Origin of the sequence: Microcoleus sp. Pol11C3, assembly GCF_036701485.1 — a bacterium.
GTDB lineage: Bacteria > Cyanobacteriota > Cyanobacteriia > Cyanobacteriales > Microcoleaceae > Microcoleus.
In genome coordinates, this window is the sequence record NZ_JAUBQW010000019.1 from 1 (window position 1) to 57,671 (window position 57,671).

General features: G+C 45.8%; 41 protein-coding genes and 1 riboswitch. Of the genes, 26 read left to right on the plus strand and 15 right to left on the minus strand.

Features of this window, described 5'->3' with window-relative positions; genetic code table 11:
- The first annotated feature begins 211 nt into the window (after positions 1-211).
- From QUA40_RS07170 to QUA40_RS07180, 3 genes are all read left to right on the plus strand, one after another.
- Positions 212-1,720 (plus strand): UbiD family decarboxylase, encoded by a 1,509-nt coding sequence (locus QUA40_RS07170; RefSeq protein ID WP_333123317.1) that lies wholly within the window; start codon positions 212-214, stop codon positions 1,718-1,720.
- A gap of 231 nt (positions 1,721-1,951) precedes the next feature.
- Positions 1,952-2,989 (plus strand): hypothetical protein, encoded by a 1,038-nt coding sequence (locus QUA40_RS07175; protein ID WP_333123319.1) that lies wholly within the window; start codon positions 1,952-1,954, stop codon positions 2,987-2,989.
- 51 nt (positions 2,990-3,040) lie between these two features.
- Positions 3,041-4,837, plus strand: coding sequence for a HEAT repeat domain-containing protein (locus QUA40_RS07180; protein WP_333123322.1), 1,797 nt, complete (start codon positions 3,041-3,043; stop codon positions 4,835-4,837).
- Between the two features lie 466 nt (positions 4,838-5,303).
- On the opposite strand, the gene QUA40_RS07185 is transcribed toward QUA40_RS07180, so the two are convergent.
- The gene (locus QUA40_RS07185; RefSeq protein WP_333123324.1) at positions 5,304-5,516 is read right to left on the minus strand and encodes a helix-turn-helix transcriptional regulator; all 213 of its coding nucleotides are present in this window, start codon (positions 5,514-5,516) and stop codon (positions 5,304-5,306) included.
- A 129-nt stretch (positions 5,517-5,645) separates the two neighbouring features.
- On the opposite strand from QUA40_RS07185, the gene QUA40_RS07190 reads away from it, so the two are divergent.
- Both QUA40_RS07190 and QUA40_RS07195 read left to right on the plus strand, forming a co-directional pair.
- Positions 5,646-5,888, plus strand: coding sequence for a hypothetical protein (locus QUA40_RS07190; protein WP_172192513.1), 243 nt, complete (start codon positions 5,646-5,648; stop codon positions 5,886-5,888).
- Between the two features lie 237 nt (positions 5,889-6,125).
- Complete coding sequence (locus QUA40_RS07195; protein WP_333123329.1) at positions 6,126-6,917, plus strand: DUF4058 family protein; 792 nt, start codon at positions 6,126-6,128, stop codon at positions 6,915-6,917.
- Positions 6,918-7,016: 99 nt separating this feature from the next.
- Here QUA40_RS07195 and QUA40_RS07200 read toward each other — a convergent pair whose 3' ends face one another.
- Both QUA40_RS07200 and QUA40_RS07205 read right to left on the minus strand, forming a co-directional pair.
- Entirely contained in the window at positions 7,017-7,688 is a 672-nt protein-coding gene (locus QUA40_RS07200; RefSeq protein ID WP_281363590.1) for an energy-coupling factor ABC transporter ATP-binding protein, read from the minus strand.
- 23 nt (positions 7,689-7,711) lie between these two features.
- Positions 7,712-7,981 (minus strand): hypothetical protein, encoded by a 270-nt coding sequence (locus QUA40_RS07205; RefSeq protein WP_333123332.1) that lies wholly within the window; start codon positions 7,979-7,981, stop codon positions 7,712-7,714.
- Positions 7,982-8,397: 416 nt separating this feature from the next.
- Here QUA40_RS07205 and psbD point away from each other — a divergent pair, with 416 nt between their 5' ends.
- From psbD to QUA40_RS07240, 7 genes are all read left to right on the plus strand, one after another.
- Positions 8,398-9,456, plus strand: a complete 1,059-nt coding sequence (gene psbD / locus QUA40_RS07210) for a photosystem II D2 protein (photosystem q(a) protein) (protein WP_333123334.1) — start codon at positions 8,398-8,400, stop codon at positions 9,454-9,456.
- Between the two features lie 899 nt (positions 9,457-10,355).
- On the plus strand, positions 10,356-10,637 hold the full coding sequence (locus tag QUA40_RS07215; protein WP_333123336.1) for a 4a-hydroxytetrahydrobiopterin dehydratase: 282 nt from the start codon (positions 10,356-10,358) through the stop codon (positions 10,635-10,637).
- Between the two features lie 162 nt (positions 10,638-10,799).
- Positions 10,800-12,443, plus strand: a complete 1,644-nt coding sequence (locus QUA40_RS07220; RefSeq protein WP_333123338.1) for an HD domain-containing phosphohydrolase — start codon at positions 10,800-10,802, stop codon at positions 12,441-12,443.
- 298 nt (positions 12,444-12,741) lie between these two features.
- Complete coding sequence (locus QUA40_RS07225) at positions 12,742-14,949, plus strand: iron uptake porin (RefSeq protein ID WP_333123340.1); 2,208 nt, start codon at positions 12,742-12,744, stop codon at positions 14,947-14,949.
- Positions 14,950-15,344: 395 nt separating this feature from the next.
- Entirely contained in the window at positions 15,345-15,785 is a 441-nt protein-coding gene (locus tag QUA40_RS07230) for an Rrf2 family transcriptional regulator (RefSeq protein WP_333123343.1), read from the plus strand.
- A 54-nt stretch (positions 15,786-15,839) separates the two neighbouring features.
- Positions 15,840-16,802 carry a cysteine synthase A gene (gene cysK, locus QUA40_RS07235; protein WP_333123345.1) on the plus strand — a complete coding sequence of 321 codons (963 nt, stop codon included), beginning with the start codon at positions 15,840-15,842 and terminating at the stop codon, positions 16,800-16,802.
- 440 nt (positions 16,803-17,242) lie between these two features.
- A complete protein-coding gene (locus QUA40_RS07240) occupies positions 17,243-17,923 on the plus strand; it encodes a J domain-containing protein (protein WP_333123347.1) in 681 nt (226 codons plus the stop codon).
- A 196-nt stretch (positions 17,924-18,119) separates the two neighbouring features.
- Here the strand turns inward: QUA40_RS07240 and QUA40_RS07245 are convergent, their stop codons facing one another.
- The gene (locus QUA40_RS07245) at positions 18,120-19,619 is read right to left on the minus strand and encodes a cyclic nucleotide-binding domain-containing protein (protein WP_333123350.1); all 1,500 of its coding nucleotides are present in this window, start codon (positions 19,617-19,619) and stop codon (positions 18,120-18,122) included.
- Between the two features lie 325 nt (positions 19,620-19,944).
- On the opposite strand from QUA40_RS07245, the gene QUA40_RS07250 reads away from it, so the two are divergent.
- Entirely contained in the window at positions 19,945-20,151 is a 207-nt protein-coding gene (locus QUA40_RS07250; RefSeq protein ID WP_333123353.1) for a hypothetical protein, read from the plus strand.
- Positions 20,152-20,199: 48 nt separating this feature from the next.
- Positions 20,200-21,072 carry a 6-carboxytetrahydropterin synthase gene (locus QUA40_RS07255; protein WP_333123356.1) on the plus strand — a complete coding sequence of 291 codons (873 nt, stop codon included), beginning with the start codon at positions 20,200-20,202 and terminating at the stop codon, positions 21,070-21,072.
- 177 nt (positions 21,073-21,249) lie between these two features.
- On the opposite strand, the gene QUA40_RS07260 is transcribed toward QUA40_RS07255, so the two are convergent.
- On the minus strand, positions 21,250-22,440 hold the full coding sequence (locus QUA40_RS07260) for a pentapeptide repeat-containing protein (RefSeq protein WP_333123358.1): 1,191 nt from the start codon (positions 22,438-22,440) through the stop codon (positions 21,250-21,252).
- A 162-nt stretch (positions 22,441-22,602) separates the two neighbouring features.
- Between QUA40_RS07260 and QUA40_RS07265 the strand changes: the two genes are divergently transcribed.
- From QUA40_RS07265 to QUA40_RS07275, 3 genes are all read left to right on the plus strand, one after another.
- Entirely contained in the window at positions 22,603-22,887 is a 285-nt protein-coding gene (locus tag QUA40_RS07265) for a TRADD-N-associated membrane domain-containing protein (protein ID WP_333123360.1), read from the plus strand.
- Between the two features lie 111 nt (positions 22,888-22,998).
- A complete protein-coding gene (locus tag QUA40_RS07270) occupies positions 22,999-23,238 on the plus strand; it encodes a 6-pyruvoyl trahydropterin synthase family protein (RefSeq protein WP_445301128.1) in 240 nt (79 codons plus the stop codon).
- A gap of 225 nt (positions 23,239-23,463) precedes the next feature.
- The gene (locus tag QUA40_RS07275; RefSeq protein ID WP_333123363.1) at positions 23,464-25,956 is read left to right on the plus strand and encodes a tetratricopeptide repeat protein; all 2,493 of its coding nucleotides are present in this window, start codon (positions 23,464-23,466) and stop codon (positions 25,954-25,956) included.
- An 88-nt stretch (positions 25,957-26,044) separates the two neighbouring features.
- Here the strand turns inward: QUA40_RS07275 and QUA40_RS07280 are convergent, their stop codons facing one another.
- The 3 genes from QUA40_RS07280 to QUA40_RS07290 all read right to left on the minus strand — a co-directional run bounded on the left by QUA40_RS07280 (position 26,045) and on the right by QUA40_RS07290 (position 34,631).
- Positions 26,045-27,544: a response regulator gene (locus QUA40_RS07280; protein ID WP_333123366.1), complete on the minus strand. Its 1,500-nt coding sequence runs from the start codon at positions 27,542-27,544 to the stop codon at positions 26,045-26,047.
- A 9-nt stretch (positions 27,545-27,553) separates the two neighbouring features.
- Positions 27,554-33,598 carry an AAA family ATPase gene (locus QUA40_RS07285; protein ID WP_333123369.1) on the minus strand — a complete coding sequence of 2,015 codons (6,045 nt, stop codon included), beginning with the start codon at positions 33,596-33,598 and terminating at the stop codon, positions 27,554-27,556.
- Positions 33,599-34,187: 589 nt separating this feature from the next.
- Entirely contained in the window at positions 34,188-34,631 is a 444-nt protein-coding gene (locus QUA40_RS07290; protein ID WP_333123372.1) for a DUF262 domain-containing protein, read from the minus strand.
- 124 nt (positions 34,632-34,755) lie between these two features.
- Positions 34,756-34,852: riboswitch (TPP riboswitch) on the plus strand.
- A 7-nt stretch (positions 34,853-34,859) separates the two neighbouring features.
- Here QUA40_RS07290 and thiC point away from each other — a divergent pair.
- On the plus strand, positions 34,860-36,233 hold the full coding sequence (gene thiC / locus QUA40_RS07295; RefSeq protein WP_333123374.1) for a phosphomethylpyrimidine synthase ThiC: 1,374 nt from the start codon (positions 34,860-34,862) through the stop codon (positions 36,231-36,233).
- Positions 36,234-36,966: 733 nt separating this feature from the next.
- On the opposite strand, the gene QUA40_RS07300 is transcribed toward thiC, so the two are convergent.
- On the minus strand, positions 36,967-37,419 hold the full coding sequence (locus QUA40_RS07300) for a hypothetical protein (protein ID WP_333123377.1): 453 nt from the start codon (positions 37,417-37,419) through the stop codon (positions 36,967-36,969).
- Positions 37,420-37,808: 389 nt separating this feature from the next.
- The gene (gene pyrE / locus QUA40_RS07305) at positions 37,809-38,384 is read right to left on the minus strand and encodes an orotate phosphoribosyltransferase (RefSeq protein WP_333123380.1); all 576 of its coding nucleotides are present in this window, start codon (positions 38,382-38,384) and stop codon (positions 37,809-37,811) included.
- 84 nt (positions 38,385-38,468) lie between these two features.
- Between pyrE and QUA40_RS07310 the strand changes: the two genes are divergently transcribed.
- Entirely contained in the window at positions 38,469-38,996 is a 528-nt protein-coding gene (locus QUA40_RS07310) for a hypothetical protein (RefSeq protein ID WP_333123383.1), read from the plus strand.
- A gap of 178 nt (positions 38,997-39,174) precedes the next feature.
- Here the strand turns inward: QUA40_RS07310 and QUA40_RS07315 are convergent, their stop codons facing one another.
- Both QUA40_RS07315 and QUA40_RS07320 read right to left on the minus strand, forming a co-directional pair.
- Positions 39,175-39,921, minus strand: coding sequence for a pentapeptide repeat-containing protein (locus tag QUA40_RS07315; RefSeq protein WP_333123387.1), 747 nt, complete (start codon positions 39,919-39,921; stop codon positions 39,175-39,177).
- Positions 39,922-39,941: 20 nt separating this feature from the next.
- Positions 39,942-40,586 carry a hypothetical protein gene (locus QUA40_RS07320; RefSeq protein ID WP_333123418.1) on the minus strand — a complete coding sequence of 215 codons (645 nt, stop codon included), beginning with the start codon at positions 40,584-40,586 and terminating at the stop codon, positions 39,942-39,944.
- A 321-nt stretch (positions 40,587-40,907) separates the two neighbouring features.
- On the opposite strand from QUA40_RS07320, the gene QUA40_RS07325 reads away from it, so the two are divergent.
- The 3 genes from QUA40_RS07325 (at position 40,908) to QUA40_RS07335 (ending at position 41,992) form a co-directional block, all read left to right on the plus strand.
- Positions 40,908-41,234 carry a WGxxGxxG family protein gene (locus QUA40_RS07325; protein WP_333123389.1) on the plus strand — a complete coding sequence of 109 codons (327 nt, stop codon included), beginning with the start codon at positions 40,908-40,910 and terminating at the stop codon, positions 41,232-41,234.
- Positions 41,235-41,565: 331 nt separating this feature from the next.
- Positions 41,566-41,727, plus strand: coding sequence for a hypothetical protein (locus QUA40_RS07330; RefSeq protein ID WP_333123421.1), 162 nt, complete (start codon positions 41,566-41,568; stop codon positions 41,725-41,727).
- Positions 41,728-41,836: 109 nt separating this feature from the next.
- Positions 41,837-41,992 carry a hypothetical protein gene (locus tag QUA40_RS07335; RefSeq protein ID WP_333123391.1) on the plus strand — a complete coding sequence of 52 codons (156 nt, stop codon included), beginning with the start codon at positions 41,837-41,839 and terminating at the stop codon, positions 41,990-41,992.
- A gap of 71 nt (positions 41,993-42,063) precedes the next feature.
- On the opposite strand, the gene QUA40_RS07340 is transcribed toward QUA40_RS07335, so the two are convergent.
- Together QUA40_RS07340 and QUA40_RS07345 are read right to left on the minus strand one after the other, a co-directional pair.
- Positions 42,064-47,457 carry an AAA family ATPase gene (locus tag QUA40_RS07340; RefSeq protein ID WP_333123394.1) on the minus strand — a complete coding sequence of 1,798 codons (5,394 nt, stop codon included), beginning with the start codon at positions 47,455-47,457 and terminating at the stop codon, positions 42,064-42,066.
- 394 nt (positions 47,458-47,851) lie between these two features.
- Entirely contained in the window at positions 47,852-53,200 is a 5,349-nt protein-coding gene (locus QUA40_RS07345; protein ID WP_333123397.1) for a PAS domain S-box protein, read from the minus strand.
- A gap of 180 nt (positions 53,201-53,380) precedes the next feature.
- Here QUA40_RS07345 and QUA40_RS07350 point away from each other — a divergent pair, with 180 nt between their 5' ends.
- Both QUA40_RS07350 and QUA40_RS07355 read left to right on the plus strand, forming a co-directional pair.
- A complete protein-coding gene (locus QUA40_RS07350; protein WP_333123400.1) occupies positions 53,381-54,232 on the plus strand; it encodes a creatininase family protein in 852 nt (283 codons plus the stop codon).
- A gap of 233 nt (positions 54,233-54,465) precedes the next feature.
- A complete protein-coding gene (locus QUA40_RS07355; RefSeq protein WP_333123403.1) occupies positions 54,466-55,221 on the plus strand; it encodes a DUF561 domain-containing protein in 756 nt (251 codons plus the stop codon).
- Positions 55,222-55,353: 132 nt separating this feature from the next.
- On the opposite strand, the gene QUA40_RS07360 is transcribed toward QUA40_RS07355, so the two are convergent.
- Positions 55,354-56,031 (minus strand): calcium-binding protein, encoded by a 678-nt coding sequence (locus QUA40_RS07360; RefSeq protein WP_333123404.1) that lies wholly within the window; start codon positions 56,029-56,031, stop codon positions 55,354-55,356.
- 80 nt (positions 56,032-56,111) lie between these two features.
- On the opposite strand from QUA40_RS07360, the gene QUA40_RS07365 reads away from it, so the two are divergent.
- Positions 56,112-56,759 (plus strand): DUF2301 domain-containing membrane protein, encoded by a 648-nt coding sequence (locus QUA40_RS07365; RefSeq protein ID WP_333123407.1) that lies wholly within the window; start codon positions 56,112-56,114, stop codon positions 56,757-56,759.
- 127 nt (positions 56,760-56,886) lie between these two features.
- The gene (locus QUA40_RS07370) at positions 56,887-57,540 is read left to right on the plus strand and encodes a YdcF family protein (RefSeq protein ID WP_333123410.1); all 654 of its coding nucleotides are present in this window, start codon (positions 56,887-56,889) and stop codon (positions 57,538-57,540) included.
- Positions 57,541-57,671 lie beyond the last annotated feature (131 nt).

Sequence of the window (57,671 nt, forward strand, 5' to 3'; positions counted from 1 at the left end):
GGCACATCTCTTGATGAAATTATTCGTGCTTATTGTGCATGAATAGTGTCTCATACTTATTTGAAATGACTATATCTTCTTCTTTCTCTTCCTTCGCGCCCTTTGCGTCTTCGCGGTTCGTTAAATAGATATTCTTTAAGCGGTTCAGGAGTAACTTGTGGCAGTCGATCGGCTCATAATAACAAAAGAACGTTAACAATTCTTAAAAAAAATGGCAAGAGACTTGCGGGGATTCCTAAAACTACTCGAAGAACGGGGACAACTGCGCCGGATTAGCGCCTTAGTCGATTCCGACCTCGAAATTGCCGAAATTTCCAACCAAATGCTGCAAAAAGGCGGCCCTGGACTGCTGTTTGAAAACGTCAAAGGGGCCGAATTCCCCGTCGCCATCAACCTGTTGGGTACGGAACAGCGTGTTTGCTGGGCGATGAATATGGAAAAGCCGATCGAACTAGAAGAGCTCGGCAAAAAACTGGGAATGCTGCAACAGCCAAAACCGCCGAAAAAGATTTCCCAAGCCATAGAATTCGGCAAAGTGCTGTTCGACGTAGTGAAAGCCAAACCCGGCCGCGACTTTTTCCCAGCTTGTCAGCAAGTGGTACTTGAGGGAGAAGGGCTGGATTTGAACAAAATCCCAATGATTCGCCCTTATCCGGGAGATGCGGGCAAAATTATCACCCTGGGTTTGGTAATTACCAAAGATTGCGAAACGGGCACGCCGAATGTGGGGGTTTATCGGTTGCAGTTGCAGTCAAAAAACACGATGACTGTACACTGGTTATCGGTGCGGGGCGGGGCGCGGCACTTGCGGAAAGCTGCACAGGCTGGTAAAAAGTTGGAAGTTGCGATCGCCCTGGGAGTCGATCCGCTGATTATTCTCGCCGCAGCAACCCCAATTCCTGTAGATTTATCGGAATGGTTATTTGCCGGACTTTACGGCGGTTCCGGCGTGCAATTGGCCAAGTGCAAAACGGTAGATTTGGAAGTACCGGCGGACTCGGAAATCGTGTTAGAAGGAACGATTACCCCCGGGGAAGTTCTGCCCGACGGGCCCTTCGGGGATCACATGGGTTATTACGGCGGCGTGGAAGATTCGCCGTTGGTGCGGTTCCACTGCATGACGCACCGCAAAGACCCGATTTATCTGACGACATTTAGCGGGCGGCCGCCGAAAGAAGAAGCAATGATGGCGATCGCGCTTAACCGTATTTATACGCCTATTTTGCGGCAGCAAGTATCGGAAATTGTCGATTTCTTCTTACCGATGGAAGCACTTAGTTATAAAGCGGCAATTATCTCGATCGATAAAGCATATCCGGGTCAAGCGCGCCGGGCTGCTTTAGCATTTTGGAGTGCATTACCGCAGTTTACTTACACTAAGTTTGTGATAGTTGTCGATAAAAGTATCAACATTCGCGACCCGCGTCAAGTAGTTTGGGCAATTAGTTCTAAAGTCGATCCGGTTCGGGATGTATTTATTCTGCCGAATACGCCTTTTGATACGTTAGATTTTGCCAGTGAAAAGATTGGTTTGGGAGGCAGAATGGGGATTGATGCTACTACGAAGATGCCGCCGGAAACGGATCACGAGTGGGGGGAAGTTTTGGAGTCCGATCCGGATGTGGCGGCGATGGTCGAGCGGCGTTGGGCTGAGTACGGTTTGGCCGATTTGAATTTGGGTGAAGTCGATCCGAATTTGTTTGGATATGAGATGAAGTAGGGACACGGCAATGCCGTGTCCGGCGCGGGGGAGTAGGGGAGAGAAAATTTCTCCCTTTTTTTCTGCGGGGCTTACGCATTAAAACCTTCATAACCGGGTTTTTTGCCGTTTCTGCTGGCTGTAACGCGTCTTCTGGGCAAAAAATCCGGTTTCTGACCACGCGTGCGTCTAGGAGTATTCTGGATTTTGATAAACTTACAGTAAGGTTCAGTCACTTCTGAGATTTTCAATATGTTGGAATGGTTACTCACGCTCGGTGCAGCAGAATTAGGGAAGGCGATCTTTGAGCAAGTCCTGAAGTTGGGGCAATCTGCTGCCGAGGACTATGTGAAAGATTTCTTTAAAGGCTGTCTCCAGGAAGGGATCGCGGCTGCGAAACCAGAGGTGACAAAAAAAGCAGTGGCTGAAGCGTTGAAGGCGTTTTTACTGCTTGTGACTGATGAATTAGAGGATCGAGAACTGTCCAAAGTTGAAATTCGCGATCGCTACGATCCAGCTTTGGTTCAGTTTATTAAAAACGAGTCGGTCAAGCCGATTTTAGGTAAAGCCTTTGAAAAAGATTGTAGTTCGATCGACGCTACAGCATTGTCAACTATTTGGCAGCAGTCTACCTTAAAAGGCCAGCCATTTCCAACAATACCAGAGGAATTTGACTGGCAGCGTGTGGGGCGTGAATATTTGAAAAAAGTGCGCCGGATTATTCGAGAGACACCCGAATTGCGATCGCTCTTGGAAACTGAACTGCTGGAAGATATCGCCCGAAATACAACCCCACTTTCACCAGGTTTTGATGTCGCTAAATATCGAGAGAGTTTGCAGTGTAGCTATGGGTATCTGAAATTATATGCGATCGACAGTACCGATCGCGTGGATGCTATTAAGCTCTGGAGTATGTTTATTGAGCAGACAGTACGAGAGGCATTGCCACCAACGCGATATGAACTACCACTGGATGTGAAACGCCAACTGCAAGAACAGGGGCAATTGGAACCCGATTTATCACCTGAAGCGCTGAAACACTATCGGCGAGAATATTTCCAGCAACCCTCGCGGAAAGTTTTAGAAGCAGTTGCCGATTCTCAACGGGCAGTGATTCTTTTGGGCGATCCGGGTGCGGGAAAGTCTACGCTTTTGCAGTATCTTGCTTTGGATTGGGTAGAGGGCAAAACAGAATTGTTGCCCCTATTGATTGAGTTGCGAGAATATGCGATCTCCCAGACTCACAACTTCCTAGAATTTCTGCATTATGGGCGTGGTGTTAATTGGTAATTCGATCGGCAACAACTCGATCGGCATTTGCAGGAATATCCAACACTGGTGATGTTTGATGGATTGGATGAAGTGTTCGATCGTGCGACTCAATCTACAGTCATTGATGACATCATCCGCTTTGCTCAGCAGTATCCGAAAGCGCAAGTCCTCATTACTTCGCGCATCGTTGGTTATAACCCCGATCGCCTCCAACACGCCAAGTTTCGTCACTTCACAATTCAACCGTTGGATACTAATGAAATTAACGAATTCATCGATCGCTGGTATGAATTGTCAATGGGAAGTGATCCGGACAAAAAAAGGCTCAAAAAACGGTTAAAGGATACAATCGCCAATTCCAAAGCCATCCAAAATCTCGCAGATAATCCTTTGCTGCTAACGATGATGACAATTCTAAATCGACGACAGGAATTACCGCGCGATCGTGCCGATCTCTACGAGCAAGCTTCGCGGGTGTTGCTGTACCACTGGGATGTGGATCACAAACGCTTGCAGTTGCCAATGGATGCGATCGGGCGACGGGAAAAACAGGAGATGCTGCGGGCGATCGCCTATGAGATGCAGGCAGGAGATGAGGGACTGAAGGGGAATTTGATTAGTGCCGATCGGCTAACACTAATTGTGACCAATTATCTGCGCGAACAGGGCTTTAGTGAGCCACGCGAAAAAGCCAGTCACTTAATTCAGCAACTCCGGGAACGTAACTTCATCCTTTGTTACCGGGGAGCCGATACTTACGGCTTTGTACATCGCACCTTTTTGGAATATTTCTGTGCGGTTGAAATTGTCAATCGCTTCGAGAAACGGCGTACCTTAACCTTTGAGCAATTGCGCGATAATGTGTTTGGGTACTACTGGCAAGATGAAGCTTGGCGGGAAGTGCTAAAGCTAATTTCAGGAATGCTGGATACAAGATTTATTAAAGAAATCATAGACTATCTAGTTGCCAGAAGTGATGATGATAACGATTCTGTTTTGATTATTGCTGCCATTTGTATTTTAGAAGTAAAAAATAATGCTATACTTATAGAAACATCTACAAAACTCTTTCATAAACTAAAAAAGCTAGTTGAGTATAAGTCATATATGCTAGCTACTAGAGACTCTAATCTTAGTAGTGAAAAATATCTAAAATTGTTAACTTTTTGTACTCACGCTGTATTAGTAATTCCAGAAGTATGGACAGAGTATCCTGATACTTTATCTTGGATAAAGAGGCGTGTACAATCCCAAACTCCTGAGATTCGGGGAGCCGCGATAACAGCGCTAGCTAGATTCTGGAGAGATGAATTAGAGACTTTGCCTCTTCTAAAATCATATGCCTTAAAAGATGAAGATTGGGAGGTAAAAGTAATTGTGATACAAGAGCTAGCTAAAAGTTGGAATCAGGATTTAGAAGTCTTAGAAATTATCAAAAATAGCGCAGAACGTATTGAAGACCCAAACGTGCAACAAGTAGCACTTCAAGAACTAGCAAGAAGATGGAAAAATGAGAAAGATACTTTATCGATACTTATAAGGTATTCCAAGTCTACTAAGTGTTTTTTTGGAGTGCGGAGTGAGGCAATAAAGGAACTTGCAAAGGGGTGGTCAAATGAGACTTGGATGTTCGATTTTTTGTATGAAACTTCTCTTAAAGATCCATTTGTAAGAAAACATGATTCTAACCGCAATCCACGTTTAACATCACTAAAAGCTATACTCACTTACTACTCTACCCATCGCAAAACCTGGGAACTGCTGCACGACAGAGCCACCAACGACCCCGATGAGCAACTGCGAGAATGGGCACAGGAGCAATTAAAAATGCAAAATGATAAGTTAAAAATGGAGGATACACCATGACATCGCACCTTCAAAAAACCATCAATCTGGCTCGATCGCTTTCATTCGCAGAGTAGATTGAACTCCTAAAAACACTATCCACAATTATTCAACAAACCCATTCTCTAGAAAACCAAGTCACGCCCGAAGCAGACACAGAGTTTTCAGCAGAAAGCTTTGGCACATCATGGCAGCAAGCTGTAACCAGACAAACTCTACCCCTTTCTCAACTTTGGGAGGGCATCGAACAGATATCTTGCATTTGTTGCCATATTCCGGCAGGGGTTTAAACCCCTGCCTCATAGCGAAAGTCCACTGCTGTGGGCTGAAGAAAAGATTTATTAAAAATTTTAAAAAAACGATTGAAGCGGAGATTGATCGCCTTTTCAGTCGTCTAAACACGACTTTAGCTTTGAGGCGGGGGTTTAAACCCCCGACGGACTACTGCAACAAGTGCAAAAAGTCGGCGCGAGCGAAGCTATTCAGTTTATTGTTCCAAAATCTCAACCAAATCTTCGATCGCAATATCAAACGCACGGGCCATCTTATCCAAAGCTGTGTAGTCAACGGTAGCCATGCCTTGAGAATTAGCATAGGTGGCGATTGTGGTGTATGGAACACCTGTTCTGTTGGAGACTTCCCTGAGAGTCCAACCCTTCTCTTGAGCAAATTCTCGAACTCGCAGCCTAATTCGTCCCATTCCGCCCTTGACAATTACGAGTAATCGTAATTTAATGAATATACAGTTAACAGCGATCGCCCCGTGACCTGAGAAATCTAGAGCGATCGCCTTTCATTCACCACCCACAAAAGTGGGAAGGATTTTCCTATGATACCAAAACAACCGACATATCGCGATCGACTTCAACCTTGGTGCATAATTCGCCACCTCCCCAACTGTCAGCGCTTAACAGTCGCCCGTTTCAGCCGCCGCCCCGATGCCGAATCTTACCTCAAAGCACTGCGCCGGTTAATGCCTGCAGTCCCGCATACAATTGTTTTCGTAAATGCGCTGTCTGTCTTAGATGAAAACAGCGTTCCAATTCCCATGCAATTGTCGATCGAAAGTTAATGCGATCGAACTGATATCTTGCATTTGTTGCCATATTCCGGCAGGGGTTTAAACGCCCGACGGAATCGGGCAATAAGTGCAAGATGTGCGATCAAACCTATTATTGCAAAAGGTCGATCGAGCCTTCAGTCATCATCTGCAACAAGCAAAGCTATGCCCTAAAACCTGTTGGCAAGCCATTCGCGTCAGAAAAGTATTGCTAAACTATAAATAGACTTGAGTCAAGGAGTCAAATCAATGCCATCTCCCTTTCCCGGTATGGACCCGTATTTAGAGCATCCCGAACTCTGGCCTGGGATGCATAACTTGCTGATTAGTGAAATTTTCAGGTTTTTATCTCCCCAATTGCGTCCTAAGTATTTAGTGTCGCTGGAAGTGAGAATCTATGAAACGGCTGACGACGATTTATCAGTCATTGGCATTCCCGACGTAACTGTAATGCAGCCACAAACTGCAACAGAAACAACAGAATCAAACGTAGCAGTTGCAGCACCGCCTACACAACCATTAACAGTAACTCTTCCCATACCTTACACGCTTCGAGAAGCTTATTTAGAAATTAGAGAAAGGGGGGAAAAAGAATTGATAACAGTAATTGAAATTCTCTCGCCTACGAATAAGCGAACAGGTAAAGGGCGGCAAATGTACGAAGAAAAGCGAGAAGAAATTTTAAGTAGTCGCACTCATTTAATAGAAATAGATTTATTGCGGCGCGGTCAAAAAATGCCAATTCTTGAAAACAATATTGATAGTCACTATCGCGTTTTGGTGTGTCGGGGAAATCGCCGTCCCAGAGCTGATTTGTATGCTTTTAACCTGCAAAACCCGATGCCTGCCTTTCCTTTACCGCTGCGATCGGGCGATACTGAACCTGTCATAAACTTGCAGGAATTATTCACTCAAATTTACGACATAGCAAGTTATGACCTCAAGATAGATTATCGCAACTGGGAAGTCATACCACCGCTGTCAGAAGCCGATACAATTTGGGCAGATGCTTGGTTGCGCGATCGGGGATTGCGAGATTGATTTGGCGTGCAGCCATTCTCTTAGTCTGCGGAGGCAGACTTCGTTTTTGTACAAGCGATTTCAATCGTCGAGTGACTTAATTCTTAAATTGCTTGAGGGCTAAACATCTTGACTTTGCATCAACCGCTGCTTCAAACGCGCCGGATCTCCCCGATCGACAACTTGGCCCTTTTCCAACAAAAAAGCCCCATCACAATAATTCAACTCATCCAAACGGTGAGTCACCCACAAAGCCGTAATCCCTCGATTTTTCACCAACCGCTGCACCGCCGCCACCAAATCCAACTGAGAATCAGGATCTAACAAAGCCGTCGGTTCATCCAACAGGAGAATTTCGCAGTGACGGGCGATCGCCCCAGCAAGAGCAATTCGCTGCTTCTGGCCCCCACTCAAAGCATAAATCGGTCGCCGCTGCAAATCCAGCAAATTCACAGCCTCCAAAGCCTCCGCCACCCTCTCCCGCACCTGAACGTTAGAAAGCTTTTCCTCCACCAAACCAAAAGCCACATCCGCACCCACTGTCGGCATCACCAATTGGTGATCCGGGTTTTGGAACACAAAACCCACTCGCCCGCCCAGGTCAATTTCCCCCGACTGGGGGTGCAGCAGCCCAGCCATCAGCCTCAATAGCGTAGACTTGCCGCTGCCGTTAGTGCCCAAAAGCATCCAAAACTCGCCCTTGGGTACATCCAGAGAGCAACCTTGCAACACTCGATCGCCCGACGGCCAGCAAAAACCCAAATCCCGCACAGCAACGGCTGACTGGCTCATATCCGCACCAACACCCCCAGCCCTCATTCTGCTCCCATCGAGACAAAACCAGGGGATCTGCCTGTAGATGACGCCCCCGATTTCTGAGAAACCACCACCCCAGAAATCTCGCTGCTGAGCACAGCCACCTTTTTCTCAGGATTTTTCTCGCAAGTTAGTTCCAAAATTTGCGGTTGAGAGTTGCGAATCGCCTCTAAAACCTGCTGGTAAACAGTCTCAGCGTCCTCCTGCAACTTGCGCTGCACCGACAGCGATATGGGCGTGTTCTTCACAATGATGTCAATGCTGAACATATAGTCTTAAAAACCTAAATCTGGAGCTCTATCCTCAGTATATATATAGGACTTACCCAAGGAAACCCAGTTTCTTAGAAAAATAAGAGTTTGAGGGGATATATCTACGAAGCCACCGGGCTTCTGACGGACAGCGCAGATAGTCTCCTATAGTAGAAATTCCCAAATGCAGGGCAAGGACTTCGGGGACTTCGAAGGCTTCGGGGGGTTGGGGGACTTCCGACAAGTCAAGAGCCAAAAGTTTTTTAAGAAAAACTTGCTCTTGTAAAGAATTACCTCTATAATCGTCAATACGGTAAAGAAAAGTAAACTCTGTTCATAATCCAACTTGTTTTCTGCTAAGCAAGGGCAACGCTTGGATATTAATGACTAGAGACAGATCCGTTGTAATTATATTCTTTTGGAGATTTGCGTAAATGACAATCGCAGTCGGACGCGCCCAGACAGAAAGAGGCATATTTGATGTCCTCGACGACTGGCTCAAACGCGATCGCTTCGTCTTCGTAGGCTGGTCTGGCATCCTGCTATTCCCCTGCGCCTACCTAGCCATCGGTGGCTGGCTAACCGGCACCACCTTCGTCACATCCTGGTACACCCACGGTTTGGCAAGCTCCTACCTCGAAGGAGCCAACTTCCTCACCGTAGCCGTCTCCACCCCAGCCAACAGCCTCGGACACTCCCTGCTGTTTCTGTGGGGCCCCGAAGCACAGTGGGACTTTACCCGCTGGTTCCAACTCGGTGGGCTGTGGACATTCGTCGCCCTCCACGGCGCTTTCGCACTGATCGGCTTTTGCCTGCGTCAGATTGAAATCTCCCGTTTAGTCGGCATCCGTCCCTACAACGCCCTAGCATTCACCGGCCCCATCGCCGTGTTTGTTTCAGTGTTCCTGCTTTACCCCTTGGGTCAATCAGGCTGGTTCTTCGCCCCCAGTTTCGGCGTCGCAGCAATTTTCCGCTTCCTGCTATTCCTGCAAGGCTTCCACAACTGGACGCTCAACCCCTTCCACATGATGGGCGTTGCAGGCATCTTGGGCGGCGCGCTGTTGTGCGCTATCCACGGTGCAACCGTAGAAAACACCTTGTTTGAAGACGGCGAAGGTTCAAACACCTTCCGCGCCTTCAACCCAACTCAGTCTGAAGAAACCTACTCGATGGTTACAGCCAACCGTTTTTGGTCGCAAATCTTCGGAATTGCCTTCTCCAACAAGCGCTGGTTGCACTTCTTCATGCTGTTCGTACCTGTCACAGGCTTGTGGATGAGCTCCATTGGCATCGTCGGTTTAGCATTAAACCTGCGCGCCTATGACTTCGTATCACAAGAATTACGGGCTGCTGAAGATCCTGAGTTTGAAACGTTCTACACTAAGAACATTCTGCTTAACGAAGGCATTCGTGCTTGGATGGCTCCGACTGACCAACCTCACGAAAACTTCATCTTCCCTGAAGAAGTTCTGCCTCGCGGTAACGCTCTGTAATCAGCGCGAAATATCAAAATTTCCCAAATTTTAAAAGGGTAAGATAAAGCTGTTTAGGCTTTACCCTTAATGCTGAAAAAGCTCCTGCCTGGTGGCGGGAGCTTTTTGTTTCCAGGATTTGATCGAATTAGCGCCCTAAAAAAAATTGATTTTGTACAAAAAAACTCTGCCTGTAGCTAGAACAACTTGTGTTTTTATATCTGGTGAGATCTCCTATCTGGCAAGAAATCGATCGGCCTTTCCCCGCCGCCAGAGTTGCCATGCACCTGATAACCGCACAGCCCGGATTATGAAGAAAATATAGGCAAATGGCTGAAACTGCGATCGCCCGCTTGCTGTAGAGATCGATCAAAGACCTTGCAGCAGCAGTAATTTGCCCTCATTTTACAAAAATCTCAATTTGCATCCCCCCACTTCTAATTCCTTGTGTTATTCTAATAATTGTGAATACTAGAATGATACTCAGAACGCAAGTTCTTCTGGTAACGCTGGCAATGGCTAGTGCACAAATCATCACCTTAAATCTTGTATTTAGGTGATGTGCGTTCAAATATAAACCATTTAGCTAAACCTGGAGGTGATGCCCATGATAGAAAGTAGTAAACGCATGGGTCATCAGATTGGAAACTACCGGCTGTGCGCCGGGGCCGCTCACTAGCAGTCAGCCTTCGTTTCCAACGGGAAACGACTTCCACGGGGAACCAGGCTGAACTAGGGATTCTCCCGGCAGTCAGGTTCTAATCTGAAGACCCGCTAGACCGCTCTCACCCCAAATAGTGTTGAAATCTTGAGTATTAAAACTTGAGCCTCAACACTATTGGTGAGAGCGGATAGTTTTTGGTAGGATTTTCTACAAATGGGCTGTGAATCTGCCATTGCTAATCCCAAGGGAAAAAATTATGGCTGATGTACTTAACAATACTGAAATTCAAAAGCGCGCCAGTCAATTGTCAGGGTGGACGGTTGAAGGTAAACAACTGCGGTGTACCCGTTTATTTAAAGATTTTATCGAAGCGATCGCCTTTGTCAATAAGTTGGTCGCCCCCTCAGAAGCCGCAGGGCATCACCCAGACATAGAAATCTCCTACAACAAAGTTACAGTTAACTTGACAACCCACGATGCCGGAGGCTTAACTGAGAAAGACTTTGCGCTAGCCCAAGAGATTTCTGCGTTAGATTAAAAGAGTGCCAGTTCACCCAACAAGAGTCCTGCATCTAGCCACAGTCGCCGATGATCGCGGAAAGCTCGCAAATAAAAAATCGACTTGGGGTTAAAATCGGGTGTAAAAAAGTCGAGATGCAAAAAGTCCAATGTATAAAAGGCTATTCCCCATCATCCGACCATGATCGTATTTGAAAAGCCAGAGTTCAAGAACGAGTCTGCAGCAGAAAAAAGCGATCTGATAGAAAAGCTTTTAGATATTGGCGCGGCGCTCTCTAGCGCCCAAGATTTGGGCGAATTGTTAAACTTAATTTTATCCAAAAGTAGGGAAATTACCTACAGCGATGCTGGCAGCGTTTACTTAGTAGATCACAGCGACGAGAAATCTAAGTTGCTGTTCAAGGTAGCCCAAAACGGTTCTAAACCCAGACTGTCGTTTAAAGAGTTTGCTCTGCCGCTGACAGACAAAAGTTTGGCGGGTTACGTGGCAATTACAGGTCAAAGTTTGAACCTGTCTGATGCCTACGACTTACCCTCGGGCGTACCCTACCGGCTAGATACCAGTTTTGACAGGGATATTAATTACCGCACCTGCTCGGTAATGGTGCTGCCGATGCAAAACCGACAGGGGGAGACAATAGGTGTACTGCAATTGATCAACCGCAAAACAAAGGCAGATACGGTGCTGACAGCAGACAATGCCTGGGAATCGACGCAGCAGTATTCCGAGTGGGAAGAAAGGATAGTTCGATCGCTCGCTTCTCAAGCAGCAATCTCGATCGAGCGCAATCAACTCCAAGACAGCATAGAACATTTGTTCGAGGGCTTCGTCAAAGCCTCGGTGCAAGTCATAGAAGCCAGAGACCCCTGTACCTACGGCCATTCAGAACGAGTAGCAGCCCTCACAGTACGCCTTTCAGAAGAAGTAAACACCGTCAGCAGCGGAGGACTGCGCTCTGTTTACTTTAACAACCGCCAAATTCAAGAACTTCGCTACGCCGCCCTGCTGCACGATTTTGGCAAAATTGGAGTGCCCGAAGCAGTTTTGACCAAACAGAAAAAGCTCTACCCCGCACAGCTAGAAATCATTCGCCACCGCTTTGGCTTAGCTCAGCGGACTATGGAAATGGAATGCGTCCAGTCTAAATATAAATACTTGCTGGAGCATTCAGCCTACCGCAAACACCCGGACGAAGGGGCAGAGTGCGCTCAATGCCAGGAAATCGAACAGCTAGACACTAAGTTAGCAGAGGCGAAAACCAGATTAGCAGAATACTGGGAAGTGCTGCTAGAGGCAAACGAGCCTCACATTTTGGCAGCAGAACCGCTAGCTCAACTGCGAGAAATTTCTCGACAAACTTACAGAGATATAGATGGGGCAAAGAAACCCCTGCTGAACCCAGACGAGATCCTGCAATTGATGGTATCGAGGGGCAACCTGACGCCGGAAGAACGATCGGCAATAGAATTTCACGTAACTCACACTTACGAGTTTCTGAAACAAATTCCTTGGACAAAGGATTTGAAAAACGTTCCAGACATTGCCTACGGACATCATGAAAAACTGGACGGCACAGGCTATCCGCGAGGTTTAAACAAGTCAGAAATTCCAATTCAAGCGCAAGTGATGACGATCGCCGATATTTACGACGCCCTGACAGCAGGCGATCGACCGTACAAGCGAGCTCTGCGAACAGAGGCAGCGATGAAAATTTTGCGCCAAGAAGCTGCTCACAACAAAATCAACGCTGATTTGTTAGAATTGTTCGATCATCGCCAAGTCTTTAGCGTCCTGGGACACAACTTGGATGTTAAAGTCGAATAAGCCTAGACGAGTCGGGCGTGCTGTGCTAAAAAGTAAATAGGCGATCGGGCGCTGTCAAGTGTCATCAGTAAAATCAATCGACAGCCCAAGCCGGGTCGGGATTTGACGCAGTTTAGTACAGGTTAAAAAACAGGCTCTCTGCAGCCGTCAGTTACATCTATAAACTCGGTCAGCCCGAAAGAATCAAAAGAAAAAGTTAATTTTAGGTCTGTTTTTAGAGTATGCTAGTTGAGCAACGACTGACCACATAGAAGACTAGAAAAGTTTCTCTGTAATCGGTGTGAGGATGAGAGTGAATATGTCGAAATTTTTGTGGAGTTACTTACTAATCAGCCCAGCAATCTTAGGAGCTACCCTAGTAGTTTCTTCGAGCGCGATGGCCGCAGACGCTCAGCAGGCTGCTGATGCGCTCAATCCCGCTGTCGCAAAAGCTGAAACCGCTGAAACCGCTGAAACCTCCGAAGCGAAACTAAATGCTTTAGCTGCTGTTTCCAAAACAACTGCAGTCTCCGAGCCAGTAGAAGAAATTTCCCAAGTCGCTGGCAGCGAAACCCAGGCAGCGATGGCAGATGTGGCCACGGCTGCGCCTGAAAATGCGATCGTCGGAGCCAACGCAGCCCCTGCTGAGGCAAATCCCCAAGCGGCATCACAACCTACAAGTGAATCTTTAGCCGCAGTGGAGCCAACAGTCGCTCAACCAGTAGAAAATTCGGCTCCGGCCGCCCAACTAGAAACTCCAGCCCCGGCAGCTACCGCTCTCCCAGAGCAAATCGGTGCAGTTCAATTAGAAACTCCAGCCCCGGCAGTGGCAGAGTCGGCAGAACAAAGTTTGCCAAAACCGGCTGAATCTGTAGCCCAAACTGCGGCACCACAACAGCAAAACCCAGCCACCACATTAGAACAGCTCAACCAGTACAGCACCGAAGGTGCTGCTGGCGGCGAAACTGAAGGTCAAGTTACCTCAGTATCTCAACTTTCCGACGTGCGGCCCACAGACTGGGCATTCCAAGCACTGCAATCCCTAGTCGAGCGCTACGGCTGTATTGCCGGTTATCCCGACGGCACCTTCCGTGGCAACCGCGCAATGACTCGCTACGAATTCGCAGCCGGTTTAAATGCTTGCTTAGACAAGGTGAGCGAGCTAATTAAAGGTGGCACTGGCAACTTCGCTACCAGAGATGACTTGGCAGCCCTCCAACGGCTCCAAGAAGAATTTGCAGCGGAACTGGCAACCCTGCGCGGTCGCGTCGATGCTCTGGAAGCTCGGACATCGGAACTCGAAGCCAACCAATTCTCCACCACTACTAAGCTGACTGGGGAAGCAATTTTTGCCCTCAGCGATGACTTTGGTGGCAACGTTGGCTTGTTTGGCAGAGACGAAAGAAGAGTAGGCAGCGACAACAACGAAGCTGTCTTCCAACAGCGGGTGCGTCTGAATTTAAACACTAGCTTCACTGGCAGAGACTTACTGCTGACCAGGCTTCAAGTCGGCAATGGTCGCAACTTCAACCTTGGTGCTACCAGCGAAGGCACTCAAACTTGGAACGTAGTCGGCAGAACCGACAACGTTGTTTCTCTCGACACCTTGCTGTACAAGTTCCCCGTCGGTCAGCGACTGAACGTTACCCTTGCAGCCAACGCTGTCATCTGGGACGACATTCTGCCGACTGTCAACCCTTACTTTGAAGACTTTGACGGCGGCAACGGAGCACTGAGCACCTTTGGACAGCGGAACCCGATTTATCGCTTGGGCGGTGGCTCAGGTATCGGCTTTGACTATGCCTTCGGTGGCAGGGGCTTGCTGGGCGGCGTGTTCGGCCCAACTTCTCTGTCCTTCGGTTATTTGGCGTCAAATGCAGCCAGTCCGGCTAGGGGTGCAGGCTTGACGAACGGCGACTACACGGCGATGGGTCAGTTGACTTTTACCCCCGGACGTAACTTGCAAGTTGCTTTCAACTACAACCACGGTTACTTTAGCAGAGGTAACTTTGGGTTTGACAATGGTTTATCGAATGGACCAGGCAGTCTCGGCGGTTTCACAGGTACCGGCGTGGCTAATTCTCTCAACGGTTTGAGCGAAGGCTTTAACGGCTTCGGCGCTCGCAAAGTTGTCAGTAACTCCTACGGTGCTGAGGCTTCGTTGCGGCTCAACCCGAGGTTTATCCTTGGCGGCTGGGCTGGTTTAACCAATGCCCGCATTCTCGGCATCGGCGATGCGAGAATCTGGAACTACGCTGTCACCTTGGCTTTGCCCGATTTAGGGAAAGAAGGCAACTTGCTAGGGTTCGTGGTAGGTCGTGAGCCTTACTTGGATAAACTTGAAGCTCCGAGCAGTTTGCGGAGCTTCCGTAACGATAATTCGTATCACGTTGAAGGGTTCTACAAGTTTCAGCTCTCGGACAACATTTCTGTTACTCCGGGCGTGATTTGGGTGACAAATCCTAATCAAGATAACCGTAATGATGACATCATCATTGGTACTCTAAGAACTACTTTCACGTTCTAAGAGCGGGCTAGAGGAGGCAGGGTGGGTCATACCCTCTCTGCTGGCAACTCTAGATGCCAAGTTTAGCCCTGCCTGTTGCAGGGCTTTTTTGTGGGCGGGACGAATTGGGCGCCGAGAATTTATTAAAAATTACAAATTATCAGTCATAGGCGCAGAAACCCGGTTTCTGGAGGTAGTGCCGTCGTGGAAGCGGAGGGAGTGGGAACTACCACCTGGGTTTCACAAAAGCGAGAGTGCCGATCGTCCTAACGCTTCTGTGATGAAAGTCGATTAAGTTCAGTGGAAAACCGGGGTATAATAGAAGGTAAAGTTAGGAGTTAGAATTGGCAACTCAACATTGAGGAGAATTTTAACATCTGACTTCGGAGTTGATAATTCGGATATTTTAAGCAAGTATGGTAGAACTCTCCTGTAAAAGCGAATACGCAATCTTAGCTTTGCTGGAGCTTGCCGATTGCTACGAAGAAGGCGAGCCTCTGCAAATTCGCCAGATAGCAGCTCAGCAAAATATTCCCGATCGATACTTAGAGCAGTTGCTGGCTACCATGAGACGCTGCGGGCTGATTCGTAGCCAGCGAGGAGCTAAGGGAGGTTATATCTTGGCGAGGGAACCGTGGAAAATTACACTCCTAGAAATTATCAACTGTCTCGAAGGCTCTGAGTTCGATCGAGCTGAAAAAGACTCGCCCGCTCAAACTGTAGAAAGTGCTGTGATTTGGGAAGTTTGGCAAGAAGCCCGATCGACGGCCAACTCGGTTTTGCAAAAATATACGCTACAGGATCTGTGCGAAAAGCGCAATGGTAGACGGCAGCTCGATATCATGTATTACATCTAGTTAATATTCCCAACTAGGAATTAACATTTACTTAATTACAAACTGACAAAGATTATGCGTATTGCTGGCGACATTACAGAATTGGTAGGACGGACGCCTCTGGTGCAACTCAACCGCATTCCCCAAGCCGAAGGCTGCTTGGCTCGGATTGTGGTAAAACTCGAAGGCATGAATCCGGCAGCATCGGTGAAAGACCGCATCGGTGTCAGTATGGTCAATCAAGCCGAGGCAGAAGGGCTGATTAGTCCAGGGAAAACGGTTTTAGTGGAACCGACTTCTGGCAATACCGGAATTGCTCTGGCAATGGTGGCGGCGGCTAAGGGCTACCAGTTGATTTTGACGATGCCGGATACGATGAGCACGGAACGCCGATCGATGCTGCGAGCTTACGGAGCCCAACTAGAACTGACTCCCGGAATTGAGGGCATGAGCGGCTGCATCCGCCGCGCTCAAGAGATTGTGGACAAAACTCCCAATGCGTATATGCTACAGCAGTTTCGGAATCCAGCGAACCCGCAGGTTCACCGTTCGACAACGGCTGAGGAAATTTGGGAAGATACAGACGGCGAGGTGGATTTCCTGATTTCGGGAGTCGGCACTGGCGGTACGATTACGGGTGTCGCAGAGGTGATTAAGTCCCGAAAACCCGAGTTTAAGGCGATCGCCGTTGAGCCGGCCAATAGTCAGATACTGTCGGGCGGAAAGCCAGGGCCTCACAAAATTCAAGGTATCGGTGCTGGTTTTGTGCCGCCGGTGCTGAATGTGGATTCGATCGACGAAATTATAGTTGTTACGGATGATGACGCGATCGCCTATGGCCGCCGCTTGGCCAGAGAAGAAGGACTTTTGTCCGGTATTTCCAGCGGTGCGGCACTATATGCGGCAGTGAAAGTCGGCAAGCGTCCCGAAAATGCAGGGAAATTGATTGTGATGATTCAGCCTAGCTTCGGCGAACGCTATCTCAGCACTCCCTTGTTCCAAGATCCAGAACTCAATCTGGCGATGGCCCTCAACTAGGTCAGCCTCCGACCCAAGTAGCAGAAACTGAGAGCAGGGCGTACAGTGTACGCCCTGCTTGGCTTTTGAGTTTAAAGAATTGCCATAGGTTGTAACTGCATCGATCGCGAATGATGCCGAATTTCTGAAGGGGCTTTTTTTTGAACGAACCGCTTTCGGCGCGTTAGCGAAGCGGCAGGTAAGTGCTCTTCTAAGGAACAGAAGAGAAGGAGCTAACAATTGGTGGGACAATCACTATATTAGTCCCCAATTTTGATCGGCTTGCCACTTCAAAAGCATCAAAGTTTTTCTAAAATAGATTTATGATAATTTTAAAACAGACTTTTTTTACTTACAATTTTTGACATTTATATCAGATAAATACCTAATAAATTAGCAAATAATGATATTTTTGTCAAGCACTTTTTCGCAGATTATCCAGATTTCAAGGAAATAACAGCGTGTCTTCCGTTACCAATCACTACAAAACCCTAAAGATTAGCCCAACTGCAACACAAGCGGAGATTAAACAAGCATACCGCCGTTTAGTCAAAATATTTCATCCAGACAGCCACAGCTCTAAAGCCGATCACGAAGAGATTGTCCGCCTCAATGCAGCCTATGAAATATTAGGAGACGCCCAGCACAGACAATCTTACGATCGCCTATTTTCCGAGCAAACCGAACAGCAATCACCAGTCGCAGCAAACGTCAGCCGCCAGCAAACACAAACAGCACGGGACGCTGACGAACAAATGGAACAGTGGCTGATTAAAGTATACAAACCCGTCAATAAAATGCTCAACAGCATCTTGAAGCCACTTAAAAAGGAAATAGACGAGTTGTCCGCAGATCCGTTTGATGACGAACTGATAGAAAAGTTTCAACTTTATATCGAAACCAGCCGCGAGTTTCTCAAAAAAGCTCATAACTTTTTTACATCGATGCCCAATCCATCTAATGTAGCCGGAGTTGCGGCCCATCTCTACTACTGTATCAATCAAGTCGGAGACGGCATAGAAGAATTGTATTTATTTACTCTCAATTATGACGATCGCCACTTGCACACCGGTCAAGAACTGTTTAGAATTGCCGCTAGACTGCGGCGGGAAGCACAGGAGGAATTAAAACTTAAAAGTTAGTTAATAAGTTATTTGTTATTTGTTACATTCCTGAACGCACAGAAACTATCTGTAGGGTGCTTATGGGCGCACCTTACCGCCACCGCGTCGGGAAGCACACGTAGAATTGAAAATTAAATAAAAAGCCGACTTTTCCCTCCTCCCTCTTCCTTCTTCCTGACATCCGTTACAGAATCCGTTGCCGAACTTCCTTCTTTCAAATTCCAAAAAGAACTTGAATTCGCTTGCGAATTTTAATAAAAGGAGTTTGTTCTAGAGAGTCGCCATCTAACAATCCCAAATCTCTCAAAGCTTGCTGGCGTTCCGACAATTTTTGAGCAATCTGATCTGCTAAATTCGGCTGTTCTATTAAAAGTTTTTGCAAGTCGTGGCGTTCCACCACAAACAAAATTGCATCTTCGCTAGTTTTAACAGTGGCCGTTCTCGGAGTTCCCAACAGCAAAGATATTTCCCCAAAAAACTCGCCCTCGTGAAGCGTAGCAATATACTGATCGGCTTTTTGAGAAAGAACTTCTACAGTACCCGAAAGAATAATATAAAAAGAATCACCAGGGTCATCTTCTTTACATACAACCTGTCCCCCTGGAAACAGTTGTCGGTAGCCGTATTCAATTAACTGTCGCAGTTCTAAATCCGTACACTGTTCAAAATAAGTTACTCGTCGCAACAAATCTCGCAGCGTCCAATTATTAGGCGATTTAGGTCCTGAATTTTTATGCTCAGAAACGGTGGAATTAGATTTGATTTCTGCTGAATGTTTGCCATTCTGCGGAAAAACTTTGCCGTTGGAATGATCATCTTTGTGATCGTGAAAAAGTTTAGTTATCTCGTGCGGATTTCGCAGCCACAAATCCCGCTGGGGAAAAGGAATTTCGATATTTCGGTGGCGAAATTCGTAATCTATTAAAAAATTCACTGCACTTTTAATAGCATCGCTTTCCTGTGGCTGGTCAATCCAAACTAAAAGTTCAAAATTTAAAGCGTTATCTCCAAAACCCTGAAACCATACTTTAGGAGAAGGATGGGACAAGACATTCGATTCCATCCGCGCCGCAATTAAGAGCGCTTCCGTAACTATTACTGGGTCAGATCCGTAAGCAACGCCGATGGGGATATGGAGGCGGCATCTGGGGTCTCTGTAACTCCAGTTAATAATGTTAGTTTCGACAAACTTAATATTTGGTATAATTACAAACAGTCCGTCAATGGTTTTAATAATTGTTGAGCGGATGGAAATAGTTTCTACTGTTCCTAATAAATGGTCAATCTCAATAAAGTCTCCTACTCTAATTTGGTGCTCAAATAGCAGGGTGAGACCGCTGATAAAGTTGCTGGCGAGATTTTGCAAGCCGAAGCCGAAACCAATGCCGACGACGCCAGCCAAGACGGCGAGAGAAGTGAGGTTGATTCCGGCACCTTGTATGACGAATATACAGCCAAGAGTGGCTAAGATATAGCTAATGATGGTGGAAATGGCTTCTCGACTGCCGCGATCCAATCCCATCCGAACTAGTAGGCTGCGCTTGATTCCTTCACTGATAATCTTAGCTATAATCAAGGCAAATATAGCTAAGATTATCAGTTTGACGATCGCACTGATGGACAGATGAGTTTCCCCGACATAAAATAGCGGGGTTGTCATCGCACCTGACAAATTTTCCCAAAGATGTTCGGCTCGTGTAGTAATCCAATTCATTAATATTTGCTAAATAGGTAATTGGTGATTGATAATGGGTGATATCAATTCCGGTGCAACCGGAATTATTGTTGACTGTTAACTGTCAGTCTAAAAACTGAATGATAGTTGAGTAGGGACTGTTGATTCGATTTTACGCCCCACGATGCTAGCGGAGTTGATATGATTAGTTTTGAGCGCAACTGAACCGCAAACTCTTAACTATTGCAGAGCTTAGGCGAAAAACTCGAACTGTGGAGTGCTCTGTGTTGCAAAAAAGGTCGATTCCCTACCCTTCCCGAAGGCTTCGCGAACGGGATATATCCGCACGCGCGTACTTTCTCAAATGCTCGTAACTGATGGGTTAGTAACTGATGGCGAAAAACTATTTTGTAGCGGTATTTTCTGCCGGATATCTGTATTGTGGCGTAAAATGGGCCCTGCGGCTCGATCGAGCGACGACGTGTTGCCAATATCGGAAAAATTGGTAGAAATTCATTTACAGCACCCTCAAATAATCGAAAAATTCCAGCAAAAATTAGTTTATCCTTAAGAAGCGAGTCCTTTACAGAACTTAACAAGCTTACCCTACTTGACTTTTATGCAGTGCATCATCAATCGTCGGGCACAGTTTTCGGCGAGTCACCGGTACTGGTTGCCGGAGTTAAGCGAAGCCGAGAACTTTGAGCGGTTTGGCCCAACTGCCCGCGCACCGGGACACGGACACAATTACGTCCTTTACGTTTCCATGATAGGAGAACTCGATGAGTACGGCATGGTGCTCAACCTGTCTGATGTCAAGCACGTCATCAAGCGGGAAGTTATCAAGGATCTGGATTTTTCCTTTCTCAACGAAGCGTGGCCGGAATTTGAGCAGACTCTGCCAACTACTGAAAACATAGCACGGCAAATTTGGCTGCGGCTAGCCCCTCATTTGCCTGTGAGCAAAATTCAATTGTTTGAACATCCCGAACTTTGGGCTGAATATTTAGGAAACGGAATGGAAGCTTATCTAACTTTGTGCACTCATTTTAGCGCGGCCCATCGGTTGGCTCGTCCCGATTTGAGCTTTGAAGAAAACTCCGAAATTTACGGCAAATGTGCTCGTCCCAACGGTCACGGTCACAACTATCATTTAGAGGTGACTGTTAAAGGGGAAATTGATGCGCGGACTGGCATGATTGCTGATTTGGGAGCTTTGCAAAAAGCCGTTGACGATTATGTTGTTGAACCTTTCGATCACACTTTTTTAAATAAGGATATTGCTTATTTTGAGAACGTTGTGCCGACTGCGGAGAATATTGCTGTTCGGATCGGGCAATTGTTACGATCGCCCGTTCGGGAATTGGGCGCAGAGTTGCACAAGATTAAGCTGATTGAAAGTCCCAATAATAGCTGTGAAATTTTCGGCGCTGATTTAGAGGAAGTGGCGGCGGAACGTCAGCAGCCGGAAGCGATTTTAGCTGGGGTTTAGAGCTGAATATCTGCTGGTAGATTCACCAGTCTTCTCTGTAGATCCGAGAGTCTGGCAGTCCGACAGTCCGACAGGGGTTTTCAACCCCTGTCTCATAGCTAAAATCCTCTGAAAGAAAACTACAATTAATAATATTTTCATTGAGAAGTTGGCTCATTTTTAGCTGATTATAGAGCATTATACTTTTGTGAGAACTTCAGAGCGATCGCCTGGAGAATCCTCAAAGATTGCGCCTTGTTTAATCAGGTCTTGCTTCATCGATTCAGAAATGCCTGAGTTCGAGCTGAATAGGGCTTTCTTAACCTTAGTCTCACTCAGGTTGGCACCACTCAGGTTGGCACCACTCAGGTTGGCACCACTCAGGTCGGCACCACTCAGGTTGGCACCACTCAGGTAGGCACCACTCAGGTTGGCACAAATCAGGTTGGCATCAGTCAGGTCGGCACGAATCAGGTCGGCACGAATCAGGTTGGCACGAATCAGGTCGGCACCACTCAGGTCGGCACGAATCAGGTCGGCACCACTCAGGTCGGCACCACTCAGGTTGGCACAAATCAGGTTGGCACGAATCAGGTTGGCACCACTCAGGTCGGCACCACTCAGGTCGGCACCACTCAGGTCGGCACCACTCAGGTCGGCATCACTTAAGTCAACCCCACTCAAGTTTCGATCTCTAATTCCCTCAGTAACAATCTCTCGTACTAGACACCACTTATTATTGATTTCGTTACTTTCGTTATCCTCTGAGCTTTCACTCAAAATTTGAACATCTGCAACAGGAAAACCGCTTACTTCCTTTAATTCTCCTGATTTGATGAGAGATACAAGCCGATCGATATCCTCTTGAGAACCCTCTACAGTTAATCGGATGCTGCCCTCTTTAATATCAATGATTTTTATAGTGTCTCCTGAAAATTCTCGTAAAATAAATTCAACCATACTTGAATCTCCAAAGGAATTTATATCACCTATCAATTTAATTTCCGCTTTAATTGTATTAGTTTTTTTATCTATTACAGTCACTTGACGGTAAAATGTTGGTGTTAGCAGTTTTTCTCCTCCTTCATTAATATCAGGGTTTGTGCAATCAGCTATTTTTAGTATTTGAGATGGTTTTTGTTCTGATATTCCCGCTATTTTCGTCCAATCTAATTTCAGTTCTTGACATATCTTTTTAAAGGAATCAGGCTGAATGGGCTGGCACTTAAAAAACTTGGTAACTGTAGTGGGTGCTAAAAGCTGAGATTTGGCAAAGTTAATTTTTGAATCAAATCCTAGCCTGATCAGAGCGTTTTCTGCTATCTTTACACCTTCTGAAGATGCGGAGATAGTCATCTTCTTCTTTTTTCTGATGCTTAGGTCAGTCATAATGTGGAGAGTCTTTTGACACGATCGCTGACAAAATCGAAACTAGAGCATAGGACAATCATAGAGCAATCACAAGATAGCGACAAGTAAATCATTGTGCAGTCAGGGTTTCAAGCTTTTTGCTTCACACTAGAAGTATAAAGTTTAGGCTCAACGAAACCCATGAATAACCAGCCAATCACCCACTCTGACTCCACAATAGAAATGATTATTGCCAAAGAACGATTGCGCCAAGCCCACCATAGTTTTAACTTGGCCTTTGTAACGACCGCAGCCTGTGTCCTCATCAGTTTTGCGGGAGTTGGGCTTGTACTTCTCGGCAAAGCCTCAGAGGGCACTATCACGGCAACTGGAGGTCTGGCATCGACTGCTTATTGTCTCAAGCTGTCCAAAGATGCCAATGACCGGCTTGATAAGGTTGCTTCTGAGCTCAACGACGATCGATAGCGGGTCGATCGCACATAATTTGAGCAATAGGACTGACGCAACAATCATCAGGATCGGGGCAACCACGGCGGGATTGCCCCTACAAAAGGCGCTTATTCAGAGAAAAATACCATCGATCGCACTTTTTTAAATAAGGAGATTTCCTCTTTTGAGAAGGTGGTGCCGACTGCGGAGAATATTGCAGTTCGGATCGGGCAATTATTGCGATCGCCCGTTCGGGAATTGGGCGCAGAGTTGCACAAGATTAAGCTGATTGAAAGTCCGAATAATAGCTGTGAAATTTACGGTGCTGATTTAGAGGAAGTGGCGGCCCAACGTCAGCAGCCGGAAGCGATTTTAGCTAAGGTTTAGAGTTAAAAATCGGTTCAGTTGGGGCGGGTTCAGCCGGATCTTTGGCTAATTGTGCAGATTGGTGAACCCCGCCCTACCAGCCTAATAATGATTCCGAGAGTTATTCAACCGGATTAGGCGCGAGAATATATTCTTTCACAAAAGTTCCACAGCCAGAATTATTGGCACTTTTCCTGAAAAGTCAGGCTGCGCGCGTATTTTGGAGATAGTAAGTCAGCATTCCTCATGTCAGCTATTCTAACTGCTGACACTATGAGGTCGATCGCCCGATCGCTGACAACCAAGCACCAATTTCTCCTAAATGAGTTGACGTTTATGCGCGTCTCAAATGTAGCTCTCTTGACTCTGGCTGCCCTCGCATCCCACAATTTAACTGCTAATACTAGCGCCAATCCTGCTGCACATCCTATTTCTCCTGAGACACCGCAGGCTAGCAACTTTGTTGATGCGGTAAATAATACTGAATCGCGTCGGGGTGAGTCAATTAGCGAGCCTGAGACGATCGCCTACGAAAAATTTTCCCCAAATAGTACCGTATCCCGTCGGGCTGAGTCAATTAGCGAGCCTGAGACGATCACCCACGAAAAAGTTTCCCCATATAGTACCGCATCCCGTCCGGCTGAGTCAATTAGCGAGCCTGAGACGATCGCTCACGAACAATTTTCCCCACGAATTGCTGTAAAATCGCCTACAGCTTTGCTGGTAGCAGCCGCTCAACCCGATTTATCTGCTACTGCAAAAACCAAGGCGAATACTCCTGCTCGATCCGGCGATGAACTAACAAAATCTTTACAAGAAACCTGGCTGGCTAAATTAATCGAAACCGGGGCTGAAAGCAATCCTCAAGTTCGCGAGATTTTCGCTTTTATCTCCCCGTCTAGTGGCAATTCTGAATCTGGATATGGTTTTAATAGTACCATAACTTTGCTCAATATTTTACTAATTCTGGGTACTGTATTTCCACCAGTGACAATTGCCTTTTTTTGGATGATGCGACGGCTGATCATCAAACACTTGGTTGCTGATGCCAATAAACGATTGCAGGGCATTGGCGTGTTGGAATCAGAACTCATAAATTCTAGCCAACTCACTCAAAAATTGAGGAATGAATTAGAAGCGCAAATGAGTGCAGCTAAACAATCCATTGATTTTTTAACTAGAGAAACTGAACTTTCCAAGTCATCCGTCGAGCACATTGACACTCTTAAATCTCAATTTATCCTGCACTTGCAAGTTTTGATGACAGAAGTTGACGAGAAAAAATCTCAAATTGTTCAAGAAATTTCCCAAGTTCCCGCAGTTGTTGCCAAAGAAGCTCTCAAACTCACACCTCAACCGCCCTTAAACAGTTCCCAAAATTCGCAAACAGCACCTACTAGCGACGAAAATTTGATTGCTGACGATCACCTGCAAGTTTTGCGGACAGAAGTTGACGATAAAAAATCTCAAATTGTTCAAGAAATTTCCCAAGTTCCCGCAGTTGTTGCCAAAGAATCTCTCAAAGTCACACCTCAACCGCCCTTAAACAGTTCCCAAAATTCGCAAACAGCACCTACTAGCGACGAAAATTTGATTGCTGATGATTATATCAAGCAAGCCGAAGGGCTTTATTTTCAAGGCAATTATGATGAGGCATTAGGCTGCTTGGAAAAAGCTATTTTAGCGAATAAAAATTTGGATGAGGCTTGGTATTGGCGCGGAAATGTATTAATAAGATTGCAGCGCCCGGAAGAAGCACTCGCCTGTTACGACAAAGCACTATCGATTAAACCAGATAACTACGAACTGTGGTATAATAAAGCGCATTTGCTGGGAAAAATGCACAGGTACGAAGAGGCGATCGCCTGTTACGAGCGAGCAACTTTGAGCGAATCTAGAAAATACGGTTGTTGGCACAGTATAGCGGCTTTGTTAGGTCAATTGCAGCATTACGAAGAAGCGATCGCCAGTTACGATCGCGCCCTCGCTATCAAAGCAACCGACAGCGAAATTTGGCACAACCGAGGTGCGATGCTGGCCAAAGTACAGCAGCACGCAGCAGCAGTCGATTCTTACGATCGTGCTCTTGAACTCAATCCCAAGAGATATGAAACTTGGTACAATCGAGGCAATATGCTGTGGAGACTGCTCCGCTACAGCGATGCTATTAATTCTTACGATCGGGCGATCGGCATCCGGCCCGATAAATACGAAGTTTGGTACAATAGAGCCGCTGTGCTCGGAAAAATGCAGCGATATCAAGAATCGATCGAATCCTACGACAAAGCAATAGCCCTTAAACCGCAGGATTTTGAAGTGTGGCACAACCGAGGCGCAGCTTTCGACAAACTGTCGCAGCACGAAGCAGCAATTGCCTCTTACGAATCAGCAATTACCCTTAATTCCGAGTGTTACCAAGCTTGGTTTGGTAAAGGCGAATCTTTGGCCAAATTGCAGCGCAATGAAGAAGCGATCGCAGCTTATGAGAAAGCGATTGCTATTAAGCCAGACTCCTACGATGCTTGGCGTCATGTGGGCATAGTCTTGTCTGAATTAAAGCGCTATGAGGAAGCAATGGCCGCTTACGATCGAGCTATTGCCATCAACCCGGAAAATGCGGAAGCTTGGCGCGATCGAGGCGCCATTATATCGGGATTAAAGCAGGATACAGAAGGATTTATTGCTGGGGAAAAAGATACTCAGAAACAGGCACAATCCGGTGAATCTTCGGACAGTTAGTTAGGTGTAACCTACACCGCTACGTACACACCCGAATTTTCTTGTTGGTAATTGTGCGCTGTGAGGGATGAATATACCCGACATTATATCAAGCTGACAGCGACAAGACAGGAGACTCCTGCCGAATCGGAATCTCAATAGTAAACTCTGTTCCCCCGCCTGGTGCAGAAATACACCCCAAGCTTCCCCGGTGTTTTTCCACTACAATTTGCCAGCTAATCGACAGCCCAATCCCTGTGCCCTTACCGGGGGGTTTTGTCGTAAAAAACGGGTTAAATACGTGGCGACGAACCTCTTCCGAGATCCCTGGCCCATTGTCCACAATTCGGACAGCTACGCAATTGCTGCTTGTTACTTCTGTGCTAATCCGAATCACGCTAGGATTCGCTTTAATTTCTTCTAGCGATCTCTGCCTGTTCCACTCGTCAATAGCATCGATCGCATTTGCCAGTACATTCATAAATACCTGATTCATTTCTCCCCCATAACACTCCACTTCGGGCAAGTTTGGGGAATAGTCCCGTACCACTTCAATCGAGGGGCGGTCTGACTTAAATTTCAGTCGGCTGTGTAAAATCATCAGCGTGCTGTCCATCCCTTCGTGAAGGTTGACCGATCTCATTTCATATCCTTCTTGCCGTGCGAAGTGGCGCAAAGATAAAACGATTTCGCGGATGCGATCGGCTCCTAAGTACATCGACTTGAACATTTTAGGCAAGTCGTCTTTGAGATAATCTAGCTCCTTTGCTGCCATTTCTTCTTGTATCTCTGGAGTCGGATTAGGATAGTGCTTTTCGTAGAGGTCAAGGATAGTGACTAAAGTTTTTGAATATTCCAGAGCATAGGAAAGATTTCCATAAATAAAATTAACTGGATTATTGATTTCATGGGCTACGCCAGCCACGAGCTGGCCTAACGCGGACATTTTTTCGCTCTGAATGAGCTGGCTTTGCACCTGCTTGAGTTCGTCCAAGGAATTTTCGAGCTGTAGGGCTTTGTGTCGCTCTCGCGCTTCCGATGCTTGCAAAGCCGCTTCTGCAAGCTGGCGTTCAGCAGCCTCCTGCTTGAGGCGTTCATTCGTTTGGGAAAGTTCAGCCGTGCGATCTTCTACTCGCGTCTCTAGCTCTTGTGCCAAAACTTGCAGCTCCGCTTGGACTCGCTCGCGCTCGACAATTTGCGCCTGAAGCTTTTTAGTCATATTTCGGAGATTCAGGTGCGTGACAGCCCGAGCTAAAACTTCTTCCTGTTGAAGGGGCTTAGTGATATAATCAACTCCACCCACATTAAAGCCTTTGACTTTGCTTTCTGTATCGTCCAGCGCGGTCATAAAAATGACTGGGATATCTTTAGTTGAGTCATTCGCTTTCAGGTTTTGGCAGGTTTTAAATCCGTCCATTTCAGGCATCAGAACATCCAACAAAATTAAATCGGGCTGAGAATATTGCACTTTTTTGAGAGCGCTAGACCCACTGCGAGCGACCCAAACAGTGAAGCCAGATGCGCTCAAAAAATCCAATACTGAACCCAGATTAGTGGGCGTATCATCCACAATTAAAATGGTTCCTCTGTCTAAAGATTCGCTAGTCATTTTTAGTCCTCATCTAAACTGTTGAACAAATTCTACTAATTTGTCTTCTTCAAAGTTTTTAGTTAATTCAAGCAATTGATTGACAAAAGGTGCATAACGCATATCTATTGCCTTCAGGTTGCTGGCTCGCTTCTCAATACTGAGGAGTTCACCTTTCATGGCTAAATCGAACAGGACTGCAACTTCTTCCGCAGGAGGAGCTATCAGCTCTTGGTCTTGGATTTGAGAAGGGGGATCTGTAAAGATACCTTCTGAACAGAAAGTTGTTCGATCCTCATAAATCCATTCTAAACCTAAATGGTTGCCCAAGCATTCTAATAACTTTTCAGCCCGAATTGGTTTGAGGAGAAAAGCGTTGCAACCAGCCTGGAAAATGCTGTGGGGATCGCCGGATAAAATGCTAGCAGAAGTTCCGAGCGCGATTACATCCTTCAATAGAGGGATTTTTCTGATCCGCCTCACCGCCTCAAAGCCGTCCATCACTGGCATTACTAAGTCAATTATAATACAGTCCGGTTGAAATAACAGCGCTTTATTCACGCAGTCTTGACCGTCGGTTGCCTCCATCAATTCAAACCCAATGGAACCTAAAAGATTAACTAGGAAAGAGCGATTTTCCCAGCGATCGTCAACGACTAAAATTTTCCTCCGATCGCCTGAGAAACTCCTGATAATTTTTTCCGGTTCTTTTTGATACCCTTCCCAGCTTTCAGCAATAGGCAACTCTAACTCAAACCAAAAAATACTGCCTTTACCTAAAGAGCTTTGTACTTTCAGTTCGCCGCCCATCATCTCCACTAATTGGCGACTAATTGCCAGCCCTAATCCTGTTCCCTCTATTTGGCGAACTGAACCGGTGGCTTGCTCGAAGGGCAAAAATATTTTTGACAGTTCCTCCGACCCGATACCAATGCCTGTGTCTTCTACTTGGAAAAGTATTTTGGCTGTTAGGGATTGGGGATTGGGGATTGGTGATGACAAAGATTGCTCAGTCTCCAGTCGGTCTACTTTGAAACTAACGCCTCCTTTTTCGGTAAATTTTACGGCATTGCCGAGTAAGTTGATGAGAATTTGCCGCAACCTTTTTTCATCGGCTTGGACGCAAGTGGGAAGTTGAGTTAGCGGTTCGTAAATCAAAGAGATTCCCTTCTGTTGGGCGCGAATCTGGCAGATTTCAGTAATGCCTTGGAGAAAGTCTGATAGGTGAAACTCAGTGAGGTAGAGTTCCATTTTTCCGGCTTCGATTTTGGAGAGGTCTAGAACGTCATTGATCAGAGTTAGGAGGTGTTCGCCACACTGATGAATGATGTTAATACCAGAATTTTGCTGACTGGTTAAATTTATGTCTCGTTTCAGGATTTGGGTATAACCTAAAATGCCGTTGAGCGGTGTGCGAAGTTCGTGGCTCATGTTGGCAAGAAATTGGCTCTTGGCGCGGTTTGCAGCTTCGGCCGCTTGCTCGGCTCGCTGCCGCTCTTGAATTTCCACTTCCATGCTCGTATTTTTGGCTTTTAATTCCTCGGTTCGCTCTTCTACTTTGACTTCTAAAGTGTGATAGAGGTTGGCATTTTCTAAGGCAATCGCAGCTTGTCCCGATAGCATCCGCAACACTTCTACCCGCTTCGGCGTGAAAGCGCCAGCAATCACGTTGTTTTCTAGGTACAGGATGGCACTTAACTTACCTTGAGATAGGATAGGCGCACACAAAATAGATTTTGGTTTGTGTTGGGTAATGTAGGGGTCGGCGTTAAATATTTCCTCGATGCCGGAATCATTTAAAACGACATTTTTCTGAGTTCTGGTGACGTAATTAAGTACCGAGATAGGCACTTGCCCAGAAGTTGATACTGGTAAAGATTCCAGCACTCGGACTTGATCTTTAGTCCCCGCCGCTTCTATAACAAGTTGACCATCTTTTGAGAGAATAAGCAATCCAGTTTCAGCGCCTGCATTTTCTATCAAAATTTTCATTAACTTGGTGAGCAAGTTAGGGAGAACAATTTCGCTAGAAATGGCAATAGATGCTTTCATTACAGTTGCCAAGTCTAGCAACTCTGTTTGACCGCCTGTAATGGTCAAAGGAGCAATTGTCATCGTAGGATCGAAAGAAATTTCGGTGGCCTCCGGCGATCGCGCTATTAATTGCGGGTATTTTTCTTCTAGATGTTTAACTTTAGCTAAAGCTCCCCAGCGCATATAGGCATAATAAGCATCGGTCATGTATGTTCTGGCAATCTTTTCTTTACCCCAGGAAAAATAGAATTTAGCAGCGAGTTCGTGAGCTAGTGCTTCTTCGTTGATATACTTGTTTTCTTTAGCAAGAGCGATCGCTTTGTCGTACATCTCGATAGCTTCTACTTTTTCGCCTAAAACACAATGCCGTTCTGCCTCTACTAAATAGAATTTATGCAGATGATTCATTGGGGCATAATGCGCCCAGTTTTGCAATTTCTCTTGATTAGCTTGTACTCGGTTAAGAATGTCCTGTTGGTCGGACTCCGAAGTTTCAGGATACACAGCTAGCCGTACTAGAGAATCGTAGAAATAGAAGATAACAACAGTTAGCTGCCCTGTAGACGATCCGAAAGAACTTTCTACTTGAGGGATATTTTTTAAGGCTTCCGCGTAATTCTCAAACACATAACAAAGCACAAGTTTGTGCAAGTACAAGTAATGAATTGCCAGTTGGTTGTTAGTTTGCTGATACAGAGGCAGCATTTTCTCTTCGTCGTAGGCTTCCCCCTTTAACTGGCATGAATTTTCGCTTCTTCCCATCATGTTTAAGACAGCTTGCCAACAGATTTTTGTATTATTAAGCGCTGTTTCTTGGCTAATTTTATGAAGGGCATCTGTATAAGTTGCTATCTCTCGTTCGAGCTGCATTAGTTGCTTGCCAACAAAAAACGAGTAATGACTCCACACCATGACGGCATAGCCAGCATATTCTAAATCTCCAGTTTCCAGCCCAGTAGAGAAAGCTGCCAGGAAAGGTTCTAAGGTATTTCGGACGTGTTCTTTCCAATGTTGAACGGCAGCATACACTAAGTGGCAAGTCTTGACTTCGATTTCTTTGGCATTTAACTTTGACACTAGACGTAAAGCTAATTGGCCGAACTCATAGCCCCGCTCAATATCTCCTACCGCCCCGCAAAGAAGAAGACTATATACCGCATATGCAAAGGGAGACACAGAAGCATTGCCATATTGAACGGATAAATCGACCTGTTTGCACACTGTTAAAGGCACCAGTACGGGCATCCCAGAATAGCAAGCAGAAAATATACTTGACAAAATCCTGATGGCTGCTAATTGATAAGGATCGGTCATTTCAGGGAGATTGATTAAGTCCTCAATTCGAGTTCCGCTCAAAATTGCCGCAGTTTCCCCCAGCGCCTGCCCAATATCAGATGGGTTTGGCGATTCGGGAAACTCTACCTCCAACTGCTTTAAGACTTGCAGCCCCGTATTCAATGCTTCGAGCAGCTTGTTCTGCGCCATATAAGCTTGAATCTGGACTTCGTACACTTTTACGATGTCCAATAGCGTTTTGGCGCAGTTTTGTACTATCTCAACGAATCGCTGCATTCGGTCAAAATCACCACTCAAATATGCTGACTCTGCTGCTTCTTCATGCAACCTTAATGCCAGTTCATACCGATTGTCCCAACTATCTACCGTTAACAGAGATAAACCTACTTGCAAATATTTGACGGCGGAATCGTGGGCTGTAGCAGCTTTCGCTTTCTGACCTGCAATCAGATTCAATTGAGCTAGTTCATATTTTTGGGATTCAGTGCTAAGTAAGTCAGTACCATAATTGAGTTGGTTAACTAAAGCGAAAATATTTTCTTTTCGGTCTTCGGGCGTTGTACTTTGCAGCAGCAGTTGACCGATTTTTAAGTGGGTCACTTTTTTCTGCTCATCTGGAATCAAAGAATAGGCAGCTTGCTGCACTCGGTCATGTAAAAACTTGTAGTCAACCTTCACATCAGTTAAGGTAAAACCGCCCGATTCTTCCTGACTAAATACGAGGGGAATTTTGTATTCATTGCTCAAAGGTAAAATCAACCCAGCTTGAAGCGCTGCCCACAATTGCGCCGCCGTGACTAAGGATGATTCCTGATTGACAATCGCCAAAACTTCTAAGTTAAAAGTGTTGCCAATACAAGCAGCAAATTTTAATATTTTTTGTGTATCTTCTGGTAATTTGCGGATGTTTCTAGCGATCAGTTGGACAACATTGTAATCGGTGATGCCGATCGCTTGAATTTGCTCGATATTCCATTGCCATACGCCAGAATATAAATCATAAGTCAACAAATCTTCTTGATAGAGAGTTTGGAGGATTTGACTTAAGAAAAAAGGATTGCCCTGGGTTTTATTAAAAAGTAGAGACGCGAAATTTCGCGTTTTTACAGACAGGCATTCCGAACCGCCAGATTCATTTAAAGTATCCGCAATTAATTCTTCGACATGAATTAGGTGTAATGGTTGAAGGACAATATTATTCACCGTCGCACCAGTTTTGCGAATCTTGTCAATTGTTTGAATCGTCGGATGAGTTGGAGAAACTTCGTTATCTCGATATGCCCCAATCAGCAATAAATACTTGCTATCAGAATCAGTGATTAGCAATTCAATTAATTTCAACGATGCCGAATCCGCCCACTGCAAGTCATCGAGGAAGATAACTAAGGGATGGTCAATAGTCGTAAATACGCCAATGAATTGTTTAAAAACGCGACTGAAACGGTTTTGAGCTTCAGTTGCCCCTAGTTCTGCTACGGGTGGCTGTTTGCCAATAATTAATTCGACTTCAGGGATAACATCGATGATGACTTGTCCGTTATCGCCTAAAGCGGATAACAGTTTTTCTTTCCAAGTTTGGATTTCTACTTCGCCTTCGGTTAGAAGTTGCTGAGTTAAGGATTGGAATGCTTGAATTAGGGAAGCATAAGGAATATTGCGTTTGAACTGGTCAAATTTACCCGCAATAAAATAGCCTCGTTGTCGCACAATGGGTTTGTGAACTTCATTGACCAAAACTGTTTTGCCTATCCCGGAATAACCAGAAACCAGCATTAATTCGGTGGTGCCAGTGGCAACGCGATCGAAAGTTTCTAGAATTTCTTTAACTTCTTGGTCGCGACCGTAGAGCTTTTGCGGTATATTTAATTGGCCTGCTTTATCCGCACTTCCAACAACAAAGTTGGAAATATATCCGCTAGCCTGTAATTTTATCAAGCAAGTTTCTAAGTCAAATTTTAGTCCTTCAGTGCTTTGGTAGCGGTCTTCAGCATTTTTAGCTAATAACTTCATCGCGATCGCTGAAATTTCTGGTGGGATTTCAGGATTTAGCTGGTGAGGGGGAATGGGAGTTTTGGCAATATGGCTGTGTACCAATTCCAGCGGGTCTGTGGAATTAAAGGGCAACTCGCCTGTGAGCATTTCATAGAAGGTAACGCCTAGTGAATAAAAATCAGTGCGGTAGTCAATTGACCGATTCATTCGGCCAGTTTGTTCTGGCGACATATAGGCGAGTGTGCCTTCGAGCAAATCTGGATGGCTGAGCGTCGAATTTTCTCGCTCTAGGCGCGAAGCGATGCTGAAATCAATAATTTTAACTTGTTCAGTGGCTGGGTTGATGATAATATTTTGTGGCTTTACATCTTTATGAATAATGTTATTTTTATGGATTTCTGCTAATGCAGAGACAAGCTGGAGACCTAAAGAAAGAAATTGAATGATGGTGAGTTTTTTACCATTCATCCAATCGTTGAGAGACTCGGAGCCGGAATCTTCTAATATCAGTGCTAAACCGTTTTTGTAGCTTTCTAAACTAATGGCTTTGATGATCGCTTCTACGTTCAAGCTGTGCAGGATTTGATATTCGTGTCGCAAGCGGGTGATGTCAGAAAGAGTGGGATACTCAGCCTTTAGCCTTTTGACGATTACGCTGGAAAAGTCCGAATCCTTCCGAGCGCGATCGACTGAAGTTCTGATCCCGCTGTGGAGGGTTTCAACGAATTGATAGCCAGCTAAGTTGATAGTCATTGTTATTCTGCCGATCGCAAGGTAATTGAGCGTGAGGTTAAGGCCGCTTTTAAAACTTAATTATTATTGGAGCTGATTGTAACATAGTAATTTACTCAACAATTAGCCTGGTTTTTGCCGGGACTTTTCTACAAAACGTAGAGGAGCCAAGGGCAGCGAGTCAGAAAGGCTTTTTATACAACCAAAAGTTCGCTATGTTAGAAAGGCTATGCTTGCTTTTAGCGAACTATGCCGGTCTATCTAGGATGCACTAAAAATTTTAAAAAATATTAAAGCTTAATAAAGTGTAATTTATTTAGTGGCTTTACTCTCCTTGGCTCCATCGGATTGCGATCAAACGGACATCATTTAATTGTATTTTTGTATCTATCAGTCAATAAAATTTAACAAATTTTTAAAATAATTAAAAAAATAAATTCACAAAGCTTCAAATGAGTTTCAGGACTTATACCAAGTTCCTAAAATAGTGCTATAGTTAGTAGATGTTATTTTTGTGAGTTACTACCCAAATATAAAGAGCGAAAATGTCAGGAGTTGTCAAGATGGAGATTCGGGAAACAGAATCAGAACTGAAAGCTCTCGCTCTGAGTTAAAGATGCTCACCGACAAGAACAACAGCAATCTCTGTATTTGCCCACAACCCAAACGGTATAAACAAATATAAAAGGCTACGTAATCTTTGCTGACCATCAATTACAAGCAGTTTTTTTGTTTGTCGCTCTTTTGCTAGAAATATGCCGGGAACTGGAAGACCAAGCAAGAGTGATTCTATAAAACGCGATGCTTGTTTTGGTTCCCAGACATAAGCACGCTGGAAGTCTGGAATAAATATGTCTTCGCTTTCCAGGCGTCTAACTAGACCCGCTACATCAAAATCAATTCGAGAAACTGCTATGGAAAATTTGGAGGGAATAATGTCCTCCCCATCTTCCCCGCTGTCATCTTCGCCAATATCCTGAATATCGTTTTCCTGTTCCTCATCCGCTATATGCTTTGGGGGAGATGTCTCGCTGTTTGACTCAAATGTACTCATCTTGTAGCCTCTTTTCTGCCTGAGTTATTAGATATTATATAGCCCTCGCGAACCTCATCTATTTCTCAATATTAAGATTTCCTTAGTTGCTGCCACTTTGCCCGGAAATCGGTGATACAATCAACAGCTTAGCTAGGGGTGCCCGAATATCCGGGCTGAGAAAACACCCTTAGAACCTGAGTCTGGGTAATACCAGCGGAGGGAAGCTGTTTATCAAGGAAATTAAATATGCGTACCGAATGGATCGCGAAGCGTCAGGGGCACACCAATGTATCTCAAATGCACTACGCCCGTCAAGGTGTAATTACTGAGGAAATGCACTTTGTTGCTAAGCGAGAAAATCTCCCGCCAGAACTTATCCGCGCCGAAGTAGCGCGGGGACGGATGATTATTCCGGCTAACATCAATCATACGAATTTGGAGCCAATGGCGATCGGCATTGCCTCTAAATGCAAAGTCAATGCTAATATCGGTGCATCTCCCAACTCTTCCAATATGGAAGAAGAAGTTGACAAGCTTAAACTAGCAGTGAAATACGGCGCTGATACCGTGATGGACTTGTCCACCGGCGGCGGGAATTTGGATGAAATTCGCACTACGATTATCAAAGCTTCACCGGTGCCGATCGGTACTGTACCAATTTACCAAGCTTTAGAAAGCGTTCATGGTAATATGGAAAGTCTGACCCCCAATGACTTTCTTCACATCATTGACAAACACGCTCAACAAGGTGTTGATTACCAAACTATTCACGCCGGAATTCTGATCGAGCATTTGCCGTTGGTAAAAAATAGACTAACTGGAATTGTATCTCGCGGCGGCGGCATTTTGGCGCGGTGGATGCTGCATCACCACAAACAAAATCCCCTCTACACTCACTTTAACGACATCATTGAAATCTTCAAAAAATACGATGTTTCGTTTAGTTTGGGAGATTCTCTGCGGCCAGGTTGCACTCACGATGCGTCGGATGAAGCTCAATTAGCTGAACTCAAAACTTTGGGACAATTAACTCGCAAAGCTTGGGAACATGATGTGCAGGTAATGGTGGAAGGCCCCGGCCACGTGCCGATGGATCAAATTGAGTTTAATGTCAAGAAACAAATGGAGGAATGTTCGGAAGCACCCTTCTATGTTTTGGGGCCGTTGGTGACAGATATTGCGCCTGGGTACGACCACATTACCTCAGCAATTGGGGCGGCGATGGCTGGTTGGTACGGTACTGCAATGCTGTGTTACGTGACGCCGAAAGAACACTTAGGATTGCCGAATGCTGAGGATGTCCGAAACGGGCTGATTGCTTACAAAATCGCGGCTCACGCTGCAGATATTGCACGGGGCCGTCCGGGTGCGCGCGATCGCGATGATGAACTCTCGAAAGCGCGTTACAATTTCGATTGGAACCGTCAATTTGAGCTGTCATTAGATCCAGAACGGGCAAAGGAATATCACGACGAAACTTTGCCAGCGGATATCTACAAAACTGCTGAATTCTGTTCGATGTGCGGGCCTAAGTTCTGTCCGATGCAGACTAAGGTTGATGCCGATGCTTTGACGGAATTAGAGAAGTTTTTGGCTAAGGAACCTGTAGCCCAAAGCTAATTGGATTAATTCGTAGGGTGCTGATGGCGCACCTTACTTAATCCGAAAGCTGTTTCGTTGCTTGTGGGGCGGGCATCCTGCTCGCCCAAAATTAGCGTGCTGATGGCGCACCTTACTTAAGGTTATATTAAAAAGAGTTTCCGAAAAGGTGAATTGCGATGTTCCCTTGCAGGTACTTTTTTGTTACTAAGGAATCCATAATTTTATCGAGATTGGGATGAGCAAAAAAAGTAGCTATTTGCTCTTTAGTTAATAGCTTGCCATCTGGGTCATGCCCAAATTCTTTATTTCGTCTTTTCAATATAAAACTCTTCATCAACTCAATTTTGTCTAAACTGCACTAGCCTCGCAAACCCAGTTCGCCAGAATGAAGAGAATTGCCAGTGCGATAGTCAATTAGCCGCCTACCCTGTACTGGTAAACTAACTGAGCGTCGGGACTGATTTCGCTGCTTAAGAGGCATTCTGTTTCCAGATTCAAGGAACAGCGGCGGCTTCAAACGCTAATCTCATGCCGCCTATTTTTGAGAATAAGTCAATAAAAGGGATTTTTTTCCTGGCCATTAAGCCGGCGGTAACAACTCATATTTTGTACTATTTTTAAATGGAGGCAGAGCCTCTACATCTTCATTACCAGGCAGATCCTGGTAACGAGAAAGTGTCAATTCCTAGGGTGCGTTACACTACGTTAACGCACCGCCAGCCTCATGCACAATTTGAGCTAAGTAAAAGATTTACCTGGATATGTTAGCTCGCGCTGTCTGTTGGCACGTTGAAAGAATGCGCCGATCGTTTGAGCTAATTGTGCGAATAGAATGCAGATTTGTTAGCTGAGTATTGACTTCAACTGTTTGAATTTTTCCGGCTGAGATTGCCTTCCCGGATAGTGTATTTCCCTGAATTTTACCAGTGAAGCAGGCAAAGTCCGATCGCGGCGCGTAGATTGCACCAACGACGCGATCGTTCTGGCGTTGAAACACAATATAGTTTTGAAGAACTTGGTTGGGCTGTGGCGAATCTCCGTACAGGTAAATACCATCTGGCAAAGCAGCAACATTAGTCTTAGATGGATTTTGTTGTGCTTGAAGCGGTTGTTGCTGAATGCCAACACCAATTAGTGTCAGAGGGCAAATAAAGGCTGTTGCAAGTAGTTTCCATTTCCTTTTAATAGATGCAGGTAAAATCATTACTGCTTCTCCTTACGGCGAGTCATGTAACATACTAAAACAGTCTGCTCTAGTTAATATCTCACTCAGGTTATAATTCCGCTATGCTAAAATGGGCCTATTGGTAGAGATTCTGAACCTGAAAGCTGGCGCTTGTTTAGCACCGAAAACTTTATTTTTCCTTGTCCTCCAAGTACCTGAGCTGATTTTGATAAAATTAGAGGGGGCATAGTTTATAATCCCACCCAATAAAACACCGATTTCCTCACTTCAAATGGAGGCCGAGCCTCTAGATATTCATTACCAGGCAGAGCCTGGTAACGATAAAAAACATGAGAATTATTGTGGAAGAGGGCCGAAAGCCGGTTCAGGAAAATGGTGATATTCGGTCAGTTCGATCGCACTTTTGCCTATTTTTTGCTAGCCATCCACTTTTGAATATCGTTAATCGTAAAAACTGTTTCAAAGTTTAATCCAACAGATTGATAAAACTGGGCACCACCTTGCTCTCTGTCAATCAGCGACAACACGCGATCGACTTTATAACCAGCCGCCCGCAACCGTTCCACCGCCTGCATCGCCGACTTACCCGTCGTCACCACATCCTCCAAAACCGCCACATTCGTGCCCTCTGGCAACAGCGGCCCCTCAATATAAGCCATTGTCCCGTGTCCCTTCGTCTCCTTTCTGACAATTAGCGCCGGAATCGATCGACCTTCGAGAGCCGAAACCACACTCACCGCAGTTACAATCGGATCAGCACCCAAAGTCAAACCGCCCACAGCTTCCACATCCGACGACAGCATCGACAACAGCAAACGTCCCGTTGCCAAAGCACCTTCAGCGTGCAGCGTCACCGGTTTGCAGTTAATGTAATAAGAACTTTTCTGCCCCGAAGACAGCACAAAATCGCCTTCCCGATAGGCAAACTCGCACAACAAATCTAGAAGTCGATCACGCAACACCTTTAAATCCGCAGCATTCATAACTCACACCGTGTAAAAAACACAAATAATCCGTCGATAATCAGTTTATATTGGAATCGGAATTAATTAAGGAGGCCCAAATATATGAGTCAAAAGTTAAAAAGCCTGAGCGGCGCGTTGATTCTCGCTGTCGCCTCTGCGGCAATGGCATCAGTCAAACCAGCTCAAGCACAAACAGAGCGATTTCACCCGATTGCCGACGACTTCAACCGACAATTTTTTCAAGCTTCAGGAGACTTTTACCACAACGTCAGCTTGCAAGGTTACTTGGGCGACTATTTAGGCATCGGTTCCCCCAGCGGCGTCGTTGCCTTTCCCGAAAAAGAAATCGAAAGGGATGCCAGTCGCGTCAACGGCTTCTACCGACGAGTAATGCAGCGGCAAGTTTCCAGCGACCCGATTCTCCGCGTCCCAGATGCAGTTAATCCCTTCGATGCCTCAGTCATGGCACTGCCTGCAGCTTGCCAGCTAGCACCTCAACCAAGCGGCTGTTTCGCTACTCCCGCCGGACTCCAAGATCAGTTTACACTTCCAACACAGCAGGAAGGTTCATCGACTGATCCAGGGCCCGTTAGAGGACTTTATCAAGTATCGCCCCCTAGCAGAAATTAATCGATCGACAGTTGCGAGTTTTGAGCCGAGGCGGGTTTAGTAAATCTCGGATTTGTATTAGAGAAAAAGTCTGAACCCGCCCCAAAATTTCATGTTTTGGCTATCCTTTCTATAAACTCGCAACTGGCTTTTTTTTAACTATCACGCTTAGTTTACACAACTAAATATTCTCCAATATTTATGAAACAATGCTGCCGTCAGGCATGATTGTTTCTTTCAAAATAGCTTCGCCCAGATTAGCTCCCGCCAAGTTCGCTCCTCTGAGATTTGCCCCGGTCAAATTAGCCCCTCTCAAATCAGCTTTGCCGAGGTTTGCCCACCGCAAATCGGCAGCGCTCAACTCCGCAAAACTGAGATTAGCCTTGAAAAGATATGCTCCAGTGAAGTGAGCTTCCCCGAGGTTAGCCTTAGAGAAATTGGCTGCATAGCAATGTGCTTCAATAAATTCGGCTTGAGTGAGATTGGCTTGACTGAGATTAGCAAAATTGAGGTTCGCGCCCATCGCATTAACTCGAAACATCACCGCACCGATTAAATTCGCATCTCCGAAATCGGTTTGTTGGAGATTGGCAGCAGTGATGTCAGACCCAATTAAATTAGCACCGCTCAAATCAGCTCCCCGCAGGTCTGCCGCTCGGAGGTTTGCTCCAGTTAAATTAGCTTTAATTAAATTAGTTTCGAGCAGTTGCGCTCCGGCAAGATTTGCTAAACTAAAATTAGATTCGGCGAGGTTTGCCGAAATTAACTTAGCCTTAAACAAATCGGTTTTAAAAAGGTTCGAGCGCCAAAGATGCGCGCCTCTGAGATTTGCTTCGGCGAGGTTAGCTTCGCTGAGATCAGGTTCTATATTTGGGTTGAGACTTCTCCATTCAATCCAACTAACTGCACCTTTTTTTAACAGCGCTAAATGCTGTGTGTTTGCCATAATTGCATCTCCTTTAACGGCTATTCCTTGCGACCCAAAATTGCTGGATGTTCTCGACCCGTCACGTTTTCCACCGCCGCAATTGCTGCCTGGGAACCTGCTATAATATCTCGTTCTGCGCCGCCGAGGTAAAGCCGTCCAAAACTGCCTACAGCCTGAACCTCTAAGATGTTAATAGATGCGCCTTTTTCTGCTTCATTGGCCGCCAGCGCTGCATAGGCCGCCGGTTCTACTTCTAAGACATAAAGCGTTTGTCCCGCCAGCAGCAACTGTCCGCGGCGGCTGCGGTTGATTAATTGTGTTTGGTGGGGGTCAATGTTGCGAATAATTTGACTGGAAATCACTCGTGGTTTGATACCTTCTTCTCTGCGGACTCCCATGAATTCTAGAATTGCTTTGCCTGCGGCCCGAGTTTCTCCCTGCTGGCCCGAGTGTACTTCCAGAAGGCCGTACAAGCGTTCGACTATCTGGACTCCCGGGCGCACGGAGGCAGATTTGAGGGCGACATCGGTAATTCGGTTAATTTCGATACCGGGCGAGATTTCAATCCACAGCGACGCATCCCCCGGCAGCGGCAAGAATCCGGCGGCGATGGTGCCGATGTATGCTGCGTGCTGTGGCTGCAAGTTGTCTAGAAACACGTAGCTGCGTAACTCTATTCCCAAAAGTTTTGATCTCCGTCGATCGAGTTCCAACTGTAGTCTGTGCAATATCTGAGTTTACCTTTTTTTGTCAACAACACCTTGTCTGTGGTCGAGAGTGCCTCGTGCCTGACAACCGACTCAGGTGCCAGACCCGCGATTTCTCGTGCCGGAGTGCCTCCGCGAGCAATCTTTAATTTTGTGCGCCTGCTAAAAATTTGATATCAATCTGTAGTTATACGTGGAACATAACAATCTTTACTGCTAGAGGTGGATTTAACTTTAAAAGCCGATCGATATAGTTGTGATAGTTAAAGATTTTTGCCAACAGAGAGCATTTGAATTATGAAACGTTCTGATTTATCCAAAGCAATCGGTGCAGGTATTATAGCTGCTGGTTTAGCCCTAGCACCAGCTCATCTCCCTGCTTCAGCTCAGACAGATACAACGGGCGGTACTACGAACGGTACTAACAGCACTACCACCACCACCACAACTCCTCGCTCCGATGTCAACAATGCTGAGACCGATCGCGATTTTGATTGGGGATGGTTGGGTTTGCTAGGCTTGTCCGGTTTGTTCGGTTTGATTCCCCGCAAACGCGAAGAAAATGTCCGCTATACCACTACAACGGCCGATCGCGATCCAGCAGTACGCACTGACTACCGCTAAGAACAGAGTCTTAGGGCTGTGGGCATCATGCAGGGACAGGATGTTTTAACCTGTCCGACGATCGCCAATAATCATCAAAAAACCTCCATCTGTGGGGTTTTTTTATTGGATATTATGTGCTGTCAAACGACGATACAATTGATTGGTAGATACAGCAGATTGCAGGTTTATGAGGTACACTAAAAATAAGAGTTAAGACGTTCAAGGTGCGAGCAAACTCAAGTTTCCCCCTCAGTCGAAGCAGGCTTGGTAGAGTTACCGAAAGAATCAGGGAGCATCTCATTTTTGTAAAAAGCACAACTGAGATGCTCCCGCTGAAGTTCCCCCTTCTTTGACTTTGGCGATCGCAGCTAAGGCTAAGGCGATGAAGGCTCAGGGGATTGATGTTTTTAGCTACAGGTCTGGGGAAGCGGATTTTGATATTAAATCCGCTAGCATCGGAATTAATATTACCCAAAGTCAGGACACGGCAGTGCCGTTTCCCTACAATTAATCGGGGTAGGGACACGGCAGTGCCGTGTCCTCTATATCATTCCGATGCAAGCGGAAACGATATAACGCCGCATCACATAGCGGCGGCGAAATTTGCTTGAGACTCTGGCGTGACTAAATATAGCGCTGTTGCTAAAGTGCAGCTTCACATTAATCAGATGAATTTAGCTCTGCATTTAGCGAATGCTGCAACAATGCGGGCGAGCATGGAAGTGAACGAGACGCGAAAGTTTGAGCAAAAACATGCTAAGGATCGGGTTGCATAAATTAGGGAAATTAAAACTAATTGTGAGGAAAAAATGTCGTAATCGCTGTTATACTTACAGGAAGTAAAACTTTATAATTTAATAGCTTTAACTGGAATTTCAATTAAAAATTCCGTTCCTTCTCCGGGAGTAGATAGGCACTGCAAAACGCCGCCGTGTTTCTCTACTACAATTTGATAGCAGATAGACAAACCCAATCCTTTGCCTTTGCCAACAGGCTTGGTAGTGAAAAACGGATTAAAAATTTTGGCTTTAACATTTTCTGGGATTCCTGGCCCATTATCAGCAATAGTGACAATTGCAGTGTGGGATGCTGTAACTTCTGTACGAATTGTAATGCGGGGCCGATTGTTGTTTACTGCTTCCGCACTCCCCTGGCAGTTATAGCTTTCCAAAGCATCAATAGCATTACCAATAATATTTATAAATACCTGATTCAACTGTCCGGCGTAACACTCAACTAGGGGCAGTTTGCCGTAGTCTTTAACAATTTCAATAGTAGTCGAATTCGGCGTTGCTACTAATTTATTTTGCAAAATTAATAGAGTGCTTTCAATTCCCTCATGAAGGTATACTGGTTTCATTTCGGCTTCGTCTAGGCGGGAAAAAATACGCAGCGATAGCACAATTTCCCGGATACGCTGAGTCCCTAATTTCATAGAGTCAAGAATTTTAGGTAAATCTTCGGTAATAAATTCCAGGTCAATTTTATCAGCTTTACGTTGGATTTCGGAGTGAGCATTTGGATAGTGTTTTTCGTAGAGGGATATCAATTCCAGTAAATTTATAATATAATCACCAGCATGAGTAAGATTGCCATGAATGAAGTTGACTGGGTTATTGATTTCATGGGCAACTCCAGCTACTAATTGACCCAAGCTAGACATTTTTTCAGATTCCACAAGCTGACTTTGAGTTGCTTTTAAAGCATTCAGCGTGTTGGATAATTCTTGAGTGCGATCGCTCACTAATTGCTCTAAGTTTTGATTGAACTCCTGCAAGTTATTGTAGAGTTGGGCATTTTCAATGGAAATGGCAATTTGGGCAGATAAAAGTTTTAACAACTCTAGCCTATCTGTAGTAAAAGCCCCTTCTGTCAGGTTATTTTCCAGGTAAAGAATACCTGTTAGCTTGCCTTGGTAAAGCAGAGGCGTGCAGAGAATCGATTTCGGTTGAGTAGCCGCAATATAAGGATCGCGCGTAAATTGTCCCTCCTGGGTGGCATTATTTAAAACCACATTTTCCTGGGTGCGGATAACGTAGTTGGCGATCGCACTTGCAAGGAGGGGTACTTCCCCAGAAGCTGCTTTTGCCAGAGGAAGTGAATGCAGTACGCTTACTTCATCTCCATTAACTGAAACTTCAGCCTCAATCACCCAGTTTCCTGCTTTTTCCAAAATCAAAAAACCTTTTTGGGCCCCTGCATTCTCGATCGCAATCTTCATCAATCTTGCTAGCAACTTACTCAAAACAATTTCACCCGAAATTGCTTGGGAAGCTTTGATCACTGTGGCTAAATCTAGTGTATCTCCTAAGTTATCGCTACTGGTAGTAGGTGCAGTCTTTAGTTGGTTAACTTGTTTTTTAGTTGTTGTCTTTGCTGATGTCCTAGCTACCAATTGAGGATATTGCTTCTCTAACTTCTCAACTTTACGTTTAGCCCCCCAATGGCGGTAAGCATAGTGAGCCTTTTTCAAATAAAGCTGAGAAAATTCCTCTTTATCTTTTCCTAACCAGAATTTAGCAGCAAGTTCCGCAGCCAAAGCTTGATTCTGAATAAAATCATACTCTCTAGCAGAAACAATAGCCCGATCGTACAAATCCATCGCCTCTAAATCCTGACCGGAAATTCTCGCCATTTCCGCCGCCACCAACCACAACTTATGTGCAAAACTTTCCGAGCAATTATCCGCCCAAATCCTCATTTGTTCCCGATGAGATTCTAACTGCCGCCAGTAATCTTTTTGCTCAGATTCAGAAACACTTGGATACAAAGCCGTCAAAATTAGAGCACGGTAAAAATGATAATGAGCACTCGAAATATGACCCATCAAATAATCAATAATGTCCGCCGTCGCATCCGAAGCTTCCAGGGCCTCACCATACTGTTCATCTAGATAATAATTCAGTGACTTTAAAACATAAAACTCACACAGCGCCGCCATACTCTTGCGGTCATTAAAATTTTCTAAATGCTCTTTCTCACTAACTTCATCCTCTTCCCCTATCAAATTTAAAATCACCAACTTATTAGCAACAATAATATCCACCGCCCACAAATTTTTTGTCTGACGGCAAAAATGCAGCGAATTACCAATATTTTCTAACAGGTTATTCAAATTCATCCCCTGGAAAAAATAGGTAATAGTTTGAAACATCCGGTTATAACCCGTCCATTGCAAATTACCAGATTGCAAACCAACCTTATACCCTTCACTATTAATTTTTGCAGTAGTTTTTATCGGTCTAACCCAGCAGTTTAAGTAATTGGCAAAGATCACACTATCTTGGCAGTTTTGAGATAAATTATTAGAATTTTCACTGAGACTAAGAGCGAGTTTGCCAAACTCATAAGCCGATTGATAATCCCCTAAAATTGAATTCAGGATAATTCCATAACAGGAATAACAGTAAGACCCTCCCGCCACAAAACCGTACTTCAGAGAAAGGTTAATCGCTTTAATTACCGTCAACTTCCACAACTCTTGAGATGAAAAAAAGGTTAGCGGTCCCATATTACCCAGTAATTTTAAGGCAACGTTTTTAGCCGGATCTTTCATCTTTTCTGCATTAATTAAGGAAGCAATTTCTTGGTTTGCCAAGTTAGCCTGGGCTGAAGCCAGTTCCCTATTAACTGCCTCAGTTAAATTATCTTCATCTAAATCTATTCCCAGCAAATGTAGAGCTTCTAGTCCAGATTTTATTGCTTCTTCATACTTAGTCAGCAGAGTATACTGCACGATCAAAATGTTGTAAATTTCCGCCTTTTCTATATTGGATTTTGCCCGGGTCAAAGTTAGTTCTATTAAGGCTTGTGATCCTTCAAAGTTTCCATTTAAATATTCGGCTTCTGCTAGTTCCTTATGGAAGGTAAAAGCTAGTTCGTAGGAGTCTTGCCAAATATCACCCGGTAAAATTTCTAGCCCAATTTTTAAGTAATCTCTGGCAGCCACATAGGCCATTGCATCTTTAGCTTTATGAGCTGCTGTTAAATTTAGAATAGCTAGTTCTACTTTCTCGCTTTCCTCAGCGATTAAATTCCGACCTGAATTTAAATGATCTGTAATTTCAAAAATTCTTTCTAATTGTCGTTCAGGAGAAATATTAGCCCGTAACAGCCGACCAATTTGCAGGTGAATGGATGTTTGCAACTTTGAGTCAATTAAAGCATAACCTGACTGCTGCACGCGATCGTGCAAAAATTTATAAGTAGTGATTACCAGGTCTGAATTAATTATTTCTTCTGCTGCTGTGACTCCCAATTCCGAAGTAGTGAGAATTAATCCATCTTGGATGGCTGGAAATAATTCTTTAAACGTTTCTCCGGGCGATTTTTGGTTGATAATTGAGAGGGTATTTAAGTCAAAACTATTGCCGACACAAGCTGCTAAATGCAACACTTGCTGAGTTGCTTCGGGCATTTTTCTCAATTTACCCACCATTAAATCAACGACATTATCAGTAATGCCTACTGCTTCAATTTCTGAAATGTTCCAATCCCATTTTTTTTGCTGAAAATTAAATTTTAGCAGGTTTTCTTGATAGAGAGTTTTGAGAAACTGATTGACAAAGAAAGGATTGCCTTGAGTTTTACTGATGACTAACTCGGCTAGGGGAATCGCTGATTTTCTGTCTTGATGCACTGTCTCAGCAATTAAGTTAGTGATTTGCAGAAGCTGCAAGGAGCCTAATGTAATTTGAGCGATGCTTGCATTTTGCTTTTTGAGCTCATTGAGGGCGACTGTTAAGGGATGAGATGGGTTGACTTCGTTATCTCGATAAGCACCTATTAGAAATAGATATTTAGTTTCTTCGTCCGCCATCATTACTTGTATTAGTTTCAATGTCGCCGCATCTGCCCATTGTAAGTCATCGAGAAATATTACTAAGGGGTGGTCTATGGAACAAAAAACGCGGATGAATTTTTGAAATACTAAATTAAAGCGGTTTTGCGCTTCTGTGGCGCTTAGTTCTTGTACGGGAGGCTGTTTGCCTATGATTAGTTCTATTTCGGGAATCACATCTACTATGATTTGACCGTTAGCGCCTACAGCGGCTAACAGTTTTTGTTGCCAACTCAAGAGTTGTGTCTCACTTTCTGTGAGGAGTTGCTTGACTAGGGATTGGAAGGCTTTGACAACTGCGGCATAAGGAATGTTGCGTTGAAATTGGTCAAATTTACCTGCTATAAAGTAACCCTTGGCTTTAGTAATGGGTTTATATACTTCTTGTACTAAGGCGGATTTGCCAATGCCAGAGTAACCTGACACTAACATGATTTCTGTTGTGCCTAAACTTACTCGGTCGAAGGCTGCTAATAGGGTTTCAACTTCTTGTTCTCTACCATAGAGTTTTTGAGGAATTTGAAATTTATCTGTGAGATCTTTTTGGGCAATTTCAATATCTCTGATTGTGCCTTTAGTCTGTAGTTGTTGTAGGCATTCTTCTAAATCGGCGATGATGCCCCAAGCACTTTGATATCTTTCTTCAGCCGTTTTCGCTAATAGTTTCATTACTATATCGGAAACCGCTTTAGGAATTGTGGAATTGATTTCATGGGGCGGTATTGCTTGTTTGGCAATGTGACAATGAATTAATTCCATTGCATCGCTGTAATCGCAGGGCATTTGCCCTGTTAGGAGTTCGTAAAATGTGACTCCGAGTGAGTAAAAATCCGTGCGGTAGTCGATTACCCGGTTCATTCTGCCTGTTTGTTCGGGCGATATATAGGCAAGAGTCCCTTCTAAAATATTGGGGTTTTTAATGGTAGGATTCTCCCGTGATAAGACAGTAGAAATCCCAAAATCTATAATTTGGACTAGCCCGGTGGCTGGGTTAATAATAATATTGCTGGGATTGATATCTTTATGAATAATGTTATGTTGATGGATTTGCTCTAGAGCTTTGGTTATGTTTATGGCTATTGATAAAAATTCTTCTAAACAGAGTTTTTTAGCTGCTAACAATATTCGTAATGATTCTCCATTACCATCTTCAAAAATGATTACTAAACTATTTTCGTATATTTCTAGGCTGTGAGCTTTAGGAACACTTTCTAAGTTGAGATTCCGGGTAATTTCGTATTCCTGTTTATATCTGACTAACGAAGCTAGCCTTGGATAATCTTGCTTGAGAAATTTGAGAATAAACGATTTCTTATCTTGCTTTCTCAGTCCCCGGCAAACTAAAGAATTATTACTTTCATGAATTTGGTTAGTAATCTCGTAGCCAGCTAGGTTAATCATTTTTATGTTCTCTTTTGACTCTTAATATACAAATTTTTTAGAAACTGTTAATTTGCAATGTATAGCAATCCTCAATGATTTTCTCTGTACCAGTAGTAGGGACACGGCACTGCCGTGTCCCTACTACTGGATTTTGGGGAAATCACATTTATGTTCGCGGTCTAGATAATGATTTAGGATTACTAGAGATGTATCTCTAATTATTAGGCTACCCTCAAATTTAGCAAAAATTAAGATTTTAAACAAAATTATTTATTTTTAACATTTATTTGTGTTTTATAAAGAAATAACATGGTATTTAAGCCGCGTTTGGTATAAATTCATCATAAAACTCCCTCGCACTTTAGTCCTCATGCGGTTCGTTAAATAAATATTTTTAGGACGCAAAAACAGTTTAAACAATGTTTCCCCCAGATCGATCGAGCAAATCCAACATCGCCTGCACCAACTTGTCGGGATCTAAAGGCTTAGAAAGGTGCCGCTGGAACCCCGCAGCCAGGGCCTGCTGATAGTCAATTTCTCCAGCATAAGCCGTGAGGGCGATCGCCGGAACCAGTCCCCCTTGCTCTGGCGCCAGATCCCGAACCTGCCGCAGCAACATATAGCCGTCGGTGTCAGGCATTCCAATATCGCTCAACAGCAAATCCGGCACAGACTGAGTTAAAACCGCCAAGGCATCGGCGGCGTTAGCAACTGCTGTAACGCTGGCGCCACAATCCTCAAGCAGAAAAACCACCAAATCTCGCGCATCGGCATCATCATCCACCGCTAACACGTTGATACCGCTCAAATTGAAGGATTGCTCCGACGCAGCCGCCGCAGGACTTGTCTGAGGTTGCAGGGGCATTAGGGGTATCCTGACTGTAAATGTCGCGCCTTGTCCTTCGCCTGCACTGTCCGATTTCACTGTGCCGCCGTGGAGTTCGACGAGATGGCGGACGATCGCCAATCCTAAACCCAATCCGCCAAACTTGCGCGTGTACGTGCTGTCAGCTTGCCGGAAATAGTCGAACACGTAGGGCAGAAAATCCGGTTCAATGCCTTTGCCCGTATCAGTTATAGTAATTTGGGCGTCGTTGTCAACCCGATCGAGCTTGACTTCGATTTTGCCTCCCGGCGGGGTAAACTTGACGGAATTTGACAGCAAGTTCCACATTACTTGCTGAAGTCGGCCCCCATCGCCCAACACTCGGCCGAGATGCGGTGCAAATTGAGTGCAGATTTGAATCGACTTGACTTGGGCCGACAGACGCACCGTTTCCATGGCACTGGCGATCGCCCCGGCTAAATCCACAGGTACAATATTCAAGCTGACTTTGCCTTGCAGAATCCCCGACACGTCGAGCAAATCTTCGATTAGCTGGGTTTGTAGTTTGGCATTGCGCTCGATCGTCTCTAAGGCATAACGTTGCTTTTCCGGTGTCAGAAGATTCGATTGCAGCAGCTTCGCCCAGCCCATAATCGGGTTTAAGGGAGTCCGCAATTCGTGGGACAAAACAGCCAAAAATTCGTCTTTGACGCGGTTAGCGCGTTCTGCTTCCTCCCTGGCGGCCTTTTCGAGCGCTAGGAGGCGTTCCCGTTCCGCTTCTGCTGTGAGGCGATCGGTAATATCAGTGTTGGTGCCGCACCAGCGCAGCACAATACCTTGCTCGTCGCGCATCGGCACGGCGCGGGAGAGAAACCAGCGGTACGATCCGTCTTTGCCGCGCAAGGGGAAAGTATCTTCCCAGGGTTCGCCTCTTTCAATGCAGCCCTTAAATTTTGCCACAACGCGATCGACGTGTTCCGGGTGGTGCACCTGCTGCCAGCCCCAGCCTTGCATTTCCTCTAGGGTTGTGCCAGTGTAGTCAAACCATCGGTGGTTATACCAGAAAATCCCCCCAGCAGCATCTGTCATCCAGGCCAACTGAGCGATGTTGTCAGCTAGAGCGCGGAACCGAGCCTCGCTTTCGTGCAGCTCATGCAGAGCTCGCGCGTGCAGGATCACCGTCCAGAGGCGAGCCACCACTTCTTGCATCAGCCAAACTTCATCTGGCCGCCAGTGCCGCACAGCCTTTGATGTCACCAGCAAAAGAGCCACCCAGCGCCCTTCCTGAAGGCAGGGAACATCGACCAAAGCACGAATCGACACGGCACCGTAGTTATCGAAAAAATGCGCTGTATGGGGGTCATTAGCGATATCTGAAATGACAAGGGTTTGACCTGCCATAGAGAGAGCTTTCATTTCTGGGGTCTTAAAGTCTGAGATTTGATAGGTGCCGACTGTGCTTGCCAGGTCGGACTGGTGCCAGTCTTGGTGGACAATTGCCCGATCGGCTTCTACATCGATTTCGTGCCAGATGCAGCGATCAACTTTTAAATATTCTCCCAGACAGTTCATCGCTTCCGACAACATTTCTGCGGGGTTGAGGCGCTGCCGCAAGCGGACTTCGAGATCCGAGAGACACTGCTCGTTGAGTTGGGCTTGTTTGCGATCGTGAATATCGGTGTTTGTGCCTATCCACTCAACAATTTCTCCCCCAGCGCCGCGAATTGGCACGGCGCGAGACAAATGCCAGCGTTCCATTTGGTCTACTGCCCGCCGGAGGCGCAGCTCAATTTGATAAACTTCTCCGCTGATTAGACATTCTTGCCAGCGGGCCCAAGATTCTGCCAAATCCGAGGGCGGGACTAGGGATTCCCAATTGCTTTGAGCGGCTTCCTCGTAAGACATTCCCAGATATTCCAACCATTTTTGATTGGTAAAGCGAATTTCCCCGCCGGAGCTTACGTTCCAAATCAGGTGGGGAAGCGACTCAGCCAGGAAGCGGAAGCGGCGATCGCTTTCTGTTAAGCTTTCTTCGGCTCGTTTGCGATCGTCAATATCAATGCCGATACCGGCCCATTGAACCACCTGTCCCTTCCTGTCTTTTACGGGCACAAGTCGCGCTAGATGCCAGCGGTAGGTGTTGTCAAACCTGCGTACCCGACACTCAAATTCGTAGGCTTCCCCTGCTGCAATCGCAGCAGTGCGCGTGGCGACAACTGCTGGCTGATCGTCAGGATGAAATAATTGCAGCACCGGCGCAGCCAGCGGCAATTCTGGCATCATGCCGGTGTAGCTTTTCCAGTGCTGGTTGCAAAACTCTAACCAGCCGTCGGCGGTGTTGATCCACATTAATTCTGGGACGCCATCGGCGAGGGTGCGGTAGAGATTTTCGCTTTGCCGCAGTGCTTCTTCTATTTGCCGGCGCTCGGTTTTGTCCTGCATGATTTTCAGGAAACCTTGCACCTCGCCGGCTGCGTCGCGCAGGGGCATCACCAGCCCGCTGCCCCAAAAGCGGCTGCCGTCTTTGCGGAGGTGCCAGCGCTCGTTTTCTCCTCTTCCCTTCGTCAGGGCGCTGTGCATTTCTGCTTCGGGCCTTCTGGCAGCGGAGTCTTCTGGGGTGAAGATGATTCGTCCGTGCTCGCCGACGATTTCAGCTTCGGCATAGCCCAGCAATCTCTCGGCGCCTGCGTTCCAAGTGGTAAAGTGTCCGCCGGTGTCGAGGGTGAAGATGGCGTAGTCTTTGGCGCTGTCGAGAATTAATTGGAGGTGGGTTTCACGATCGCACAGTGCTGCTTCTGTTTGTTTGCGCTGGGTGATTTCGGTGGTGAAGCCGACAACTTTGGTCAGTTCGCCTTGCTGGTTGCGGATCAAACAGCCGCGTTCCCAAACATCGATCCAGCGCCCGTCTTCGTGCCGGACTCGGTACTCGACTTCGTAGCGCTCGCCAGTAGTCAAGATTGATTCCCGGGTGGGCTGGATGCGTACCCTATCGACGGGATGGATGCGTTCTCTCCACCACTCTGGTGTTGCCGGTGCATCCTCTGGGCGGACACCGACGATCGAGTACAGTCCCTCGGAACGGTAAACTGAGTTCGATGCCAAATCCCACTCAAACACCATGCCGTCGATCGCCCTTGTAGCTAACTCAAAGCGGTTATTGCTTTCTTGCAAGGCGAGTTCGGCCATTTTGCGATCGGTAATTTCCTGTACCACGACATTAATCCCGACAATCTCCCCGCCCGTGTCTTTGAGCGGCAACCAATTCAGCAGCCAAGTGCGAACAACACCGGGTTGAGCTTTGGTTTCACCGCTGATTTCAAAATTTCGCTTCGGTTCTCCGGTTTCGAGAATGCGGCCCAACACAGGTTCGGCTGTGTCTGCCAAGTGGGGGATAATTTCGCGTAGGGTGTGGCCGATGTGCGCTTCGACGGGCAAGCCGTTGATTTGGGCCAAGCTCTGGTTGAGCCGCACGTACCGCAAATCTGTGTCTAAAACGGCCAAACCCACGGGCGTTGTCTGGTAGAGCCACTCTATCTCTAGAAGTTGACGGCGCACGGTTTGATCGCTCTGGTGCAGGGCGAGTTCGGCCATTTTGCGCTCGGTAGCATCAAGTATTATTCCGATAAACCGTACTGCTTCGCCTGCGCCGTCGTAGAGATAGCGCCCGAACGCGCTCAACCAGCGGATTTCTCCGTTGTCTGCCCGGATGATGCGGTATTCGGGAGAGTAGAGCGATCGCGTTTGCCGAGCTGTTTCGGCTGCTTGCATGACTTGCTTTAAGTCGTCTGGATGGACGCATTTTTCCCACACAGCCCGGCTTGTTTCGCCGCCCGGTACCGGTTCGCAGCCGAAAATGCTCAAAAGGTTCGCCGACCAAATTACTCGATTTGTTCGCACGTCTAAATCCCAGGTTGCCATGCCTGAGCCTTCAATGGCGACGCTCAAACGTTCTTCGCTTTGTTTGAAGGCAATTTCAGTTTGTTTGCGATCGCTGATATCTGTCAGGGAGCCCACGGCGCGCACGGGATTGCCTGACTCGTCCCAAATAGCTCGTCCTCTGGCTAAAACCCATTTTTCGCGCCCGTCGGGACAGTGGATGCGGTACTCGCAGCAGTAATGTGATGTTTCTCGATGCAAGTGCTGCTGCCAATTGCTTTGCATTATCTCCAAATCATCGGGATGAATCCAGCTCAAATATTGGCTAAAGTTGTGGAATTCTTCCGGGGCACGTTCCAAAATCTCTAAACAGCGATCGCTCAGGAAATGGCAATTGGTTTGTAGGTTGTAATCCCAAATGCCGTCGTTGTTGCCGGCACAGGCTAGCTGCCAGCGTTCTTCGCTTTCTCGCAAAGCTTCTTTGGTTTGATTGGCGATCTCGATTTGTATGGCGGCAACGGCAAAGTCTGCTAGGGCGATCGCGATCTGCAAGTCTTCGGCATCGAATTGGCGATCGTCCTGGTGAGATACAATCCATATTGCCCCCAGCGGTTGATTTTCTGCTTGCAGCGGCACAACTAACGCTTCGGCGATCGGCAATTCTAGCTGCTGTAAGTCGGTAAAGTATTGTTCTGGAGCGAAGTAAAGCTGAGGAGTTTGGCGATCGATCCCGGCTCCCGACAAACGCAATTTGCGGGGTGTGTTTCTGTGTTCTGCTGCTTCCCACGCGCCCGCCAATGCCTCCCAGCAAAATATTTGTTCGGAAGTGGCATTTTCTTCTAGTAAGCAGACTCCGACACTTCCTGCATCGCACAAATCTTTAGCGATCGCAACCAGTGTTTTGAGCAGGGTGTGGGGCGAGGTTGCCAATTGTCGGGCAAGGGTTTGCAGCGCCCGGTTTTCTGCTTGGCGATCGTGCGATCGAGGGGTGCGGCGCGACAGTTCCTCGGCGATCGGAATGTCGGTTAAATTAGTTTGTGGGGTTTGCCAAGCTTCCATCAATTAGTCGTCTCTACGTCTTTCGGTATGAGCTGGCGAGCGTATATCAGCGCGCTGTTAAAGCATCTGCTATATTATATGATCTACCCACATAAAGAAGATGTGATCTATCTTGGAAATTAGTTTTTAGTTTTCAGGCTAGTTGATGGCCTTGGTTGCCTATGCTCTTGCCGCCACAATATGCACAATTTTATTCCCGAATCGCGCTTTTTTCCATATCTGACTTGGACAGAAATTCAGTCTATGCCGGATAAGGAAAATATAGTTATAATTCAGCCGTTAGGTGCGATCGAACAGCACGGCCCTCATTTGCCTTTAATTGTAGATGCGGCAATTAGCGCGGCAGTGACAGGCAAAGCGCTGGCAAAGTTAGAGGTAAATATTCCCGCCTACGCTTTGCCAACTCTTTACTATGGCAAGTCGAACGAACACTGCCATTTTCCCGGTACAATTATGCTCAGTGCTCAGACACTTTTAGCAGTAATCGGTGAAATTGCTGACAGTATTTACTGGGCAGGATTTCGTAAATTAGTGTTAATGAATGCCCACGGCGGACAGCCGCAGGTGATGGAAATTGCGGCGCGGGATATTCATCAAAAATATCAGGATTTTTCGGTTTTTCCGCTGTTTGTGTGGCGGGTTCCGAATGTGGCTGCTGAATTATTAAGTGCTAAGGAGTTAAAGTTTGGGATTCACGCTGGTGATGCAGAAACGAGTTTGATGTTGTCAATTTTGCCCGAACAGGTGAAAATGGAACTGGCTGTTTGCGAGTACCCCCAGGGTTTACCAACAGACAGTTTGCTGAGTATGGAAGGCAATTTGCCTTTTGCTTGGCTGACGCGAGAGTTGACTGAAAGTGGTGTGTTGGGCGATGCGACGGTGGCGACAAAAGAAAAGGGATCTCGGATTCTCGAATCTCTCTCGGACGGCTGGGCACAAGTTATCAAAGATGTTTACAAATTTCGACAGCCGGGAAGTTCGGCAAGGGATTCTGTAACGGATGTAACGGATGTCAGTCCGATGGAAGAATGAAGAGGGAAGAAGATCGATGTGGAAATGCAGTCACAACAATAGTTGCAACAATTAAGAACGTTCTAACTGTCTTGGCGGTTGCTATAAAAATAAAAAATACAGTCTTGGAGGCCTAATCGACCTATGTAGGGTGCTTAGGTGGCACCTTACGGCTATTAAGAATTAAAAATTAAAATTTGTTCTAATCCGTGTCAAAATGAGTCTAAGAAATTTTTTGAGTTGGAAAACTAACGATGAGTGTAAATTCTAAATTGCATCGGGCTTTTGAGCAAGGCCGCGCCCTAAAAATTATCAGCGGTTTAAATAATTTTGATGCGGCTAACGTTGCGGCTGTCGTCAAAGCAGCGGATATCGGCGGTGCTTCCTTTGTCGATATTGCTGCCGATCGAGATTTGGTATTGATGGCAAAACAGTTGACAAGTTTGCCAATTTGTGTATCGGCTGTGGAACCGGAAAAGTTTGTGGCTGCGGTAGAAGCTGGCGCTGATTTGATTGAAATTGGCAACTTTGATGCTTTCTACGCAGTAGGCCGCCGCTTTGAAGCTGAGGAAGTTTTGGAGTTGACTCGCGAAACTCGATCGCTATTTCCGAACATCACTCTTTCTGTAACAGTTCCCCACATTTTGGCACTCGACAAACAAGTGCAATTAGCAATTGAATTAGTTAAAGCTGGCGCTAACATCATCCAAACTGAAGGCGGCACCAGCGCCCAACCAATTCACGCCGGCACATTGGGATTAATTGAAAAAGCAGCACCTACTTTGGCTGCAGCCTTTGAAATTTCCCGCGCCGTATCCGTCCCCGTACTCTGCGCTTCCGGTATCTCCAGCGTCACCGCACCCCTCGCTATTGGAGCCGGCGCAGCGGGTGTTGGTGTCGGTTCTGCTGTCAGCCAACTTAACAGCGAAGTGGCGATGATTGCGGCTGTTCGCAGTTTGGTTGAAGCTTTGGCTTTGGTTTCGCGATCGCACTTTGCGCCTTCAATTTAATTAAGCAGGAAGAAGGAAGTTCGGCAACGGATTCTGTAACGGATGTCAGGGAGAAGGAAGATTTTTCCCATCCCTCACTCTCCCCTTCTTCCACTCTTTCCCTCTTCGCCTTCCCCACTCTTCCACTTTTCCTTAATAATGGATAAACCACACGGCATAATCATCTAATAACTGATTGTTTCGGGAGATTACATCAACTGATTCTAACTCAGATAAAGGCAACATAAACTTTTGGCGATCGCTGACGCGCTGCACTTCCACAAATATGCCTTCTTCCTGAAGCACCAAATCCTCCAAACGATTAATTGTGAATCTATCAGTATAAGAAGGTTGAGTTTTTTTGAGTCGTGCATATTCTTTTTTGCTTCCCGAACCCATTGTATATTCTTCTTCCCATTCAAACTCTTCTATGCCGGTAACGTGGCACGGGAGTTGAATATTTTGTTTGAGGTAATCTAGATATTTGACTGAATTTTTTAGGCTGAAATCAATATTTTTTGACCCCAAAATTTTGCTGATTTTAGTTTCAAATTGCTTGGTATTAAATGGGATATTTTTATCGAGATGCGCTAACATTTCTGGATCGAACCCCGCTCTCAATTCGGATAATTCTTCCAGCAGGCTCTGAAAGTCGTTGACCGGTTTCGGTCTTCTGCCTGCTACAATGGTTTCATCAAGCTGAACTGGAGGAAGTTCGGATGGCGAAGGAAGGGATTTGCTTTGATCGGGGCGATCGTCCAATTGAGATTTGTTAACTTTAGACTGGTTAACTTTAGGCTGGTTAAGTTTAGGCTTGTTAAATTTAGGCATCGCTCGGTCTCGCTGGATCGGTTTATCAATAAAGTATATCTTGGCAGAAGTACATTCGTGTCTAATAGGAGGAAGCTATTATGCAACTACTGAAATCGCCTGATGAATCGCCAGTCTATCAAGGACAATTCGGCGAGTTTACGATTACTCAAAACGATCGCACGGGAGTGTTGATTTACCGCGCTGGATTGGGGGTGGCGGCGCTGTGTTTTGCGATCGGCACTACTTTGGTGCTGCAACAGGGCGACAACCCGATTGCAATCCAAGCTGTAACGCCTGTTTTTGCTTGTTTCTGGATAGCTTTAGGCGTCAGCTTAGCAACTATTCACATTTACATGATTGCGCTGCACCGAACACTACAGGCGTTTTGGGCGATCGGCGGTGCGGCAGCATTGTTTGTAGCATTACAAAGCAGCCAACCTCTAGCTTTAGCAGTGTACGAACATCCAGCCACGTTGTGGGGAATTGGCTTTACTTTTGCCGCCTTAAATGGAATTTATTTTAAGGAAGCATTCTGCTTTAATCGCCTAGAAACTAAGTTTTTGACTCCGGGAGTTCCTCTCTTAATCTTAGGACATATTTTCGGCTTTTTGTCAGCGGAAAATGAACAATTTTTGCTGGCATTTTGGGCTGCTTTGTTTATCATATTTGCTGTGCGTAAGTTTTTTCAACCGATGCCGCAGGATATCGGGGATAAAAGCGTTTTTGAGTATTTGAAACACCAATAATTTGGGAATGGGGCATTGGGAATGGGGCATTGGGCATTGGGAAATTCTCTCACTTTTCCACTATTTCCCTCTTCCCCAGTCTCGCCGAACCTGCCTCCATACCCGAAAACATTTAGATCGACTTAAAATGAGAATTCGTCTAATCCGTCGTCGAGAAATGTGGGCAGTTACCAGGGAAGGTTGGGTAATTGCAAGCACGGGATTAATAATTTTAATGAGCTTAATTATTACAAATATCCATCCATTTCTGGCGGTAAATTCGCCGATTCAAGCAGATATATTGGTTGTGGAAGGCTGGTTGCCGGATTATGCGATCGAAAGTGCGATCGCCGAATTCAAAAAAGGCGAATATCGTCAATTAATTACCACAGGAATTCCTTTAAGTAAAGGCTACTATCTCGCTGAATATAAAAATTATGCGGAACTGACGGCAGCGACTTGTATTGCGCTAGGATTTGATAAAAACAAATTAGTAGCAGTACCCGCCGCCAATGTTTTGAAACACCGCACGGCTGCTTCTGCGATCGCACTTCGAGATTGGCTGGCTGCTTCTGCCCTAAAAGTTGAGTCAATTAATCTTTATTCTTTTGGCCCTCACGCCCGCAGAAGTTGGATTGTTTTCAAAGAAGTGCTGAATCCTGACATTAAAGTCGGGATTATAGCTGCAGAACCACAAGATTACAATCCTAAAGAATGGTGGAAATCGAGCGAAGGTTTTCGGACAGTAATCGGAGAAATTATTGCTTATATTTATGCCCGTTTCGTAGATTGGAAAGCTTAGGCAGTCATTGTCAACCTCCCTCTTAATTCCCTTCGCGTTCTTAGCGCCCTCGCGGTTCGTAAAAAAATATTCATATAGCAGTTGTAAATCTGTGGGAAGACAGGACAAGGCAGTGCCGTTTCCTACCCTAA

What these genes read in the sequence shown, in the direction of transcription:
- QUA40_RS07265 (WP_333123360.1), top strand. Translation starts at nt 22,603, where the DNA reads ATGAATAACCAGCCAATCACCCACTCTGACTCCACAATAGAAATGATT.
- thiC (WP_333123374.1), top strand. Translation starts at nt 34,860, where the DNA reads ATGCGTACCGAATGGATCGCGAAGCGTCAGGGGCACACCAATGTATCT.
- QUA40_RS07245 (WP_333123350.1), bottom strand. Translation starts at nt 19,619, where the DNA reads ATGAATTGGATTACTACACGAGCCGAACATCTTTGGGAAAATTTGTCA.
- QUA40_RS07340 (WP_333123394.1), bottom strand. Translation starts at nt 47,457, where the DNA reads ATGATTAACCTAGCTGGCTACGAGATTACTAACCAAATTCATGAAAGT.
- QUA40_RS07255 (WP_333123356.1), top strand. Translation starts at nt 20,200, where the DNA reads ATGCAGTGCATCATCAATCGTCGGGCACAGTTTTCGGCGAGTCACCGG.
- pyrE (WP_333123380.1), bottom strand. Translation starts at nt 38,384, where the DNA reads ATGAATGCTGCGGATTTAAAGGTGTTGCGTGATCGACTTCTAGATTTG.
- QUA40_RS07250 (WP_333123353.1), top strand. Translation starts at nt 19,945, where the DNA reads ATGCTCGTAACTGATGGGTTAGTAACTGATGGCGAAAAACTATTTTGT.
- QUA40_RS07370 (WP_333123410.1), top strand. Translation starts at nt 56,887, where the DNA reads ATGAGAATTCGTCTAATCCGTCGTCGAGAAATGTGGGCAGTTACCAGG.
- QUA40_RS07360 (WP_333123404.1), bottom strand. Translation starts at nt 56,031, where the DNA reads ATGCCTAAATTTAACAAGCCTAAACTTAACCAGCCTAAAGTTAACCAG.
- QUA40_RS07365 (WP_333123407.1), top strand. Translation starts at nt 56,112, where the DNA reads ATGCAACTACTGAAATCGCCTGATGAATCGCCAGTCTATCAAGGACAA.
- QUA40_RS07195 (WP_333123329.1), top strand. Translation starts at nt 6,126, where the DNA reads ATGCCATCTCCCTTTCCCGGTATGGACCCGTATTTAGAGCATCCCGAA.
- QUA40_RS07175 (WP_333123319.1), top strand. Translation starts at nt 1,952, where the DNA reads ATGTTGGAATGGTTACTCACGCTCGGTGCAGCAGAATTAGGGAAGGCG.
- psbD (WP_333123334.1), top strand. Translation starts at nt 8,398, where the DNA reads ATGACAATCGCAGTCGGACGCGCCCAGACAGAAAGAGGCATATTTGAT.
- cysK (WP_333123345.1), top strand. Translation starts at nt 15,840, where the DNA reads ATGCGTATTGCTGGCGACATTACAGAATTGGTAGGACGGACGCCTCTG.
- QUA40_RS07310 (WP_333123383.1), top strand. Translation starts at nt 38,469, where the DNA reads ATGAGTCAAAAGTTAAAAAGCCTGAGCGGCGCGTTGATTCTCGCTGTC.
- QUA40_RS07260 (WP_333123358.1), bottom strand. Translation starts at nt 22,440, where the DNA reads ATGACTGACCTAAGCATCAGAAAAAAGAAGAAGATGACTATCTCCGCA.
- QUA40_RS07345 (WP_333123397.1), bottom strand. Translation starts at nt 53,200, where the DNA reads ATGGAAGCTTGGCAAACCCCACAAACTAATTTAACCGACATTCCGATC.
- QUA40_RS07275 (WP_333123363.1), top strand. Translation starts at nt 23,464, where the DNA reads ATGTCAGCTATTCTAACTGCTGACACTATGAGGTCGATCGCCCGATCG.
- QUA40_RS07180 (WP_333123322.1), top strand. Translation starts at nt 3,041, where the DNA reads ATGTTTGATGGATTGGATGAAGTGTTCGATCGTGCGACTCAATCTACA.
- QUA40_RS07190 (WP_172192513.1), top strand. Translation starts at nt 5,646, where the DNA reads ATGATACCAAAACAACCGACATATCGCGATCGACTTCAACCTTGGTGC.
- QUA40_RS07325 (WP_333123389.1), top strand. Translation starts at nt 40,908, where the DNA reads ATGAAACGTTCTGATTTATCCAAAGCAATCGGTGCAGGTATTATAGCT.
- QUA40_RS07230 (WP_333123343.1), top strand. Translation starts at nt 15,345, where the DNA reads ATGGTAGAACTCTCCTGTAAAAGCGAATACGCAATCTTAGCTTTGCTG.
- QUA40_RS07280 (WP_333123366.1), bottom strand. Translation starts at nt 27,544, where the DNA reads ATGACTAGCGAATCTTTAGACAGAGGAACCATTTTAATTGTGGATGAT.
- QUA40_RS07185 (WP_333123324.1), bottom strand. Translation starts at nt 5,516, where the DNA reads ATGGGACGAATTAGGCTGCGAGTTCGAGAATTTGCTCAAGAGAAGGGT.
- QUA40_RS07220 (WP_333123338.1), top strand. Translation starts at nt 10,800, where the DNA reads ATGATCGTATTTGAAAAGCCAGAGTTCAAGAACGAGTCTGCAGCAGAA.
- QUA40_RS07170 (WP_333123317.1), top strand. Translation starts at nt 212, where the DNA reads ATGGCAAGAGACTTGCGGGGATTCCTAAAACTACTCGAAGAACGGGGA.
- QUA40_RS07290 (WP_333123372.1), bottom strand. Translation starts at nt 34,631, where the DNA reads ATGAGTACATTTGAGTCAAACAGCGAGACATCTCCCCCAAAGCATATA.
- QUA40_RS07225 (WP_333123340.1), top strand. Translation starts at nt 12,742, where the DNA reads ATGTCGAAATTTTTGTGGAGTTACTTACTAATCAGCCCAGCAATCTTA.
- QUA40_RS07300 (WP_333123377.1), bottom strand. Translation starts at nt 37,419, where the DNA reads ATGATTTTACCTGCATCTATTAAAAGGAAATGGAAACTACTTGCAACA.
- QUA40_RS07215 (WP_333123336.1), top strand. Translation starts at nt 10,356, where the DNA reads ATGGCTGATGTACTTAACAATACTGAAATTCAAAAGCGCGCCAGTCAA.
- QUA40_RS07355 (WP_333123403.1), top strand. Translation starts at nt 54,466, where the DNA reads ATGAGTGTAAATTCTAAATTGCATCGGGCTTTTGAGCAAGGCCGCGCC.
- QUA40_RS07200 (WP_281363590.1), bottom strand. Translation starts at nt 7,688, where the DNA reads ATGAGCCAGTCAGCCGTTGCTGTGCGGGATTTGGGTTTTTGCTGGCCG.
- QUA40_RS07205 (WP_333123332.1), bottom strand. Translation starts at nt 7,981, where the DNA reads ATGTTCAGCATTGACATCATTGTGAAGAACACGCCCATATCGCTGTCG.
- QUA40_RS07285 (WP_333123369.1), bottom strand. Translation starts at nt 33,598, where the DNA reads ATGACTATCAACTTAGCTGGCTATCAATTCGTTGAAACCCTCCACAGC.
- QUA40_RS07315 (WP_333123387.1), bottom strand. Translation starts at nt 39,921, where the DNA reads ATGGCAAACACACAGCATTTAGCGCTGTTAAAAAAAGGTGCAGTTAGT.
- QUA40_RS07350 (WP_333123400.1), top strand. Translation starts at nt 53,381, where the DNA reads ATGCACAATTTTATTCCCGAATCGCGCTTTTTTCCATATCTGACTTGG.